Origin of the sequence: Streptomyces sp. NBC_00377 (assembly GCF_036075115.1) — a bacterium.
Classification (GTDB): Bacteria; Actinomycetota; Actinomycetes; order Streptomycetales; family Streptomycetaceae; genus Streptomyces.
Window position 1 is genome coordinate 1,375,635 of sequence record NZ_CP107958.1, and the last position, 57,156, is coordinate 1,432,790.

Here is a 57,156-nt window from a genome sequence, read left to right on the forward strand (position 1 = left end):
ACGCCTCGGTCGCCCACCAGGTGATCGGCATCTGGCAGCGGGACTGGGGCGACATGCGTCTCGCCCTGGACCACCTGCGGCGTGCCCGGGACCTCGCGGCGCGCTCGGACTCCGCGGAGCGGGAGGCGGACGTCCTCGGCACGCTCGGTGTGGCCCTGGTGCACGCGGGACGCACGCGCCAGGGCCTGGCCGCCTTCGAGCGGGGCGTCGAGCGCGGGACGGGCCACACCCGGGCGCGTGTGCTGTACCGGCGGGCCTACTCGCTGTGGGTCCTCGGGCATCACCGTGAGGCGCTGGAGGACGTACGCCGGACGATTCCCGTGCTGCGCCAGGCCGACGACGTCATCTGGACGGCGCGCGCCCTCACCCTGCGAGCCACCGTGCACCTGGCCCTCGGGGCCGTGGACCGGGCCGAGGCGGACTTCACGGCGGCCGAGGCCCTGTGGGACACCACCGGCCAGGAACACGACAAGGCGGACGCGGTGGAGAGCCGGGGCCTGGCCGCCTTCCGTTCCGGAGACGTCCCTGCCGCGCTGCGGCTCCTCGACGAGGCGGAGGAGCGGTACGCCAAGCTGGGCACGCCCACGTTCATGCTCAACATCCGGCGCTGCGAGGTTCTGATGGCCGCCGGTCTCGCGCCCGAGGCGCTGGCCGAGGCGGACGCGGCGATCGCGATGCTGGACGGCATCGGTGGGCAGTCCACCCGCAAGGCCGAGCTGCTGCTGGCGGCCGCGAGGGCGGCGCGGCTCGCGGGCGACCCGGGAACCGCCATCGCCCGGGCGGCCGTGGCCGAGCGGCTGTTCGCGGCGCAGCGGCGCACCTGGTGGGAGGCGCACGCCCGGCTGGTGCTGATCGAGGCGCGGGTCGTCACCGGGCGCGGTTCGGGCCGGCTGGTGGCGGACGCCGTCAGGCTCGCCGAGCGGCTGGCCGCCTTCCAGGCGCCGGCCGCGCCGGAGGCCTGGCTGCTCGCGGGCCGGATCGCGCTCGGCCTCGACTGGAGCGCGGACGCCGAACGGTATCTGGAGATCGCGGCGCGCAGCCGGCGCGGCGGCCCGCCGCTGGCACGGATGACGGGCTGGGCGGCCCAGGCCCTGTGGGCACGGGCCACCGGTTCCGGCCGGGGCGTGCTCGAGGCGTGCCGGCGCGGGCTCGACGTCCTCGACGACCACCGGACGACATTGGGCGCCTCGGAGTTGCGGGCCCGGGCCACCGCACAGGGCGCGGAGCTCGCCGCGCTGGCGCAGGAGGTCAGTCTGGAGCGGGGCGGGCCACGGCAGTTGCTGGTGTGGAGCGAGCGGTGGCGGGCCACGGCGCTGTCGACGCCGCCGACCCGGCCGCCGGCCGACCCGGCGCTGCTGAGCGGCCTGACCGCCTTCCGGGAGATCGCCGCCCGCGCGGAGACCGCCCGGATGGACGGCCGGCCCGTGCCGACGCTGGAGCGTGAACAGCGGCGGCTGGAGCGGGAGATCCGGTCGCGGACCCTGCACATCCGTGGAGTCACGCCCTGGGGCGGCGACCGGTTCGACGCGGGCCGGTTGCTGGAGCGGCTCGGCGAGGGGCGATTGGTCGAACTGGCCGTGCTGGACGGGCGGGTTCAGGTTCTCCTCTGTGGCGGCGGGCGGGTACGCCGGTTCCCGGGCGGGCTGCTGGCCGAGGCGGAGCGGGAGGCCGAACACGTCCAGGCCGGCCTGCGGCGGCTGGCCCACCCCGGTGCGGAGAGCCGGCTGCCGGTGGTCGAGGCGGCGGGCAGGAAGCTGGAGGAACTGCTGCTGGGCGACGCGGCACGGCAGCTGGGCCCGGGTCCGCTCGTGGTGGTGCCGCCGGCCCGGCTGCACCGGGTGCCGTGGGCACTGCTGCCGTCGCTGCGGGAGCGGGTGGTCAGTGTCTCGCCGTCGGCCAGTGGCTGGCTGCGCGCGCGGGAGACCGAACCGCCCGCGGGCGGCCGTCAGGTCCTCGTGCGGGGTCCGGGGCTGGCGTCCTGCGGTGCGGAGGTGCCGGAGGTGGCCGGCCGGTACGGCAGGCCCGTCGTGCTCGAGCAGGACGACGCCCGAGTGCCCCGCGTGTTGCGGGAGTTGGACGGGGCGGCGCTGGCGCACATCGCCGCGCACGGCACCTTCCGCGGCGACAGTCCGATGTTCTCGTCGCTGCGGATGGCGGACGGGCCGCTGATCGTCCACGACTTCGAGCGCCTCGCCCGCAGTCCGTACCGGATCATCCTGTCCAGTTGCGACACCGCCCGGCTCGCCTCGGTCGGAGCGGACGAACTGCTGGGCCTGGTCACGGCGTTGCTGCCGCTGGGCACGGCGGGCGTGGTGGCGAGCAGCGCGCCGGTGAACGACTCGGCGGTCGTCCCGTTGATGCTGGCCCTGCACCAGGGCATCAGCGCCGGGCTCCCCCTGGCCGAGGCCCTGCGGGACGCCCGGGCCGCGCTGCCGGGCGACGCGCTGCATCAGGCCACCGGGTGGGCGTTCACGGCGTTCGGCGCGGCCTGAGCCACCGACCGCCCGGCCGGTTCAGGCAGGCTGCTCCACCAGCCGCGGAAGGGCTGCGCGATCACCCGCGCCGAGCCGGGTGTAGGCACCGTACAGGTGGTTGCCGACGGTCCTGACGGACAGGGTGAGGCGTTCGGCGATCTGCCGGTTGCTGAGGCCGGCCGCCGCCAGGGTGACGATCTGCCGCTGCCGTGCGGTGAGTTCACCCAGCACCAGACCGGACAGGGCCGGGGTACGGGCGCCCTGGCAGCGCCGGGCCAGGGCGACGGCACGGGTCCGGGCGGTGCGGGCCGCACCGGGGTCACGGTGGACCCGCACCGCCTGCGCGTACGCCTCGGCCGCGAAGAGGAGGAACCCGCGTCCCTCGAGCTCGGCGGCGACCAGATCCAGCGCAGGTCCGTCGCCCCGGGCGAGCGCGCGGGCGTGACGCCCGAAGCAGCCGTCGGACGGCAGCAGCGCCACGACCTGCTCGGGCACACCGAGACGAACGGCGTCGTAGACGGTGTAGGGGTCGTGGACCGCGCGGGCGTCCCGGGCGGCGCCCGCGTGGCCCGGGGCGGGCCGCACCTGGGAGGCGTGGGGGGCGTACGCGGTGCAGGGGGCGTCTGCCGCGCCCGAGCCGTGGACCGGGCCGGAGGCGTCGTGGACCCCGCGGGCGTCATGGGCGGCGCCCGCGTGGCCCGGGGCGGGCCGCACCTGGGACGCGTGAGCGCCGGAGGCGTCCGCGTGGGCGCGGGGGCCGACGGCTCCGTCCGCCGCGCCCGTGCCGTGCAGCGCGTGGGAGCCCCGGTCCGCCGGGCCGGAGGCGTCGTGGACCCCGCGGGCGTCATGGGCGGCGCCCGCGTGGCCCGGGGCGGCCCGCACCTGGGACGCGTGAGCGCCCGGGGTGACTGCGACGCCGGTCGTGCCGGGGGCGGTGGTGGGGGTCGTGGTGCCGGGGGTTGTGGCTTGCAGGGTTTCGAGGGCCGTGTCGAGGTCTCCGCGGACGGCCGGTGGCCAGGCGGCTGTGCCGGGGTGTTCGGCGAGGAGCTCGATCGGGGCGCCCGCCTCCCCCGACTGGGCGGCGGTGAGGGCGAGTTCGGTGCGGCAGGCGTGGTCCTGCGGGTCGGCGGCGAGGCCCTCCCGCGCCCAGGCCGCCGCCTCACGCAGTTCTCCCCGCAGCCGCGAGAACCGCGCGCGGACGGCGGCGTACCGCGGTGGCACCGGTCGTCCCTCCGCGACCAGCCACTCCCCCACGGGTGTGGGCGTCGTACGGACGTCGGCCCGCTCGATGCGGCGGGTCAGGCCGGCCGCCTCGGCGTCGAGGGCGCGGGTCGCGGACCCCCGTCGGGCGGTGAGCCGGCGCGCGCGCAGCCGGCCGGCCGCGGCGCGCAGGACCGGTCCGTGCAGGGGGTGCGCCAGGCGGACGGTGGCGTCGGCGTCATCCACGTCGAGGAGGCCGTCCGCCTCCAGGCGTTCGAGGACGCGCAGGTCGAGGGTGTCCGCAGCGGGCGCCAGCGGTTCGGCGAAGGCGAGGCGGTCGAGGGTCTCGCGTTCGTCGGGGCAGGCGCGGCCGAGCGCGGCCGCCGATCGTTCGCGCAGTGCCGGGGTGACCGGGACCGGGCCGCGCCACATCAGCTCCTCGGAGTCCGCGCACCTGGTGAGCCGGCCCTGTTCGCCCAACGCGTCCAGCAGGTCCCGCAGGAGGCGCAGATCGCCTCCGCACAGCCGGTGCAGACGGTTGGCGGTGAGGGGCTCCAGGGGGCCGCCGGCTCCGGCGGTGAGGAGCGGGGCGCTCTCCTCACGGGACAGGGGCTCCAGCACCAGGCGGGGCAGCAGTTCACCCGTCCACAGGCGGGAAACCGCGTCGGGCACGGGGGCGCCGTCCGTGACGAGGATCAGCAGCCGGGTGCGGCCCTGCACGGCCAGCTGATGCAGCAGCGCGGCGGAGGCGTCGTCCAGCAGATGCGCATCGTCGACCACCAACAGCCCTACTCCGGTGAGGAGTTGTACCGCCCGGTGCAGAGAGACACCCTCCGGGAGAAGGGGGGCGAAGGCGGCGAAGGGCAGGTCGCGCATCCCGGGGGTGCCGGTCACCCGGGCGCAGTCGGCGCCGCGGAGCGCCTCCGCGGCCAGGCGGGTGCGGCCGCAGCCCGCCGGTCCGCTGATCACGATGCCGGGCCGGCCCACCGCCGACGAGCGGCGGACGAGCTCCACTTCCTCGTCCCGGCCCGTGAACGGCCACGGCGGTCGCAGGGCTCCGGCTTGCGTCTCGAACGTCGTCACCTCAACTGGAGTCCGCATACTCACGCCTGATACAGGGCGACTTGAGTAGCCCCCGACTCAGGCACGGGGACGGCCCCGCAGGGCAACCTGGAGCCCATGACGGCCCGTTACTGCTCGCTCGCCCAGCAGTCGGCCCCCGCGTTCACGCCGGGGCTGGCCGTGGAGCGGCTCGACGCGCTGATGAGCGGCCGGCGGATGTGGGTCAACGGCACCGTGCTGCACTACTGCTTCTTCGACGGCGAGAGCGACGGCTCGGTCATTGCCCTGCCGGGGTCGGGAGAGACCCGCTGGGTGTCCTGGGCGGGCGGCGAGGACCAGCGGGCGGTGGTGCGGGACTGCTTCCGTGAGTGGCGGGACCTGGGCATCGGCGTGACCTTCACCGAGGTCGCGGACCGCTCGGAGGCGGAGGTGCGCATCGGCTTCCAGTCGGGTGACGGCTCCTGGTCGGCGGTGGGCCGGGACGCGCTGTCGGCCGGTCTCAACGAGCGCACCATGAACTTCGGCTGGGACCTGACCGCGCCTGGGGAGCGCGCGACGGCCCTGCACGAGATCGGGCACGCGCTCGGCATGCAGCACGAGCACCAGAGCCCGTTCGCCGGTCTCCACTGGGACGACGAGGCCGTGTACGCCGATCTGGCGGGCCCGCCCAACCACTGGAGCCGGGCCCGGACCTGGTTCAACATCTTGCGCAAGCTGGACCCGGCGGAGGTGAACGGGTCGGTGTGGGACCCGCAGTCCGTCATGGAGTACCCCTTCTCGGCGGGTCTGATCCTGGAGCCGGAGCAGTTCCGCCAGGGCGTGCATCCGTCCGGCGGACTGTCGCCGCTGGACAAGGAGTTCGCCCTCGGCTGGTATCCGCCTGCCGACGCGCCGAGCCCGCCCGCGCTGGTGCCGTACCGTTCGGCGGCGTTGTCGCTGGGGGCGGGCGAGCAGGCCGACTTCACCGTCGAGCCCCGCGAGACCCGCCAGTACGCGTTCGCCACCTTCGGGCTCAGCGATTCGCTGGTCGTCGTCTTCGAGGAGCGGGACGGGGAGCCTCGTTTCCTCGCGGGGCACGACGACGGAGGCACTCCGCACAACGCCACGATCAGGGCCCGGCTCGTCAGGGGCCGCCGCTACTTCGTCCGCGTACGCCTGTACTCGAGCTGGGGTTCGGGCGAGACGGCGGTCATGTGCTGGTGAGCCGAGGGGGCGCGTAGAGACCGCAGTCCGGCGCCGGGGGAAGCGCCGGGGACACGTCGTCTTCGGGGGAGGGAGGCGTGTCCCCGGCCGCACCGGCTCCGGGGTCCGCGTACGGGTTCCGGCGGTGTGTCGCGATCACGCGCACCGGACGGCCGGAGGGTGGTCGCGGGGGCTCACGAGGCCACCCGCTCGCCGCCCGCCTGGTCCGGGTGGGCGAGGCCGAGGTGGTCCCGGAGCGTGGTGCCCTCGTACTCGGTGCGGTGGACGCCCAGTTCCTGGAGGAGCGGGACGACCTTGTCGGCGAACCCGTCGAGGCCGCCCGGGGTGAGGTGCGGGACGAGGATGAAGCCGTCGGCGGCGTCGGCCTGCACATAGTCGTTGATCGTCCTGGCGACGGTCTCCGGGGAGCCGATGAAGTTCTGGCGGTTGCCGGTCTCGATGACCAGGTCGCGGATCGACCAGTTGTTGGCCTCCGCGAGCGCGCGCCATTCGCGGGCGGTGGCCAGCGGGTCGCGGTACATCCGGACCTGCGCCCGGCCGCGCGCGATGTGGTGCTCGCCGGGGTCCGGGTCGATGTCGGGCAGGGGGCCTTCCGGGTCGTAGCCGGAGAGGTCTCTGTTCCAGACGAACTCCAGGTGCTTGAGAGCGGTGGCCCCGCTGACCTGCCGGCGGCGCACGTCCTTGGCGATCTCCTCGGCCTCGGCGTCGGTGTCGCCCAGGACGAAGCTCGCGGCGGGCAGGATCAGCAGCTGGTCGGCGCGCCGGCCGTACGTGCTGAGGCGTGACTTGACGTCGGTGTAGAAGGCCCGTCCGGCGTCGAGGGCCGCGTACCGGCTGAAGATCGCGTCGGCGCTGGAGGCGGCGAACTCGCGGCCTTCGTCCGAGTCCCCGGCCTGGAAGATCACCGGGCGGCCCTGGGGGCTGCGCGGGACGTTGAACCGGCCCTGGATGTCGAAGTGCCTGCCCTCGTGGACGAAGGCCCCGGCCTTGGCGTCCTGGAGGAAGGTGCCGGTGCCCTGGTCGGCGACGATCTCGTCGCCCCGCCATGAGTCGAACAGCTCGCCCGCGGTGGCGAGGAACTCCTTGGCGCGGGAGTAGCGCTCGTCCTGCGGGAGGAAGCCGCCCCGGCGGAAGTTCTCCCCGGTGAAGGCGTCCCAGGAGGTGACGACGTTCCATGCGGCGCGGCCGTCGGAGAGGTGGTCGAGGCTGGCGAACTGGCGGGCCACCTCGTAGGGCTCGTTGAAGGTGGAGTTGATGGTGCCGGTCAGGCCGAGGCGTTCGGTGACGGCGGCGAGCGCGGCGAGGACCGTGAAGGTGTCGGGGCGGCCGACGACGTCCAGATCGTAGATCTTGCCGCCCTGTTCGCGCAGCCGCAGCCCCTCGGCGAGGAAGAGGAAGTCGAACTTGGCGCGTTCGGCGGTCCGTGCGAAGTGGGCGAAGGAGCTGAACTCGATATGGCTGCCGGCCTGCGGGTCGCTCCACACGGTGGTGTTGTTGACGCCGGGGAAGTGCGCGGCCAGGTGGACCTGCTTCAGGGGCTTGGTCATGGTGGGGTTCCCTTCCCGCTCAGACGGTGGCGGTCGCGTAGCGGTTGGCGGGGCGGGTCAGGCCCAGCAGCCCGCGCAGGGTGTCGGCCTCGTAGGCGCTGCGGAAGGCGCCGCGGCGCTGGAGTTCGGGGACGAGGCCCCGGGTGATGGCGGGCAGGTCGTGTCCGGCGACGGCGGGGCGCAGCCGGAATCCGCTCAGGCCGGTCGCCTGCAACTCCTGCAACAGGTCCGCGAGTTGTGCGGGCGATCCGGCGAATATCCGGGCGTCGCTGCGGTATTCCTCGCCTGCGAGGGCGTCGAGGCGGTCGCGGCGGGCGGCGGCCTCGGCCGGGTCCTCGTCGAGGAGGACGACCAGGTCGCCGAAGATGTGCAGCGGATCCGCGGCCCGGCCCGCCCGCTCCTGTTCGGCGCGGATCTCGGCGACGATCGCACGGGCCTGGTCGCTGTCGTGCGGGGTGACATAGCCGACGTCGGTGGCGCGGGCCACCAGGCGGTAGGGCACCGTGTCGTGCGCGAGGGCGGTGACCGGGGGCTGGCCCTGCGGGGGGCGCGGGGTGATGGAGGGGCCCTTGACGCTGAAGTGGCGGCCCTCGAAGTCGATGTAGTGGAGTTTGTCGCGGTCGACGAAACGGCCCGTGGCCACGTCCCGGATCTCCGCGTCGTCCTCCCAGCTGTCCCACAGGCGGCGCACGACCTCGACGTAGTCGGCGGCCTCGTCGAACAGGTCGGTCACCAGCTCCTGGGTGGCCGGGTCGTCGTAGGCCTCGATGCGGGGGATCGTGCGGCGGCCGAAGTGGGCGGCCTCGGTGGGACGGGCGGTGATCTGCACGCGCAGGCCGGCGCGGCCCGTGCTGACGTAGTCGAGGGTGGCGATCGCCTTGGAGAGGTGGAACGGCTCGGTGTGGGTGGCCACCACGGTCGGCACCAGGCCTATGTGGTGGGTGAGCGGGGCGACGCGGGAGGCGATGAGGACGGCGTCGAGCCGGCCGCGGACCTGGTCGGTGCGGTCGTCCGGGTCGAGGAAGTGGGAGGACTGAGGGCCGAGGCCGTCCTCGATGGTCACGAAGTCGAGCAGTCCTCGCTCGGCCTCGGCGACCAGGCCGGCCCAGTATCCGGCGGTGAGCAGCTCACGGGGTCGGGAGACGGGCTCACGCCAGGAGGCGGGGTGCCAGCCGGTGCCGTCCAGAGCGACGGCGAGATGCAGCGGGGAGGAGGGGGTCGAGGACACGGTGGTGCCTTCCTGGAGGTCCGTACGAGAGCGCCGGCCCCGCGCGGTGACCGCGCGCGGCGCCTGGCGGAGGTGAGCGCGGCGAGAAGGGACCTCGCCGCGCCGATGTTCCGTCAGGAGTTGTCCAGCGGCAGTCCGGGCGGGTTGATCTCGGACTTGGCGACGGCCTCGTTGGAAAGGTTGTAGGCCGCCAGCCACTTGGCGTACTGCCCGTGCTCGATCAGGTAGTTGATGGCGTCGGCGACCGGCTTGGCGAGGCCGCTGTCCTTCTTGGCGGTGGCGGCGATCAGGCCCTGGAGCGTCTCGCCCGCACCGGAGAAGGTGCCCGCGCTGCGGGTGGCGTTGGCCTTGCCCGCGGTCTGGGTGACGTTGTAGGCGATGCCGGGATTGGGGCCGAAGAAGGCGTCGATCTTGCCGCTGGCGAGCGCCAGGTAGATGCCGTTGCGGTCCGGGTAGTACTTGACGGTGAGCTTCTTGCCCTCGGACTCCAGCTTCTTCTTCCACTCCAGGAGGATCTTCTCCTGGTTGGTGCCGGAGCCGACGGTGACGGTGAGGCCCGCGAGGTTCTCGTAGTTGCCGTCGAAGTTCCACTTGCTGGACTTCTTGACCTCCCAGCCGAGGTTGTCCTGACGGTAGGAGGCGAACTCGTACTTCTTCTTGCGCTCCTCGGTGTCGGTGACGTTGGAGAAGGCGACGTCGACCTTCCCGCTGTCGATGCCGACGAAGAGGTTCTCCCAGGTGAAGTTCTTCGTCTCGGGCGTCAGGCCGAGGACCGCGGCCACCAGGCGGCCGAGGTCGGGCTCCGCACCGGTGAGGGTCTTCTGGTCGTCGCCGACGTACGCCAGCGGGGCGAAACCCGAGGGCAGCGCGCCGATGCCGATGTTCAGCCTGCCGTTCTTCCTGAGGGCGGCGGGCAGTTCGGCGCTGATGGACTTCACCTCGGAGACCTTCAGGGTGGTCTCCTCGGCGGCGCCGTTGGACACGCGGCCGATGGTCACGCTGCCGGCGGCGCTGTCGGTCGTGGTGGCCGCCTCGCTGTCACCACCGCAGGCGGCGAGCCCGGTGGCGAGGGTGGCGACCGCGGTCGCCGCGGTGATGCCGCGAATCAGGCTGCGTCGGGTGAAGTGGGCAGACATGGCCGTCCTTTGTGACTGGTGTGACGTGACTGGTGTGACCGGGTGAGAGGGTGGGCGTGGGGGGAAGTCGTGGTGGGCTTCGGTGTCAGAGCACCTTGCTGAGGAAGTCCCGTGTCCGCTCGTGCTGCGGTCGGTCGAGGACCTCGGAGGGCGGACCCTGCTCGATGATCCTGCCGCCGTCGATGAAGACGACCTTGTCGGCGACCTCGCGGGCGAAGCCGACCTCGTGGGTGACGATGACGAGGGTGGTGCCGCTGGTCGCCAGGTCCTTGATGACGGCGAGGACCTCGCCGACGAGTTCGGGGTCGAGTGCGGAGGTCGGCTCGTCGAAGAGGATGACGCCGGGGCGCAGCGCGAGGGCGCGGGCGATGGCGACCCGCTGCTGCTGCCCACCGGACAACTGCCTGGGATAGGCGGCGGCCCTGTCGGCGAGACCGACCCGGCCGAGCAGTTCGCGGGCCAGCTCCAGGGCCTGCGGCTTGGCGAGTTTGCCGGTGGCGACCGGCGCGGCGGCGACGTTGTCCAGCACGGTCAGGTGCGGGAAGAGGTTGAAGTTCTGGAAGACGAAGCCGATCCGGCTGCGCTGGGTCAGGATGGCCCGCTCGCTCAGCTCCCTCAGCCGGTCGCGGTGCCGTCGGACGCCGATCGGCTCCCCGTTGACGCTGACGTAGCCGATCTCGGGCTTCTCCAGGTGGTTGATGACCCGCAGCAGGGTGGACTTCCCGGAGCCGGACGGGCCGAGGACGACGGTGACCTCGCCGGGCCGCACGGTCAGGTTCACCCCCTCCAGGACCCGGTGGGCGCCGTACCACTTGTGCACGTCGTGCACCTCGACGGCGGCGGGCACGACCCCGGCCTGCTCGGCGCTCCGCACGGTCTCGGTGGTCATACGGCGGCCTCCCGGCGGATGCGGGCCCGCAGATCACCGAGGCCGGTCCGCAGCTTCTGCAACGGCGTCGGCGGCAGGGAGCGCGTGGCGCCCCGGGCGAAGTACCGCTCGACGTAGAACTGGACGACGGACACGAGGCTCGTCAGGATCAGGTACCAGACGGTGACGACCAGCAGCAGCGGCACGATGTCACCGGGGTAGGTGGACCCCATGGTCTGCGCGGTCCCGAACAGGTCGAGCAGCGACACGTAGAACACCAGCGAGGTGGACTTGACCAGGCCGATCAGCTGGTTGACGTAGTTCGGGGTGATCGAGCGCAGGGACTGCGGGAAGACGATCTTCCAGAACTGGTAGCGCTTGGGCAGACCGAGCGCGGCGGCCGCCTCGTGCTGGCCCTGGTCGACGGAGAGGATGCCGCCGCGGACCACTTCCGCGGCGTAGGCCGCCTCGTTGAGGCTGAGGCCGATGACGGCGATCACCATGTCGGTGGCCAGCCGCGACTCGTCGAAGCGGAAGAACGCCGGGCCGAAGGGAACACCCACGCTCAAAGTCTGGTAGAGGGCGCTGAAGTTGTAGAGGAACAGCAGCACCACGATCAGCGGGATGGAGCGCAGCGCCCAGACGTAGGTCCAGCTGACCGCCCGCAGCACCGGGCTCCTGGAGAGCCGGGCGAGGGCGAGCAGGATGCCGCCGAGGAGGCCCAGCACAGCGCTGTAGGCGGCCACTTCGAGGGTGATCAGCAGTCCGTCGAGGATCGCCGGCCGCAGGAACCAGTAGCCGAAGCGGTCCCACTGGTAGAAGGGGTTGGAGACCAGCCCGTGGGCGAACTGCGCCACCAGGACCAGGACCACCGCGGTGGCGATCCAGCGGCCCGGCCGGCGCAGCGGCTGGACCCGCTGGGCGGTGAGCTTCGGCGACGGGACGTCGACGGCGGGCGCGGCCTCGGCGAGGGTCACGGCGCCTGGGGGTTCACTCATGAAGGGCTCCGGCGGGAGTCGGACACCCCGGGTCACGGCGGACGTGTGCGGCGGTGCGCGCTTCGGCGGGGCGGCGGGGACCGCTCGGCGGCAGCGAACAGGGCACGGCGCACGGACGCGTACGGAGGACCGGGGTGGGGCGGACGACGGCGCACCGCTCGGGCGGTGTTCGTCAGGAACGCGGCGGCGGGGCTGCGCGGTCGAGGGGGTTGGTTCAGCCCCGACAGCGGGCACGGCCCGGTGCGGTACACAGTGCGCTGTTCACACGCAGGAGATCGACGGCGCGGTTGGCGACGAGGATGTCGAGGTACGGCCGTACGCAGCCCCGGGGGCGGCGGGCCGCCGTCCGATGTGCTGCGTACATGTCCGTCACCATCTCTGTTCCGGCCCCCGAGGGGCACTCGCGCTTACCGATACGTCATTACCGAAACGTCGGTCCGGTCGTCACCTGGGGCACCCCACCGCGGAGCGAGGGTTGCCGGTCAGCAAGCCAGGGCTTGTTGCTGACGCTCATGACCGTTCTGGGCCGTAAGTAAGACAGTCACCCGAACGAATGTCAACGGCGGTCCGGTGGATGGACAGGGTCAGGGCCGTTCGAGCTGCGGTCGGACCGCCGTGCCGTCCGCCGCGTGGGTCGCCCAGTCCAGGATCTGGACAGCGGCGCCGGCGGCTTCCAGGCCCTGGCAACGGGCTTGGTGGCGGCGGGAGATGGCGTCCAGGTCGAGGTGGGAGCCGAAGGCCGGGTGGGCGGCCAGACGGCGCGCGTAGGCCCACAGGGCGGGGTGGTCGGCGACCCGGTGCACGACGGCGGCGTCGAGGTGATGGCGGTGCACGGTGTCGAGCTGGACCAGCGCGACCCACAACTCCACGTCGGCTGCCGTGATCTGATCACTGATCAGGTGTTCGTGGGCGCCGATCCCCCGTTCCAGCACGCCGAGCGTGGTGAGCAGCGTGTCGAGCGCTGCGGCGCGCTCCTCCTCCCCGGTGTCGGCCGCTCCGGCCCGCTGTGCGGCCTCCTCGATGCCCTGGGCGCACATCCGCTCGACGGCCTCGATCTGCGATTCGGCGCCGCCCGGGTACAGGGTGGCGCGGCTGCCGCCGAAGTGCCGGGCGAGGTCGCGGGCGATGTCAGGGCCGTGGCTGCTGACGATGCGCCCGGACCAGTCGTCGCTGAGGACCGGCGCGAGGGCGGGCCCTGTGTACCGGTGCGCGCTGGCGTCGTACAGGGGGCGCAGCGCGGAGTGGCCTCCGTCGGCGCAGTCGGGGACGGCGGGCAGAAAGGTGACCGGGCAGGCCCGGTCCAGACCCAGGAGGCTGTGGGTGACGGCGATGCGCAGACAGTCGGGGTCGGCGGCCGCCAGGTGGAGGCGGTAGCGGCGCGGCACGGCGTAGTGGCCGCTGCGCGCGTCCCGGCCGATCCGGCCCCGGAAGGCGGGGGCGGGGCGGGCGGACTGGTGGACGGCCAGTGGTGTGACGGACATGACTCTCCCCGGGGGCGGGACGCACGGCGGACGTGCGCGGCGGATGCGACGTCGAAGAGGGAGGTGCGGAGCTCGTCCAGGCGTGCCGGGTGCGGCCGCGTCCAGGGGACACGGCCGGTGCGGTTCGGCGCGGGACGGACCCGGCTCAGCCCTGGGGCCCGATCGCGCTGGCGACGCGCTTCAGGTCGATGTGACGGCGGGAGGTGAGAAGGGGCGACGACCGCGCCGTGCGGTGCGCGCGGCCGGCGATCGGCTCCTGTCGCCCCATTGTTTCCCTACCCGTTCACTAGGATTCCCGGATCGAGTGTCGATCCGCCTCGAGCCTCCGTCAAGGGGGCGTCCACCAGGTGACCACCGAAGGGCCGCGGGGGCCGCGGACGGCCGAGGAGGGCTGAGGAGGGCCCGCGGAGGGGCTGAGGAGGGCGCCCTTTCTCAACTCTCCTTCTGCGGGCGCCAGAACACGGCCAGCAGACCGGCCGTCGCGACGACACCCACCCCGAGCACCACACCCGCGCCCGTCCATCCGGTCACGGCGATGTCCGCGGCCTCGTCCACCGCGTACTCCCCCGGCCCCCACGCCCCCAGGGCCACCGCTAGGACGCCCAGAACGAGGACGTACTCGTAGCCCTCCTTGAACACGAAGAAGCCGTTCGGGCGGTGCGCGAGCAGGCCGGCGACCAGCATCACGGACAGCACCGCCGCGCAGGCCAGGGGGGTGAGGAAGCCGGCCAGCAGCAGAACGCCCGCGCCGAGTTCGGTCAGGACGCTGAGCCAGGCCTGGAGTCTCGGGCGGGTGAGTCCGAGGCCGCCGAACCAGCCGGCGGTGCCGGATATGCCGCCTCCGCCGCGCCAGTGGTTCCAGCCGTGCGCCACCATCACCGCGCCGAGCACGATCCGTACGAGGAGCAGCGCGGTGTCCGAAGCCTGATTCATGGCCGAGTCCCCTTCTCCGTCGGAAGCGCCCGTGACCGGGCGCGCGCTCCTGGACGCAGGCGGGCACGTGCGGTGGCGGGCGAGGGCGGTACGGCCGACGCCGGTGTGACGACCCGCGCCCGCCTGCTCGTGGCGTACCACCCGTGGGGCTCCGGCGAACATGGATCCGCGTCTTCCCTTACGGCCGACGCCGGTGAGGTCGGGTCAGGTGCGGGGTTTCGTCGTCGCGGCGAAGGCGTCGGCGGCCGTGAGGTCGAAGTCGCCGTGGTCGCTGCCGAGCCCCTGTGCGACGAGCGCGGCGACGGCGCTGCCGAGCACGGCGGCGTCGCCCGGCGTACGGCCGAGGCTCACACCCCGCAGATAGCCGGCCGAGAACGCGTCGCCGCAGCCGGTGGTGTCGACCACGTCGACCACGAAGGCGGGGACCGGTTCCGCGCCGTCCGCCGTCACGACCAGCGCACCGTCACCGCCGCGGGTGACGGCGACGACGCCCGCACCGGCGCCGAGGAGCTTGCGCGCCCCCGTCAGCAGGTCGTTCTCGCCGGTGAAGCCGAGGACCTGGTCCTCGTTGGGCAGCAGATGGTCGATGTAGGGCAGGGCCGCCTCGATCTGCTCGAAGCTGCCGAGGACACCGGGGGCGAGCAGGTCCACGGAGGTGACCACGCCGTGCTCCCTGGCGAAGGACAGGATGCGGGTCGCGGCCTCGACGCCGATCAGCTCGGGTCCGCCCAGGTGCAGATGGTCGGCTTCGGCGAGGGCGTCCCAGGGGACGTCGTCGGGGCCGTAGGTGATGTTGGCGCCGAGCAGGTGCAGGGAGGGGCGGTCGCCGTTGGGCCGGATCGGCAGGACACTCGCGGAGGTGGCGGTGTCGGTGCGGCGGACGAGGAACTCGGTGTCGATGCCCGCCCGTTCGAGCAGCTGTACCAGCATGTCGCCGGTCGGGTCGGACCCGACGGCGCCGGCGCTGCGCACCTGCGCGCCCAGCTTGGCGAGGGTGAGAGCGGTGCCGCCCGCGGTCCCGGCGGCGGTCATGCGGATGTCCTCGACCAGCGTCGCGCCCTGGCCCTCGGGTATCTCCTGCACCGGCCGCACCAGTACGTCCAGCACGTGCACGCCCATGGTGAAGATCTTCATCGGCTTTCCCCCATCATCGGCCTCGTCGGCTTCATCGGCTCTGTTCCTGCGCGGGTGGTACGGGGTGGGTGACGCCGTAGTCGCGGGCGATCGCCGCCTCGATCACGGCGAGCTGCTGCTGTTCGTCGAGGAAGCGGGGCCGGCCCATGGCGGCCGCACGCTGGTAGAGCCCGCAGGCCCATTCGAGGAGCAGCGCGTTCTCGACGGCCTTGCCGAGGGTCGTCCCGTGGGTGACCGCGCCGTGGTTCGCCAGCAGGGCGGCGCTGCGGCCGTCGAGCGCGGTGAGCACCGACTCGGCGAGTTCGGGGGTGCCGAAGGTGGCGTAGGGCGCGACCCGCACCGTGCCGCCCAGCGCGAGCAACTGGTAGTGGATGCACGGCAGTTCGTCGAGCACGCAGGAGACCGCGGTGGCCATTGGGGCGTGGGTGTGGACGACGGCGCCTGCTCCGTAGCGGCGGTAGACCCCGAGGTGCAGGTCCAGTTCCGAGGTGGGTCGCAGGCTCCCGGCCACGACCTCGCCCCCGAGGTCGGTCACGGTCACCTGGTCCGGGGTGAGTTGGGCGAGGACCGCTCCGGTCGCGGTGATGGCGATCCGGTCGTCGACGCGTACGCTCACGTTCCCGGCCGTGCCGATGAGGAGCCCTTCGGCCCCCAGGCGCCGGCAGGCGTCCGCGACGGCGGTCCGCTCCTGACTCAGCGCCGAGCTTGAGGCGGTCATGGGCGCGAAGGTAGCGTAAACGTGAAACAAAGTCACGTTCAGATCTGGAGGCAGTTCCTTGGTCCGTCCGACCACGGGTTCCGGCGGTGACACGCCGCTGCGCCGCACGCCACGACAGGCGCGCAGCAAGGCACGTCTGGCCCTGCTGCTGGACGCCGCCGAGCGCATCCTGGTCGGCGAGGGCGTCGAGGCGCTCACCACGACGCGGGTGGCGGCCGAGGCGAAGGTGTCGGTCGGCTCGCTCTACCAGTACCTCCCCGACCGTGACGCGATCATCGACGCCCTCGCGTCGGGCTACTTCGCCCGTCTCGAGGACGTCATGGACGACCTCGTCGGCACCGCGGCGCGGGAGCGGTGGGACGATCCCGTCGGCGTGCTCATCGACACGTTCGCCCGCGTCTACCGCACCGAACACGGCTTCCGCGCCCTGTGGTTCGGCAGCGGGCTGACCGAGCGGACCCGGGCGGCCGACCGTGAGCACAAGCGGCGGATGGCCGACGGGATCCGCCGGGTGCTGCTCGCGCTGGACCTCGCCCGCGACGAAGCGGCGCTCGCGAGGGCCTGCCATGCCGCGATCCTCGCCGCCGACGCCCTCGCCCAGGAGGCCTTCCGGCGCACCCCCGGGGGAGACACGGACCTCCTCGACGAGGCGAAGGCGATGCTGCGCTGCTATCTCAGCGAGGTCGTCGCACGTTCCGGGCCGCGGTAGCCGAAAGTCCGTGGCCACGGCTGCGGGCCGACGGTTACCGTCGGGGACCGCAGCCGACCGCGTCGGCGGTAGCCCGCACCGGAGAGCGAATCCCATGACCACGACCAGGCAGCACCCTGTCACCACGACCCTGTGGCGGCCCACCGGCCCGAAGGAGCTGGAGTTGGTGCGCGAGCTCGACTGGCGGGCCTGGCCGCCCCGGCTGCCCGAGCAGCCCATCTTCTATCCGGTCCTCGACGAGGAGTACGCCGTCAGGATCGCCCGGGACTGGAACGTCAAGCACGACGGCGCCGGCTACGTCACCCGCTTCGAGGTCGACTCCGCGTTCCTGCGCAGGTATCCGGTCCGGCAGGCGGGCGGCCGGACCATCCTGGAGCTGTGGGTGCCGGCCGAGGACCTGGACGAGTTCAACGCGCATCTCGTGGGAGCGATCGAAGTGGTGCACGTCTTCCCGTGACACCCGGCCCAGCACTCGACCGGAAGGAGCCCGTGCGGCGCCGCGTGGCCAGGTCGACGGACAGGGCGCTCGCTCCCTCCGGCGACAGCACGTCCCCCGCCGGCACGCCGCCGTGCAGGGTGCCGTCGTAGACGACGTGGCACAGCGCGTCGAGGTGGCTGTCCACATCACCGAGAATGTCCATGGCGAAGCGGTCCCGGGCGAACTCCAGACCCTTCCCCACGGGTTCGCCGTCGACGGGGGCGGTGAGCCGGTGTTCGGCCGGACCGGCGTCGTCGGGACCCGGAGAGGTGTCGATGGGGGCGGCGAGCGACACCGTACGCCCCGACCGGACCTCGCGTACGGCGGCCAGCACCCGGTCCCCGGTGATCGTGTCCAGTGCGCCCCGGGGCGCGGTTCCGCCGGGGGACGCGTCGCGCAGGTGCCGGTACAGGCGCCGGAAGTCGGCCTCGCTCAGCTCCGGTCGTCCTCATTCCCCCACCCTCGGGCAGGTGCCGGGTCCCCGCCCGCCGGGTTGCCGGGCTCCGGGACCGCCGCGTTAATGGGTGAGCGAACCGATCCGCGGAGGTCCCCATGGACATGATCCGTGTCCGAGCGGTATGCCCGCCGGACCTCACGGAACGCACCATGGCCCTGCTCGGCGCCGAGCCGTGCGTCCTGAACCTGCACCTGCTGACGGGCCGCGTGCGCAACCCCGAAGGCGACGCCATCCAGTGCGACGTCCTGGCCGGAGCCGCGAACGAGGTGCTGCGCGGGCTGCGCGACCTCGGCATCGAGCACCGCGGTTCCCTCATCCTCGATCCGGTGGACACGGTGTTCTCGGAGCGGGCGACCCGGACATGGGCCAAGGAGCTGGGGGCGCGACCGCGTGCGCCGGTGTGGGAGCAGGTGGAGGCCCGGATCCGGGCCGAGGGACGCTACCCCCCGAGCTTCTACCTGTTCCTGGTCATCGCCGGGCTCATCGGCGCGGTGGGCATCATCACCAACTCCCAGATCCTCATCGTCGCGGCCATGGTGGTCGGACCCGAGTACGGCGCCATCACCAGCGTCGCCCTCGGCATCGACAACCGCTCCCGGTCGAGAATCACGCAGGGTCTCCTGGCCCTGCTGGTCGGCTTTGTGCTGGCCGTCGCCGCGACCTTGCTCTTCGCCCTCCTCGTCCGCGGCTTCGGACTTCAGCCAGAGGCCTTCGAGCTGGGGGTGCGGCCCGTCTCGAACCTGATCAACACCCCCAACTTCTTCTCGGCCGTGGTGGCGGTGCTGGCCGGGATCGTCGGCATCGTCTCGCTGGCGGAGGCCCGGACGAGCGCGCTCCTCGGCGTCTTCATCTCGGTGACCACGATCCCCGCGGGGGCGGACATCGGCGTCTCCGTGGCGTTCAGCAGCTGGGACGAGGCATGGGGCTCGCTGCTCCAACTGCTGCTCAACATCGTCGTCCTGATCGTGGTCGGCACCGGCACGCTCAAGTGCCAGCGGGCCGTCTGGCGCCGGGTGAGCGAGCACCGACAGGGACACCCGGCCGGGCGGACCACGTAGGAGCCCTGCGGACGCCGTCGCCGCTGTGCGGGGCCCGCGGAGAGGGATGGCGGGTACACCGCACCGAGGTGCGGCCGCCCGGGTCCGATGCTGCAATGAAGGTCCAGGACGGCGGGGCCGCCGTACGCCGTGACCATCCAGGGGTGAAGCCGTGAGCGATGAACTCGTCGAAATGGGACCGATCGACTACGTCGTCGTCGAGTTCCCCGGGAACCGCATGACCGGCGAGGGCTTTCCCCTGCTGGTCGACCTGGTGGACCGCGGCCTCATCCGGATCCTGGACCTGATGTTCGTCAGGAAGGACGCGGACGGGTCAGTGGTCGGCCTGGAGATCGCCGACCTCACCGGTGACGGCGCCCTGGACTGGGCCGTCTTCGAGGGCGCCTCCTCCGGCCTGCTGGGCCAGGACGACATCGCGGAAGCCGGCGCCGCCCTGGAGCCCGGCAACGCGGCGGGGATCCTGGTCTACGAGAACCTGTGGGCGGCGCCCTTCGCCACCGCCCTGCGGCGCGGCGGCGCGCAGCTGGTCGCCTCCGGGCGGATCCCCGTGCCGGCCGTCCTGGCCGCGCTGGACGAGACGGACGAGACGGACGACGGCGGGCCGCCGAGGGCGTAGGGACCCCGCCACGGCGGATCACCGGGGCGGGCCCGGGGAAGCGTCCTCGTCCGTGCGGGAGGCTGCGTCGCGGTGTCGGAAGACCAAGTTTTCCTGGGCCTCGGCCTGATCGTCGTGCTGGCCGTCGGCTCCCAGGTCCTGGCGGACCGGCTGCGCATCCCCGCGCTGATCGTCCTGCTGCCCGTGGGCTTCACCGCGGGCGCGCTGACCGACGACGTCGACCCCGAGCGGCTCCTGGGCAGCGCGTTCTCCCCGCTGGTCTCGCTGGCGGTCGCGGTGATCCTCTACGACGCCGGCCTCGGCCTCGACCTGAGGAGTTTCAGGGCGCACACCCGGCGGGTCGTGGTGCGGCTGATCTGGTTCGGCGCACTGTTCACCGGCGCTTCGGCGGCACTGGTCGCGATGCCGTTCCTCGGGATGTCCCCGGGCGCGGCGGTGATGCTCGGAGCGATTCTCGTCGTGTCCGGGCCGACGGTCGTCGGCCCGCTGCTCGCCTTCGTCCGCCCGACGGAGCGACTGCGGCGGATCCTCATCTGGGAGGGATCGCTGATCGATCCCGTGGGCGGCATCCTGGGCGCGCTGGTCTTCCACGCCGTCGCGGCCGGCGGGCCCCACGGCTTCGGCAGCCGGGTCGGCCCCTTCGCGGTCAGCACGGCGGTGGGGGTGGCGGGGGGTGTCGTCGGATCGGTGGTGCTGACGGTGGCCCTGCGCAGGCTTCGGCTCGGGGAGGTGCTCGCCACCACGGTGCAGCTCGCCGCGGTGGTCGGCGTGGCCGCCGCCTGCGACGTCGTCCGGGACGACACGGGACTCATCGCCGCCGTCCTGATGGGGCTGGCGGTGGCCAACCTGTCCGGCGGGGCCGTCACCGCCCGGAGACCGTTCTTCGAGACCCTCGTGGATCTGGTCATCGGACTGCTGTTCATCTCCATCTCCGCCACCGTCAGCCCCCAGTCCCTGCGGCATGTGTGGCTGCCGGCGCTCGGGCTCGTGGCGGTGCTGGTGTTGGTGGTGCGGCCGCTGGTGGGGGCCGTGTCGGCGTGGCGGACCGATCTGACGGCCGGGGAACGGGGCTTCCTGGGATGGATGGCGCCGCGCGGGATCGTGGCCGCGGCCACCGCCTCGACGTTCTCGGGCGCGCTGGCCGAGCAGGGCGTCGCCGGCGCCGCGAAGATCCTGCCGGCCACGTTCGTGGTGATCGTCGCCACCGTCACCCTGTACGGGCTGAGTGCGGCTCCGGTGGCCCGGCGGCTGGGCGTGGTGCGCTCGGCGCGTTCCCGGCCCCTGCTCGTGGGCGGGGATCCGTGGGTGGTCGATCTGGGACGGGCCCTGCGGTCGGCCGGGCTGGAGGTGGTGATGTGGGCGGGGCGTGAGGCGGAGCGGGCCGGCATCAGGGCCGCCGGGATCGAACTCGCCCCCGGGGAGCTGTTCGCCGCGGCCACGGGCGAGGGCGCGGAGCTGGAGGGCCTCACCGGGGTCCTGCTCCTCACCGGCGAGGACGACTTCAACGCCCTGGCGGCCACCCGCCTCGAAGGGAGTGTCGAGGGCACGGTCCTGCGGCTGCGGCCGCCCGCGAACAGCCAGGGTGTCATCACCCCCTACGCGGGCGGCGAGATGCTTTTCGATCCGGACCTGACCGGGCCCGAACTGGCCCGTCGTCACGCCCTGGGCGCCCGGATCGTGGCGCGTCGCGTCGACGGCGCCGTTCCGTCCGGACACCGGACGCTGTTCCTGGTACGGGGCGACGGCCGGCTCCTCCCCGTCACGCGTGGCAGCGGCCCGGCGCCGGAGCCGGGAGACGTCGCCGTACTTCTCAGCACCGGAACGCCGGAGCACCTGAGCAACTGAGCCGTCAACCGCCCGCGGAGCGCCCGTAGGACGCGACCGCGGCCGCGACCCGGGCGAGACCGGCCGCGGTCGCGGCTGTGGCGTCCAGGGTCATGCCCGGCTCGTCCGGTCCCGGTGGCTCCAGCGTCGCGAACTGCGAGTCGACGAGCCGGGCGGGCATGAAGTGGCCGGTGCGCCGGGCGACACGGTCCCGTGCGGTGTCCCGGTCCAGGGCGAGGTACAGGCACCAGAGCCGGCCGCCCGCGGCCGCACGGAGTTCGTCGCGGTACGCCCGCTTGAGGGCCGAGCAGGTCTCATACAGATGATCTTCCCGGCGGAGCGGGAGGCCTCGGGGACGACCCCGCGGCGCACGAACTCCTTGGCCGCCTCCCGTGCGCACAGGAACTGGCCGGTCAGATTGACGTCCAGCACCTTGTGCCACTCGGCCACGGTCATGTCGGTGGGGGCGGCGTCGCGTTGGAGTCCCGCATTGGGGACCATGACGTCGATGGTCCCGAACTCCTCGACCATCCGGGACACCATGTCGACGACCGGGTCCTCCTGCGACACGTCCGCCTCGTGGGCGTAGGCACGCACGCCGAAAGCCTCGATCTCGCGCACCACGTCCTGCGCGGCGTCCCGACCCGCCACGTAGTTCACCACCACGTCGGCGCCCATCCGGCCGAGACCGATCGCCGTGGCCTTGCCGATGCCGGAGTTCGCGCCGGTCACCAACGCCTTCTGTCCTGCGAGGAGCGGACGGGCAACGGGCCGGCGACCGTCACTGACGCTGGTTTCCACTGGCTTCTCCCTGGGACTCCCGACACGCACGTTCGGCGGACACGCTGCGGATCCGCCCGACCACCAAGACACGAGTGGATCAGCACCGCTCGGTGACGCGTGCGCTGTCGTCCTCCCGGCCCGGCACCGTGTACGCCGTCGTCCCGGGCACCGGTTGCCCGCCGGCGCCGGGGGCGACGAAGTGCGGGGGAATTCCTCCGGTGGTCCAATGGGGGTATCCGGTGTGCCGCTCCCGTGCGCCGGATACCGGAGAAGCCGTCCCGTCACTTCCCCGTGCCTCCGGCGAGAAAGGAAACCACCGTGCCAGGTCTCCTCCGCGGGGTCGCCCGCACAGCCGTGGTCGCCGGAACGGCGACCGCGGTGTCCAACCGTGTGTCACGCCGCCAGCAGGGCCGCTGGGCCCAGCAGGACTCCCAGCAGGCCTACCAGCCGCAGCCGGCGCCGGCCGAGGAGTCCGGGGCCCCGCCCGGCGCGACGGCCGACATGAGCGACAAGATCGACCAGTTGAAGCGGCTCGGCGAGCTCAAGGCCCAGGGTGTGCTCACCGAGGCCGAGTTCGACGAGCAGAAGCGCAGGATCCTCGAATCCTGAGTCGAGTGGCCGCAGGCGAAGCAGGAAGGCTGTACCGGAGCGACTGCGGTACAGCCTTCCGCTGGCGACCTCGGGGAGCCGTGGACGATTCCCCCGGACCGGCCTCAGGGGGCGATCTTGTCCGGCCGACCCGGGAATGAGGGCGGACACCCACTCGCGGACCACGGTGCGAGGTGATGCCGCAAGGATCGACGCCCGGCAGTTCGGCCGGGCGCTCCTGACCGCCGTCGCGCTCGTGCTCCTGTGGGAGCTGGGAAAGCTCCTGGTCCGCCGGTCGAGGCGGCCGTGAGCCGGGATGCCTGATGACGTCAGAGGCCGTGCCGGTTTTTTCCGGCACGGCCTCTGACCCGCGACTTCAAAAGTCGGGACGACAGGATTTGAACCTGCGACCCCTTGACCCCCAGTCAAGTGCGCTACCAAGCTGCGCCACGTCCCGAGGCGCTTCCGCTGCGGTGAGCTGCGGGAACGCGCAGGCAGAGCTTACCGCACAGGGGTGGGTGCGGCGGTCGGCGCCCGGTGGGCGGCCGGGTCCGGCAGACGGGTCGCGCGGTGGACGGGGACCAGCAGGGCGGCGAGGGCGGCGCCGAGGCAGAGCACCGCGAGCAGGGTGAAGCCGTGGGTGTAGCCGGAGTCGTAGGGCAGACCCGAGGGCTGGAGCCGGCCGGTGACCAGGACGCCGGTGACGGCGGCGCCGATGGACCCGCCGATGGTGCGGATGTTGGCGTTCATGCCGGTGGCCGCACCGGTCTGCGCGGCCGGGACGCTGCCCACGATCAGGTTGGCCATCGACGCGAAGGCGAGACCGATCCCGAGGCCGAACACTCCTGCCACCAGAGCCACTTGCCACTTCTCGTCGTGCCAGAGGGCGAGGAAGCCCAGGGCGAGCGCACCGAGCGCGGCGCCCGTCGTGAGCAGCGCCTTGGCGCCGACGCGGGGCGCGAGACGACCGCTCAGCACACCGGAGACGAACATCGCGAGCAGCATCGGCAGCATGAGGAGCCCGGAGGCGGTGACGCTCGCGCCGAAGCCGTACCCGGCCGTGCTCGGGGTCTGTACGAACCCGGGCAGGAAGGACCAGATCGCGTACATGCCCGCGCCGAACAGCAGCGCGGCGAGGTTGGTGGTCCACACGGCCGGCAGCCGCATGATGCGCAGGTCGATCAGCGGGGTGCGGGAGCTGGCCTCGGAGTACAGCCACAGCGCGAACAGCGCGACGGCCACGGCGAACAGGCCGATCACCCGGGTCGAGCCCCAGCCCCAGGCGCCCGCCTGGCTGAGTGGCAGGAGCAGGGCGACCAGCCAGCCCGACAGGAGCAGCGCGCCGAGCCAGCCGACCCTGCCCTCACCCCGGTCCGGCGACTCGGGTACATAGCGCACGGCGATCAGCGTGGCGGCCGCGACGATGCCGACCGGGATCCAGAACAGCCAGCGGTAGTCGAGCGCGGAGACGATCGGTCCGGCCGCGACCATGCCGACGCCCCCGCCTGCGGCGATCACGGCGGACAGGTTGCTGATGCTGCCGGGCACCCGGGACGGGGCGAACTCGTCGCGGATGATGCCGAAGGAGAGGGGGAAGAGGGCCCCGCCGACGCCCTGGACCACCCGGGCGAGGATGAGGACGCCGATGTTCGGCGCGAGTGCGGCGAGCAGGCAGCCGGCCAGGACGGTGAGCAGGACCCCGACGAGGGTGCGCTTCTTGCCGACGAGGTCGCCGACCCGGCCGAGGATCGGCGTGAAGACGGACGCGGACAGCAGATAGGCGGTCATCACCCAGGTCGCGGTGGACTGTGAGGTGTGCAGCGCGTGCTGCACGGTGGGCAGGGCCGGGGCTATCAGCGACTGGAGCATGGAGAACACGCCGGCACCGGTCGCGAGGACGGCGAAGGTGAGGCGGGTGGACGAGCGGGGCATGAAAAGCCTCTCGGAAGAACCCGGAAAGAGGAGCAGGGACCTCGGACTGTTAAAGTGGAGGCACTCCTCCACTGTAGCGGAGGCACCCCTCCGGTTCAACCGGGTCCTGTCCAGGAGGCAGCCGTGGCGGCTCAGCCGTTCCCCGTCAGCGAGATCGTCGCGGCCCAGCGCCCCGTCCGTAAGGACGCCGCCCGCAACTACGACGCACTGCTGGCCGCCGCGCGCGAGGCGTTCGCCGAGCACGGCTCCGAGGCGTCCCTCGAGGACATCGCCCGGCGCGCGGGCGTGGGCATCGCCACGCTGTACCGGAACTTCCCCACCCGCAGGGCGCTGTTCGAGAGCGTGTACGCGGACGAGGTCAACGCGTTGTGCCGGTCGGCGGAGGGGTTCGCCGGCCTGGAGCCGTGGGAGGCGCTCACCGCCTGGCTCGAGCGGTTCGCCGGCTACATGGTCACCAAGCGGGCGGTGCGTGAGGCGCTGGAGGGCGAGTCGGAGATCTTCCAGGCCTGCCGTGAGTCGATGTATGCCGCGGGCGGACCGCTGTTCGAGCGGGCCCAGCGGGCCGGGACGGCCCGCACGGACATGGACTTCGGCGACCTGCTGCGGCTCGTCGCCGGCATCACCGCGACGGCCTTCGTGGACGACGCCCAGCGCGACCGCGTCCTGGCCATCGCGCTGGACGGGGTGCGCACCGGGCGTTGACCGGGGGCGTCAGCCGGACAGCGGGTGCCGCGGGTCGAGCAGGTCCGCGATCCGTTCGGTGATCGTCTGGGCGGTGTTGCCGGCGGGGGCGTCCGGGCCCACGGTCGTGGACACCGCGATGGACAGCCGCTTGCGCGGCTCGTACGCCATCACCGCCGCGTATCCGAAGAAGGACGGGTTCTGCACCACCCAGCCGTTCCTGACGACGACGCCCACGCCGAAGTGGAAGTCCTCCGTCATCGGCAGACAGACGGTGGCGGGGCAGTTGGCGGTGGGGTGTCCGAGGCCGACCGTGCCCGGGTCCAGCTGGGTGCGGAAGGAGCGCCCCGAGAGCAGTTCGCCCGAGCCGATGGCCTGCCCGGAGCGGGCCAGGTCACAGATGTCCTGGGTCAGCACGGCGCCGGGGGCGGTGGTCCAGGAGGGGTTCCAGTAGGTGGACTCCTCGTAGGTGCCGCGTTCGTCGTCGTAGGCGTGCAGCACGGGCGGCGGGATGAGCGCGGTGTCGTTGTTGCGCGTGTTGCGCAGCCCGAGGGGCTTCATCACCCGCTCCTGGAGGAGGCGGTCGAGCGGGGTGCCGGAGATCTTCTCCAGGGCGCGGCCGAGGAGGACGAAGTTGGCGTGCGAGTAGCTCCAGTTGGTGCCCGGCCGGTACCACAGGGGGTGGCTGAGGGAGATGCCGACGACTTCCTCGGGGGTCCAGTGCTGCCACGGGTCGGCGTAGAGCTTCTTCAGGAAGACCGGGTCGGTGACGTAGTCGTGCAGGCCCGACGTCGAGTCGCCGAGCATGCGCAGGGTGATCTCGTCGCCGTGCGGCAGGTCGGGCAGCCAGCGGGACACCGGGTCGTCGAGCCCCGCCTTGTGCTCCTGGACGAGCTGGAGCAGCACCGTGCCCATGAAGGCGATGCCGACGGAGCCGGTCCGGAAGTGCGCGGCGGGGGTGGCCGACACGTCCGTGAGGGAGTCGCCGTCCGCGCCGGTGACCAGTTCACGCCCGTCGACCGTGACCTTGACCAGGGCGGCCTTGAGACCGAGTTCCTCGCGCGCCGCGCGGACGAGGGCGAGGACCTCGCGCGCCTGGCCCCGCGGGTGGCGGGTCGCGGCACAGGCCCGGTCCCACTCCCCGTCCGGGTGGCGGGCGTCGGCCGTAGCGGCGGCCGTCTGGAGGGTGGAGGCGAGGAGAGCGGCGGCGCACAGCAGCGCCGTACGGGTACGCGTCATATGGGCACTATGGGCGGATCTTCACACGGGCCTTCGGAGCAACACTCCGGACGCCGCCGCCCTGGACCCGTACGGCCCCTCGCCCCACTTGGGCGGGGAGATCGCCCGACACAGCGTCCGGTCCGGGAGGACGGCGGCCGAAGCGGTCGACACGCCCCGTACACACAAGCCTTTCCCGGTCACTCCGGGGCCGGCACATGGTTTTCTCCCCGCCGTCCGACCGGCGCCGGGAAGGTGCGTTCCGATTCGGACATGCGGTCCAGAGGAACCCATTTCCTGCGTTCGTTCATGTCTCCCCGGTGCCGGTGAGTGGTGAACAGGGCCGGTGCCGACAGGAATTGATCCGGTTTCCTACGCCCTGGTCCTGCGTCCGCGACTGACCGAATCACTGCGGCCGCATACCGGCCGATCGTTCGAACGTTGACCAGTGAGTAATAAGCGCACTACCTTCGACGCGTTTCGAGCACGCGCTTCAGAACGGCGTTCCGCGGTGGACCTCTGCCCGCTGGAACGCGGTGAGCCGCCTTTGCTGTCCCGAACCCCCCACCGTGCAGTCTCACCTTGATTCGGAGAATCATGACGTCCGCTGTGCGTTCCGAGGACATGATCATCGGCATCACTCCTTTCGGCGAACCGGATGCCGGGCTCGCCCTGGCGGTCGGCCGGGCCGGCGGGCTGGGCGTCCTGGACCTGGGATCCGGTGACCGAAGATCCCGCGAAGCCCTCTCCCGGCTGCGCCGTTCCTCCCTCGGCGCCTTCGGGGTCCGGATCGGCGCGCACTGCCGGCTCACGCCCGCCGACCTGGAGCCCGACGGCCCGCACACCGTGGTCCTCGGCGCCGGGGCGGCACCGTCCTCGACGGCCGCGGACACCGAGTGGGCCCCCGGCCCGATCACCGAACTCGCGGCGCGCCACCGCGTGCTGGTCGAGGTCACCGACCTGGCGGGCGCACGCGACGCGTTACGCGCCGGGGCGCACGGACTGATCGCCCGCGGCGCCGAGTGCGGTGGCCGGATCGGGGAACTGAGCACCTTCGTCCTGCTCCAACAGCTCCTCGCCGCACCCGAGGTGACCGCGCCGGTGTGGGCGTGCGGCGGGATCGGGCCGCACACGGCCGCCGCCGCGGTGGCCTGCGGCGCGGCCGGCGTCGTCCTCGACAGCCAGCTCGCGCTGCTCGCCGAGTCGGCGCTGCCCGAACCGGCCGCGGCTGCGCTGCGCACCCTGGACGGCTCGGAGACCGTCGTCCTCGCCGGACACCGCGTCCTGCGACGGCGCGGCCCGGACGCACCGGAACCCGGGGAGGACGCCGGACCGCAGGCGGTGGCGGCACTGCTGGGCGCGCGGGACCCGAGCGCTCAGATGCTCCCGGTGGGCCAGGACGGCTTCCTCGCCGCCCGGTTCGCCGAGCGCTGGGGTGACGTGCGGCGGACCGTACGGGCCTTGCGGGACGCGGTCCTGGCGGGCGTCGGCGACGACACCGCCGCACGGGCGCTGGCGGCCGGGTCACCGATGAGCCGGGCGCTCGGGACGCGGCTGCCCGTCGCGCAGGGGCCGATGACCAGGGTGAGCGACGGGGCCGCGTTCGCCGCGGCCGTCGCGGCCGACGGGGCGCTGCCCTTCCTCGCGCTGGCGCTGGCGGACGGCGAGCGGACCCGGGCCATGCTCGCCGAGACCCGGGACGCCGTGGCCGGCCGGCCCTGGGGGGTCGGTGTGCTGGGCTTCGCACCGGAGGACGTCCGCACCGCACAGCTGGAGGCCGTACGGGAGCTGCGGCCCACGCACGCGATCATCGCGGGCGGCCGGCCGTCCCAGGCGCAGGCGCTGGAGCGGGAGGGCATCCGGACCTTTCTGCACGTGCCGTCGCCGGGCCTGCTGCGGCAGTTCCTGGACGCCGGGGCGCGGCGCTTCGTCTTCGAGGGCTCGGAGTGCGGAGGGCATGTCGGACCGCGCGGCAGCTTTCCGCTCTGGGAAGCCCAGCTGGGGGTCCTCGAGGACCACGCGGCACAGCACGGCGCCGAGGGCCTGGATGTGTTCTTCGCGGGCGGGGTCCACGACGGGCGGTCGGCCGCGGCGGTCGCGGCTCTCGCCGCGCCGCTGACCGCGCGCGGGGCGGCCGTCGGCGTGCTGATGGGCACCGCCTACCTGTTCACCGAGGAGGCGGTGGCCCACGGCGCGATCCGGCCTCTCTTCCAGCGTCAGGTCATGGCCGCCGAGCGCACCACGCTGCTGGAGTCGGCGCCGGGCCACGCCACCCGCTGTGTGCCGAGCCCGTTCGCCGCCGGCTACCGCGACGAGGAGCACCGGCTGCGTGCCGAGGGCGCGGGGGACCGGCAGATCTGGGAGGCCCTGGAGCGGCTCAACGTCGGCCGGCTGCGGATCGCGAGCAAGGGCGTGACCCGCACCGCCGACGGCTCCCTGGCCCCGGCCGACGAACGGCGTCAGCTCGCCGAGGGGATGTTCATGGCCGGGGAGGTGGCCGTACTGCGCTCGGCGACCACTACCCTCGCGGCGCTGCACGAGTCCGTGACGACCGGCGCCGTCGAGCATCTCGCGCTGCGCGCCGCGGAGTGGGGCGTCGAGCGGGAGAACCGGGAGCCGGCCGCCCCGGCTCCGCTGGACGTCGCCGTCGTCGGCATGGCGTGCATGTTCCCGCAGGCGCCCGACCTGCCCGCCTTCTGGGCGAACGTCGTGGGGGGCGTGGACGCCGTCGGCGAGGTGCCGGCGGACCGCTGGGACCCGGCCGTCCACCACGGCAGATCGACCCCGTCGAAGTGGGGCGGCTTCCTCCCCCGCATCCCCTTCGACCCGCTGCGCTACGGCATCCCGCCCACGTCCCTCGGCAGCATCGAGCCGGTGCAGCTGCTGTCCCTGGAGGCGGCCCGGCGCGCCCTGGAGGACGCCGGATACGGCGACGGGGAACGGGAGTTCGACCGCTCACGCACCTCGGTGGTGTTCGGTGCGGAGGCGGGCAGCGACCTGTCGAACGCGGCCACGCTGAGGGCGGTGCTGCCCTCCTACCACGGCGAGGTCCCGGCCGGCCTGGACGAGCAGCTCCCGCAGCTCACCGAGGACTCCTTCCCGGGCATGCTCGCCAATGTCATCTCCGGGCGGATCGCCAACCGGCTCGACCTCGGCGGCGCGAACTACACCGTCGACGCCGCCTGCGCCTCCTCCCTGGCCGCGGTGGACGTGGCCTGCAAGGAACTCGTCGGCGGCACCTCCGACCTGGTGCTGTGCGGCGGCGCCGACCTGCACAACGGCATCAACGACTACGTCCTCTTCTCCTCCGTGCACGCGCTGTCCCCGACCGGCCGCTCCCGCGCCTTCGACGCTTCGGCGGACGGCATCGCCCTCGGTGAGGGCGTGGCGTGCGTCGTCCTCAAGCGGCTCGCGGACGCCGAGCGCGACGGCGACCGGATCTACGGTGTGATCAAGGGCCTCGGCTCCTCCAGCGACGGCCGTTCCCTCGGCCTGACCGCCCCACGCCCCGAGGGTCAGCGCTCGGCCCTGGAACGCGCCTACCGCAACGCGGGTGTCTCACCGGCCGACGTCGGGCTCGTCGAGGCGCACGGCACCGGGACCGTGGTCGGCGACCGCACCGAACTGCGTGTCCTCAGCGAGGTGTTCGCGCAGGCCGGGGCGGAACCGGGCGGCTGTGCGATCGGCTCGGTGAAATCGCAGATCGGCCACACCAAGTGCGCCGCCGGGCTCGCCGGCCTGATCAAGACGGTGCTGGCCCTGCACACGGGCGTCCGGCCGCCCACGCTGCACGTCGAGGCCCCCAACGCGGCCTGGGAGGCGGACGTCAGTCCCTTCGCCTTCCATGCGCGGGCGCTTCCCTGGGCCGCGCCTCCCGAGGAACGGGTGGCCGGGGTCAGCGCGTTCGGCTTCGGCGGCACCAACTTCCATGTGGTGCTGGCCGCTCACGCCGACGGCGTGCCGCCGGCGCGGACGCTCGACGCATGGCCCGCCGAACTCTTCCTCTTCCGCGGTCGGGACGCGGCCGCCGCCCGCCGTGGGGTGGACGAACTCCTGCGGGCCGCGCAGACGCAGGGCCGGCCGTGGCGCCTGCGGGACCTGGCGCTCAGCTCCGCGCGGCGGTCGGACGCCGCCGGGGATCCGGTACAGGTCGCGATCGTGGCGACGGACGTGGACGACCTGGTCGGCAAACTGCGCCGGGTGTCCGCGGATCCCGCCGCGCACGACCCGGCGCGCGGGATCCACCGGGCCGGGCAGGACGGTCCGCGAGGCGGCAAGGTCGCCTTCCTCTTCCCCGGTCAGGGCAGTCAGCGCACCGGCATGCTCGCCGACCTCTTCGTCACCTTCCCCGAACTGCGCCCCTGTCTGGAACTCGGACGCGTCCACGCGGACACCCTGTATCCGCCGGCCGCCTTCGACGACGCCGTGCGCGACCGCCAGCAGGCCGCGCTGACCGACACCCGGGTGGCGCAGCCGGCACTCGGCGTCGCCGGACTCGCCGTGCATGCCCTGCTCGGCGCGGCGGGGGTGCAGCCGGACATGGCCGCCGGACACAGCTACGGCGAACTGGTCGCCCTCTGCGCGGCCGGCGCCCTCGGCCCCGAGACCCTGCTGGAACTGAGCGCGGAACGGGCGACGGCGATCCTCGAGGCCGCTGGGGTGACGGGGGCCGCCGCGTCCGGCGACGGCGATCCCGGGTCCATGGCCGCCGTCGCGGCCGGTGCCGAGGACGTGGTGCGGGCGCTCGAGGCGGCGCACGCGCCGGACTCCGTGGTCGTCGCCAATCGCAACTCCCCCCGGCAGACGGTGATCTCGGGTCCCTCGGAAGCCGTCGCCGAGACCGTACGGCTGCTGCGCGAGGCCGGTCTCGGGGCCAAGCGGCTCCCCGTGGCCTGCGCCTTCCACAGCCCGCTGGTGGCGGGCGCCGCCGACCGCTTCGCGGAGGCGCTCGCCGCCCGGCCGGTGCACGCGCCCGAGTTCCCGGTGTGGTCCAACCGCACGGCCACACCGTACCCGGCCGATCCGGACGCGGTACGGGCCCACCTGGCCGCCCAGATCGGAGCGCCGGTCGCCTTCGCCGAGCAGATCGAGGCGATGTACGAGGCGGGCGCGCGCGTCTTCGTCGAAGCCGGTCCCGGATCGGTGCTGACCCGGCTGGTCGGACAGATCCTCGGCGACCGTCCGCACCACGCGGTGGCCTGCGAGCCCCGCCCCGACGCCGGTCTGCGCGGCTGGCTCGACGCCCTGGCCCGGCTCGCCGTCGCGGGCCTGCCGGTACGCACCGGACGCCTGCTGCGCGGCCGGGACGCGGTCGACGCCGTACGGACCCCCGCGCCGAAGCGGCCCGGCTGGACGGTCGACGGCCAGTTGGTCCGCACCGCCGCCGGCGCGCTCCTGCCGGGCGCGCTCGCCCCGGCCCGACGAGTCGTGGAACCCATCGAGAGGACCGTGGCGACAGTGACGACGAACCCCCCGCACGGCGTCCCCTCCCACCAGGACGCGCTCGTCTCCGAGTTCCTGCGCACCAGCCGGGAGATGATCGCCGCCCAGCGGGACGTGCTGCTCACCTACCTCGGGGCGGCGCCGGGCATCGCGCAGCCCGTCCCGTCCGTGGCGGCGCCCCAGGTGATCCAGGCGACGCCGCAACTCCCCATGCAGCGAGCGGAGATGGCCGCCGCCCCACCCGAACCGGCCCAGGAGAGCACTGCGCCGGCCCCGCCCGCCGGGCCTGCGGACGTCCGGCAGGTCGTGCTGGAGATCATCAGCGAGCGCACCGGCTACCCGGTCGACATGATCGAGCCCGACCTCGACCTCGAGGCCGATCTCAGCATCGACTCCATCAAACGGGCCGAGATCGCGGGTGAGTTGGCACGGCGCCTGGGCGCCGGGGCCGGTACGGACCTCACCTCGATGGACGACGAGGAGCTGGAGGAGCTGGCGAAGGCGCGCACGGCCGCCGCGGTGACCGACTGGCTCACCGCCAGACTGGGCGGACCGGCCGCCTCGGCGTCCGCCCCCGCTGTCGCTCCCGTGACCGCACCCGCCTCCCCGGACGGGCCCGCCCCGGCCGTCGCGGCCACGGCGGCCGAGGAGCCCGCAGCACCCGGGCCGGCCACGCGAGGGGTCACCCAGGAGGTGACCGGCGAGGCTCCCCGCAGGCACGTACTGCGACCGGTCCTGCTCGACGACGGGACGGACGACCGCGACGCTGACGCCCGCGACGCCCCCACCGCTGCGCTCTCCGGCACCCGCTGGACCCTCCTGGGCGACGCCCCCGAAGTGGCGGCCCGGCTGCGGTCCCACGGCGCCGACGTCGGGGTACGGGCCCGCGACCACGTCCTGACGGAAGCGGACGGGCCGGTGGACGGCGTGCTGTATCTCGCGGCCCTCACGGACGCCGACGACGGCCCCCTGCTGCCGGACGCGTTCCCCGTCCTCCAGGCGGCCCTGGCACGCGGCCCGCGCCGGCTGCTGGCCGTCCGGGTCGCCGACGGCGGGACGCCCGACCCGCGGACCGCGGGCCTGCGCGGCCTGTTCCGGACGGTGGCGCGCGAGTACCCGCAGACCGTGGCCCGGGTCGTGGAACTCGCCGACCCCTCGCCGGCCGCCGTCGCCGACGCCGTGGTGGCGGAGGCCGTCGCGCCGGACCGCACCCCGGTCGTGCTGCGGACGGCAGCCGGCCGGCACGGCTTCGAGCTGGTGGAGGCGCCGCTCGGCCCGCTCGGCACCACGGGCGCCGGACCGGCCGGGGACGGGGCCTCGGAGGCGGCGGCGCTGGGACTGGACCAGGACTCCGTGGTGTTGCTCGCGGGCGGGGCGCGGGGCATCACCGCGCAGTTCGCCGCCACCCTCGCCGGCACCGCTCGCTGCCGGCTGGAACTGCTCGGCCGCACCCCGGCGCCCGACGGTCCCGAGGACGCGGACACCGCGGCCGCTCACACCCCCGCCGAGCTGCGTGCGGCGCTCGCCGCTCGCGGCGCCGGCAAGCCGGCGGAGATCAACCGAACCGCCGAACTCCTGCTGGCCCAGCGGGAGATCAGGGCCACCCTCGCCGAACTCACGGCGCTCGGCGGCCGCGCCCGCTACCGCCGTGTCGATTTCCGGGAGCCCGGGGCGGTGCTCCAGGCGGTGAAGGAGATCCACGCCGAGCACGGCCGGCTCGACGGCGTGGTGCACGCGGCAGGGGTGATCGAGGACAGGCTCGTCGCGGAGAAGACCGCCGAGTCCTTCCAGCGGGTCTACGCCACCAAGGCGACCGGCGCGGACGCCCTGCTCACCGCGCTGGAGGAGTTGCCCGCCGTCCCCGCGTTCACCGTGCTGTTCGGGTCCGTGGCGGCCGTCCTGGGCAACCGGGGCCAGGTGGACTACGCGGCCGCCAACGACGCCCTGGAGACCCTCGGCGCGGCCTTCGCCGCCCGTACCGGGAAGCGCGCGGTGACCGTGCACTGGGGCCCGTGGGCGCCCGCGCCGGGGCATGGGGGCATGGTGGGGGTGGAACTGGCCCGGGAGTACGCCCGGCGCGGCATCCGTCTGATCGATCCCGAGGAGGGCACCGCGGCGCTGCTTCGGGAGCTGGCCTGGGGCGAGGAGTCGGCCACCGCCGTCGTCTACACCGCTTCGGGCTGGTGACGGCGCGGTGATCTCGACGCAACTCAACGGCGCGCACCATGACATGACGTTGCGTCGGGTGCCGGTCGCCATCGTCGGCATGGCGGTGCTGCTGCCGGGCGCCGCCGGCCTGGACGCCTACTGGCGGAACCTGCGGGACGGTGTGGACGCGATCGGCGAGGTGCCGGAGGGGCGCTGGGACGCGGAGTACTACCGTCCCGGCACCGCGTCCCGTCCGGCCGTCGCGGACCGGGTGTACGCGCGGCGGGGCGGGTTCGTGGACGGCCTGGCGGAGGTCGAGGTCACCCGGTTCGGGATCATGCCCCACTCCGTGGCCGGTACGGAGCCGGACCAGCTGATCGCGCTGCATGTGGCCTCGGCCGCCCTCGACGACGCGGGCGGCCCGGACCGGCTCCCCGACCGGGGGAAGGCCGGTGTCGTCCTCGGCCGGGGCGGCTACCTCACCCCCGGCCTGGCCCGGCTCGACCAGCGGGTCCGCACGGCCGGGCAACTCGTGCGCACACTGGGCGAGCTGCTGCCGGATCTGACGTCCGATCAACTGGGCCGCGTGCGCGAGGCGTTCACCGAGCGGCTGGGCCCGGACAGTCCCGAGTCCGCGATCGGTCTGGTGCCCAATCTCGCCGCCTCCCGGATCGCCAACCGGCTGGACCTGCGCGGTCCCGCGTACACCGTGGACGCGGCCTGCGCGTCCTCCCTGGTCGCCGTGGACCAGGCGGTGGGCGAACTCGCCTCCGGGCGCTGCGACCTGATGCTCGCGGGAGGCGTCCACCACTGCCACGACATCACGTTGTGGAGCGTGTTCTCCCAGCTCCGCGCCCTCTCCCCCAGCCAGCGCATCCGCCCCTTCCACCGGGACGCCGACGGCATCCTGATCGGCGAGGGCACGGGCGTCGTCGTCCTCAAGCGGCTGGCCGACGCCGAACGCGACGGCGACCGGGTCTACGCCGTGATCAGGGGCACCGGGGTGGCCGGCGACGGCAGGGCGGCCGGGCTGGTCAACCCCGACCCGGGCGGTCAGGCGAATGCCGTGCGGCAGGCGTGGCGGGCCGCCGGGCTCGACCCGGCCGAACCCGGCTCCCTGGGTCTGCTGGAAGCGCACGGCACCGCGACGCCGGCGGGCGACGGAGCCGAACTGACCACCCTGGCCGAGGTGTTCGGACCCGGCGACGGTGACGCCGTCCTGGGGTCGGTCAAGTCGATGATCGGGCACACCATGCCCGCCGCCGGTATCGCGGGCCTCGTCAAGGCCGCGCTCGCCGTCCACCACGGCACGCTGCTGCCGACGCTGCACTGCGACGACCCGCACCCCGCCCTGGCCCGCACCCGGTTCCGCACCCTGGAGAAGGCCGCCGACTGGGAGACCACCGCACGGCAGCCTGTGCGCAGGGCCGCGGTCAACGCGTTCGGGTTCGGCGGGATCAACGCCCACGTCGTGCTGGAGGAGGCGCCGGGGGCACGCCGATCACGCGCCACGGCACCGCCGCGTCCGGTTCTGGCGGTCTCCGAACCCGAGCAGGTGCTGCTGCTCGCCGCCGACTCCCCCGCCGCCCTCGCCGCGCTCCTGGACACCGACGACGACACCGTACGGGCCGCCGGACTCGCCCCCTCCCGGCCGCACCCGGAGGCCGGACCGGCCCGCCTCGGCATCGTCGACCCCACCGCGAAGCGGCTCGCGCTGGCCCGCCGCACGGTCGCCGGGCAGCGCGCCTGGCACGGCCGCGCCGACATGTGGTTCCGTCCGGCCCCGCTGCTCGGGTCCGGAGGCGGCGCCCTGGCGTTCCTGTTCCCCGGCCTGGAGGGCGACTTCACGCCGCAGGTCGACGACGTGGCCGCCCGCTTCGGTCTGCCGGCCCCCACCGTCACCGGGGACCGGACCGCCGACGTGGGCCGCCACGGGTTCGGTGTCGTCGCCGTCGGCCGGCTCCTCGACGCCGCGCTGCGCCGTAGCGGCATCGTGCCGGACGCGGTCGCCGGGCACAGTGTGGGCGAGTGGACGGCGATGGCGACCGCCGGGCTGTACGCCGGGGAGGAGGTCGACGCCTTCATGGCGGGCTTCGACCCGGCCGAGGTGTCGGTGCCCGGGCTGGCCTACGGTGCGATCGGGGCGTCCGCCGGGCGGGTGCTGGCCGCCCTGCGCGACGAGGGCGGGGCCGGGGCGGGTCTGGTGCTCTCCCACGACAACGCGCCCCATCAGTCGATGGTGTGCGGCCCGGAGCCGGCGGTGGAGGAGTTCGTGCGGGCCTTCCGCGCCCGGGGTGTGCTCAGCCAGGTGCTGCCCTTCCGGTCCGGCTTCCACACGCCCATGCTGGAACCGCATCTCGGCCCGATCAAGAAGGCAGCCGACCGGTTCCGGCTGCGTCCGCCGCACACTCCGCTCTGGTCGGGGACGACCGCCGCGCCCTTCCCCGAGGACGAGGCGGGGATCAGGTCCCTGTTCGTCCGCCATCTGCTGGAGCCCGTCCGCTTCCGGCAGCTGGCCGAGGCGCTGCACTCGGCCGGGCACCGGGTGTTCGTCCAGGTCGGCCCGGGCCGGCTCGGCTCCCTGGTCGCGGACACCCTGGACGGCCGGGACCACCTGGTCGTCGCCGCCAACTCGCCCCACCGCAGCGGCCTGGCCCAGCTCCGCCGGGTGGCCACCGCCCTGTGGACGGCGGGCGCGCCGGTGGCCCCCTCCCTGGCGCCCGTCGCGGACACGCGGGCGCGACGGCCGTCCGTACGACTCGACCTGGGCGGCGCCCTGGTGTCCCTGGCACCGCGGCGGCTCGCCGAACTGCGTGCCGAGCTCACCGGACCGCGAAGCGGGGCACACTCCCCCGGCCGGGCGGCGGGCCGCGTCGGGACATCGCCGCTGGACGCCCTCGTCGGCAGTTCACCGATGGCCGCCGAACTGTCCGCCCTGCTCCACGAGACGGCGGACACGGCGGCCGCCCTCATGGCCGCGAGACCCGCCGACCCCGCGGCCGCACGGCCGGCGGGCCCGTGGCACACCAGCGTCCACGTCTCCCCCGACACCATGCCCTACCTGCTGGACCACTGCTTCTTCCCCCAGCGGCCCGGCTGGCCCGACATCGCCGACCGGTGGCCGGTCGTCCCGGCGACGACGATCGTGCAGCACCTCGTGGACGCCGCAGAACAGGCGGCCCCCGGCAGGGTGGCGGTCGCCGTGCACGGCGCGCGGTTCGAGGAGTGGCTCACCGCCACGCCCGCCGTCGACGTACCGGTGACCGTGACGTCCGAGGGCGCGGACCGCTTCGCTGTCTCCTTCGGCCCCCGGGCCCGCGCGACCGTCGAACTGGCCGGCTCCCACGCCTTCCCGCCTCCCGCTCCCTGGCCCGCCGACCCCGGCGCCGAGCGCGTCCCCGAGCACACCGCCGCCCAGCTCTACGACGAGCGCTGGATGTTCCACGGCCCGGCGTTCCGGGGCGTCACCGAACTCACCGCGATCGGCGACCGCCACGTGCGCGGAGTGATCACCACCCCGCCCGCGCCCGGCGCGCTGCTGGACAACGTCGGCCAGATCCTGGGCTACTGGATCATGGCGACCCGCACGGAGCGGACCGTCGTCTTCCCGGTCGGCATGCGGGAGACGCGCTTCTACGGGCCGCACCCGGCGCCGGGGAGCGAGGTGGGGTGCCAGGTGCGGATCACCGCGCTCACCGACACGTTCCTGGAGGCCGACGTACAACTGACGACCCATGGCACGGTGTGGGCCGAGCTGTACGGCTGGCAGGACCGCCGCTTCGACAACGACCCGCAGACCCGGCCCGTCGAGCGCTTCCCTGAACACCACACCCTGTCCGAGACCCGGCCGGGCGGCTGGCAGTTGCTGCACGAGCGGTGGCCGGACCTGGCGTCCCGCGAGCTGATCATGCGCAACTCCCTGGGCGGCGCGGAGCGTTCGCAGTACGCGGAGCACGCGCCGCGCGGGCGCCGACAGTGGCTGCTGGGCCGGATCGCGGCCAAGGACGCGGTACGGCGGTGGCTGTGGGACCAGGGCGAGGGCCCGGTCTTCCCGGCGGAGCTGCGGGTGCGCAACGACGAGGCGGGCCGGCCGTACGTCACCGGTGTGCACGGCCGGGTCCTGCCTCCGCTGGACGTCTCGCTGGCGCACTGCGCGGAGGCCGGCGTGGCGATCGTGCGGCCGCGCACACCGGGTCCCGGCCCGGGAATCGACATCGAGGAGGTCACCGACCGCACTGCGGAGGCCCTCGCCGTCGCCCTCGGCGAGCCCGAACTGCTGTTGCTGCGCCGCCTGTCGGCGGAGTCCGGTGACTCCGAAGCCCTCTGGTTCACCCGCTTCTGGGCGGCGAAGGAGGCCGTCGCAAAGGCGGAGGGCACCGGGTTCGCCGGCAGACCGAGGGACTTCACGGTGCTCGACGCGAGCCCGGCCGGCGACCGGCTGACCGTCTCGGGCCGTCGGGAACGCGCCTACCCCGTGCACTGCGCGCCGGCCGCCAACCCGGCCCGGCTGCCGGACCGTTCGTACGTAGTGGCCTGGACGACGGGACACCCGACCGCAGAGGAGTACGACCCCCGATGACACCCCCCACCCCCCACCCCCGCACCACGGCCCCCGCCACACCCTCCTCCACCGGCCCCGCCCCGGTGACCGCCGACGAGAAGGCCGTCCTGGCCGATATCACCGGCATGCTCGCGCGGCTCCTTCAGGACGAGTACGGCCTCGACGACATCGCCATCGACATGCAGACCACCTTCAACCGCGACCTGGAACTGGAGAGCATCGACCTGGTCACCCTCGCCGCCCTGCTCCAGGAGCGGTACGGCGACCGGGTCAACTTCGCCGAGTTCCTGGCCGGCATGGAGTTCGACGAGATCATCGAACTGACCGTCGGACGGCTCGTCGAATACGTCGTGACGAGCCTGAAGGCCGCGGAGGCGAGCTGAGCCATGGCGATGGTCGACACCGGCTCCGTCCGGTTGCACGTACAGCGGATCGGTCCCCGGCAGGGCCGCCCGGCCACCGCCACCGTGGTGCTGGTGCACGGGCTGCTCACGGACAGCCTGGCCAGCTACTACTTCACCGTCGCCCCGGCGTTCGCGGCCGCCGGTCTCGACGTCGTCATGTACGACCTGCGCGGGCACGGCCGCAGCGAGCGGCCCGCCGAGGGTTACACACTGGACCACAACGTCGACGATCTGGCGGCGCTGCTCGACCGGTTGGCGGTGACCGGCCCCGTGCATCTGGTCGGCAACTCCTACGGCGGCACGATCGCCTTCGGTTACGCGGCCCGTCACCCCGGGCGGGCGGCCAGCGTCAGCCTGATCGAGTCCGAACCGGCCACCGCCGCCTGGGCGGTGAAGCTCGGCGGGATCCTGGAACGGGTCGTGAACCAGCTCGCCCACAACGAGTCCGACGCGATCGCCTGGATCACCGCGAACCGGGGCCACAACACCGCCCGGCTGGCCAGGGGCGCGGCCCGGCTCGCCCGGGAGACGACCCTCGGACGGGACATCCCGGCCAGCAGGGTCCTCACGGACGAGCAGGTGTCGGCGGTGCGCTGCCCGGTGCTGGGCCTGTACGGCGCGGACTCGGATCTGGCCGGACTGGCGCCCTGGCTGCGGGCGGTGCTGCCGGACTGCCGGACCGTGGTGATCCCGGGCCATGAGCACTCCGTCCTGGTCGAGGCCTCGGGGACGGTCGGCGGGCACATCCTCTCGCTCGTCGACGAGGCCGGGCGGGTGGCGTCGGAGGCGGCCGGGTGAGCCGGTTCCTGTTCGTCGTACCGCCGTTGACCGGGCACCTCAACCCGGCCGTCGGCGTCGCCTCCGAACTCACCGCTCGGGGGCACCGGGTGGCGTGGGCCTGCGCCGATCCGGAGCTGGTCGAACGGCTGGCGGGACCCGCGGCCGGGACGGTGTTCGCCTGCGGCGGCGCACCGCGGGGCGAGCGGCCCGCCGACCTGCGCGGTCCGCAGGCGCTGAAGTTCCTGTGGGAGTGGTACCTGCTGCCGCTCGCCGAGGCGATGGCGCCGGGTGTGCGGGCGGCCGTCGAGGCGTTCCGGCCGCAGGTGGTCGTCGCCGACCAGCAGGCCTTCGCCGGGGCGCTGGTCGCGGAGCGGCTGGGCCTGCCGTGGGCGACCTCGGCGACCACCTCGGCCGAGCTCACGGACCCTCTCGCGGGACTGCCCAAGGTCGAGGAATGGCTGGACGGGCGGCTGGCGGGACTGCGGTCCGCGATCGGGGATCCGGCCGGCACCGCCGACCCGCGTTTCTCTCCGCACCTCGTCCTGGCCTTCAGCACACCGGAGTTGGCGGGCGAGGCACGGCCGGGCGTCCGCTGGGTCGGCCCGTCGATCACATCCCGCCCGTGCGGCTCCGATTTTCCCTGGGAGTGGCTCGACGGCGGCCGCGCCACCGTGCTGGTCACGCTCGGCACCGCCAACACCGACGTCGGCGGCCGGTTCCTCGAGGTGTGCCGGAGCGCGCTGCGGGAGCGGGCCGACCGGATGCAGGGCGTGATCGTCGATCCGGGGGGCACGCTGGAGCCCGGTAGCGACGACAAGGACGTGCTGGTCCTGCCGCACGTACCCCAACTCGCCCTGCTGGCACGGCTGGAGCGGGGTGGCGGCGCGGTGGTCTGCCATGCGGGGCACAACAGCGTGTGCGAGGCGCTGTGGCACGGGGTCCCGCTCGTCGTGGCGCCCATCCGCGACGACCAGCCGGTCGTGGCCGGCCAGGTTGCGGACGCGGGGGCCGGGGTGCGGGTGCGGTTCGGCCGGGTCACCGTGCGGCAACTGGGCGCGGCCATCGACTCCGTCCTGGACGAACCCGGACACCGCGCCGCAGCCGGCCTGATCCGTACGGCGTTCCGCGCCGCGGGCGGCTCCACCGCCGCGGCGACCCATCTCGAGGACCTGGCAGGGGAGTTCGGATGAGTGAAGAGATCAAGTCCGCCGAGCGGATCGCCGGGCTGCGCCCCGGGTACCAGGCGGACATCGCCGGCGGGCCGGCCCGCTTCTTCGAGCCCCGCCGCACCACCTGCCCGTGGTGCGGCTCGCCGGCGCTGACGACCCGGTTGCGCACCACCGATCTGCTCCAGCACAAGCCGGGCCGCTTCGTCCTGGACCGCTGCGGGGGCTGCGGGCACACCTTCCAGAACCCGCGGCTGAACGCCGAGGGCCTGGAGTTCTACTACCGCGACTTCTACGACGGACTGGGGGAGAAGAAACTCGGGGACACCTTCGGGGGCCGTACGAAGATGTACCGGGGGCGGGCCGAGTCGATGCTGGCGCACGACCCGGAGCCGAAGGCCTGGCTGGACGTCGGCACCGGGCACGGTCACTTCTGCGAGGCCGCCCGGGAGGTGCTGCCCCGGACCACGTTCGACGGACTCGACTTCACCGACGGCGTCGAACTCGCCGAGCGGGAAGGCCGGGTGGACACCGGCCACCGGGGGAGCTTCCCGGATCTCGCACCCCGACTGGCGGCCCGTTACGACGTGGTGAGCATGTTCCACTACCTGGAGCACAGCACTGACCCCGACCGCGAACTGCGGGCCGCACGCGGGACGGTACGGCCCGGTGGCCATCTCCTCATCGAGGTGCCGGACCCCGAGAGCCGTTACGCCCGGCTCCTGGGCCGCTGGTGGCTGCCCTGGCTCCAGCCGCAGCACCTGCACTTCGTACCCGTCGCCAACCTGCGGGAACGGCTGACGGACCTGGGCTTCACGGTGGTGGCGGAGCAGCACGCCGAGCCGCACGACCCGGTCGACCTGCTGGCCGCCGTATGGCTGGCGCTGGACCACGCGGCGCCGCGCGACGACGCGCCGTGGCTGCCCGGGCCGCCGAACGCACTGCGCCGCACGCTGCGCGCGGCGCTGCTCCTCGCCGGGATCCCGGCGTTGCTCGTGGGTACCCTGCTCGACCGGTTCGCCGTGCGCCCCCTGTCGCACCGGCTGGGCGTGTCCAACGCCTACCGGATCGTGGCCCGGCGGGACTGAAGGACGAGTGCGCCCGCGAGTCCCTCCGTGCTAGTGCCGCGGCGGGCAACGTTTGCCCTTCAAGGAGCGGCGTCCGGTGCGTGCTCTCGGCGTGCCGGCCGGAAGTCCTCGTACTGGACGTACCTGGGCTTTCGGCCGGTGCGGCGAGAGTGCGTGCCGGGCGTCGCGACGGGGCGAACGTTGCCTGTCGCGGCACTAGCTTCGCCCCGTTCTCTTCATCAGGAATCCTGGCGATCGACGGCACGGCTCGACGAACGGAACCCGCATGCCCCTTCTGGCCAGACCGGCGGTGGCCGCCCTCGCCGCCAAGACGATGCAGGGCCTCACCCGGCTGGCGAGCCGCCGGGGCGGCGGCGCCGGTTCCGCCGCCTCCTGGCAGGCCCGCTTTCCCGAATACCCGCGTGACGTACGTGAGTTGACCGTCATGACCTCCGTCGCACCGGCCCCGGTCACGGTGTACGCAACCCCGACCGGAACGGCGACGCGTCCGCCCGTGCACGTCAACTTCCACGGCGGCGGCTACGTGATGTCTATGCCCGAGATGGACGACGGGCTCTGCCGCATCCTCGCCGCCGAGGCGGGTGTGGTCGTGGTCAACGTCCGGTGCGTCGTCGCCCCGCAACACCCGTTCCCCGCCGCGACCACCCAGGTCTACGACGTCGTCCGCTGGGTCGCCGAGCACGGCGCGGAGCACGGCTGGGACGGCGGGCGCCTGACCGTGGGCGGGCAGAGCGCGGGCGGCGGACTCGCCGCGGCGGTGGCCCGCCAGGCCCTGGAGCAGAGCGGCCCGCCGATCGCGCTCCAGGTGCTGCACTATCCTCCGCTGGACCTGGCCACGAGCGCCAGGGACAAGAAGGCCGCCGTGGCCAGGCCGGTGCTGCGCCCCTGGCTCGGGGACATCTTCGACGCGTCCTACGTGCCGGACGCCCGCGAGCGGGCCCACCCGCTCGTGTCGCCCGCGGGCGCCTCGGACACCGCCGACCTCAGGGGCATCGCCCCGGCGCTGGTCATCACCGCCGAGTACGACCTGCTCAGGAACGAGGCGACGCGCTACGCCGGGCGGCTGAAGGCCGCCGGTGCGCTCGTGGAACACCACGACGTCCCGGGCGCCGACCACGGTTACGACGCCACGGACGACGAAAAGGCCCGGACCACCTACGCCCTGATGGCACGTCATATCAGGCAGGCGACCAGTGTCGGTACGCAGCAGGCCTCTTGAGACGCACCCGACCGGCATGCCGGTGCGGCCACCCGTCCCCTCGGGGCGGCCGCCCCGGGCTGCCACGGCCACTGCCGCTGCAACTGTTTAGCGGACAGCGGCTCCCGGCGTCCGCGCCGCCCGAAGCGCCCGGGGCGAATCGATGAGGGAGCGTTTTGCGACGGTGCCCAGGGCCGGCCGAGGCGTCGTGGAATCCTCTCCCCGGCGCGTTGCCCGATCCGCTTCCCCGCCGACCCGCTTCCCCCGGCTGCTGCCTCAGGCTCGGCCGAAAGCGGCTTCGGCGATGTGCTCGGCGATCGCCATCGAGGCCGTGGCGGCCGGCGAGGGCGCGTTGCGGACGGCGGTGACCCGGCCCACCCGGTGGATACGGAAGTCGTCCACGAGGGTGCCGTCCCGGTCGAGGGCCTGCGCGCGCACGCCCGCGCCGCCGCGCACGACGTCCTGGACGCCGACGCCGGGGACGTACAGCCCGGCGTCTCTCATGAAGGCGGCCGCCGAGAACGACCCCCGGTACTCCCTGATGCCCGTCCGCCAGTGCCGGGCCGCCATCCTCCAGACGCCGGGGTAGGCGGCGAGGCCGAGCAGGTCCTTCGGAGAGATCCGGGTGCGTGTGTACCCCTCCCTGGCCAGGGCCAGGACCGCGTTGGGGCCGACCTCCACCGAGCCGTCGACGCGGGGCGTGAAGTGGACGCCCAGGAACGGGTAGCGAGGGTCCGGCACCGGATAGATCAGCCCCCGCACCAGGTCCGTCCGCTCCGGTCTGAGCAGCATGTACTCGCCCCGGAACGGGACGATCCGCGGGTCCCGCCGGTCCCGCGCGAGGCCGGCCACGGTGTCGGAGTGCAGGCCCGCGCACAGGATCAGCCGGTCCACGCGCACCCTCGTGGGGCCTTCGGCCCCGGGGGTTCCCGTCGCCCCGGAGGCGACCTCGATGCCGTCGGGGACCTCCCTGACGCCGGCGACGGGGAAGCCCGTCCGCACCTCTCCGCCGGAGCCGACCACGTCCTCGGCGAAGGCACGGGCGATCGCCGGGTAGTCGGTGATCGCCGTGCGCGGGGAGTACAGCGCCGCGACGCCACCGGCGTTCGGCTCGATCTCCCGGATCTCCTCGCGGGAGACCCTGCGCAGATCGGGCACATGGTTGTTCCTGGCGCGGTCGTAGAGGGCGTTCATCCGGCCGAGCTCGTCCTCGCGGACCGCCACGACCAGTTTGCCGATCTCGCGGTACGGCAGTCCGCGGTCCTCGCAGTACGCGCGCAGCAGGGCCACGCCCCGTACCGTCAGGTCGGCCTTGAGGCTGCCGGGCGTGTAGTAGATGCCGGCGTGCACGACGCCCGAGTTGTGGCCGGTCTGGTGGAGGGAGACCTCCCGTTCCTTCTCGAAGACCACGACCCGGGTGCCGGGCCGGCTCAAGGCGATCTCGCGGGCCGTGGCCAGCCCCACGATGCCGGCGCCCACGATGCCGATCGTTTCGTCAGACATCAACACCTCCTCTCTCCTGGCTTTCTCGCTGCTCCCGATCATCAGCCGCGCAAGCGCGCACGGCGACAGTCTTGCGCGGGGAAAAGCGCGGGACTTCCCCGCCCTGCTCCTCATGGGCCGCGCCCCAGGGCGGGGAACCCGCCGAAGGGCAACCCGTCGAAGGCAACGCGCCCGGGGGCAGGTGGACGTCCCGGCCGGTGGGGCGGAATCCACCGCAGGGGGCGAGGTCGCGGGTGAGGACGACGACGGCGAGGCCCCGACGGCCTCGCCGTTCTTCCGCGGGCGGCCGGGGACCGCCGTCAGCGCACCGACGCCGTGGCGGCCTCCGCGATGATCTCGGCAACCGCGGCCGGCTGCTCGACGAGGAGAAGGTGCCCCGCGTCGGGCACGGTGACCATGCGGACGCGCGGACAGGCGAGGAGACCCAGACGCTCGCCGGCCGTCAGGCCGATGCCGTCGCGGTCACCGCGCACCACCCAGGCGGGCACCCCGGACGCGCACAGTCTCGGCACCAGCGACGGATACCGGTCCAAGTAGGCGTAGTAGCCCCGGACGATGCGCCGGCAGACCGCCGGATCGTTGGCGCCCATGACCGCCGCCAGCGCTTCCGCGCGGTGCGGGGGCATCTCGCGCTTCATGGACCTCGGCAGCAGCCTGATCATGGCCGCCCAGGCCGCGGCACCGGCTCCGGGCACCCGGCCCAGGGCGTTCAGCACGGTCAGGAACTTCGCCTCGTCGCCCCGCGAGAAGGTCGGTGACAGCAGCACCAGCGGGCCCTCGAAAAGCCCCTGCGCGGCCATCTCCAGTGCCAGGTTGGCGCCGAGGCTGTGCCCCACGACCGCGTCGCAGCCGGCGTCGGCGGCGAGGCCCGCCATCAGCCGGGCGTAGTGGTCCATGGAGACGTCCTCGGGCGCCTCGGTGCGGCCGAAACCGGGCTGGGTCACCGCGATCATGCCCAGCCCCGCCACCGCCGGCTCGGCCATGACGTCCGCGTAGAACTCGGTCGTGCACAGCCCGCCCGGAATCATCAGCACCCGGTGCGGGGCGTTCCTCGCTCCCGCCCGGCGGATCTCCCACCGCTCACCCATGTCTCGAGCGTGCGGCCGGACGCGGGCCCCCGCACCTCGTGGGGCGGCCCGTGTCCGTCCTCGCCCAGGGCTCCGTCTCGCCTGCGCGGTCGTCCTGGCCCGGGCCCTCCTCCTCGTGGGGTCGGCGGACCACGCCCTGGTGCCCTGAACCCTGCTTGAAGCAGAGGCTGCTGGAACGGGTGAGGTGAGCAGGGGCCTCGCGGCTTACTTGATCACCGCGTTCGCCACGACCACGATCACCCCGAGCAGCGCGTCCACGGTCCCGATCAGCACCGCGACCGTCCACGGGCGGTGTGACCAGCGGGCCGTGACCAGGCCCAGCACGAACAGCAGGCTGATGTTCAGGGCGAACGCCGCGTACTCGACCCCGTTCGCCGGCCACCAGCCCCACCCGGCCCCCGCGAGGATCAGCACGGTGGGCAGGACGGCCGCCACGAGCGGCCACTCCTCGGCGAGGGTGCGCAGCGCGTCCCCCCTGCGGTGCCGGCCCCGCTCCGCGATGTAGTGGGCGTAGCCGTGCGCGAGCGCCGAGGCGAACGCGGTCACCAGCAGCCAGGCGGCGTCGTAGCGGCGGCTGTCCTGGGAGGTGTGCCCGTACTGGGAGAGCGCGGCGACCATCGAACTCGCCAGGACGGCTCCGTACACCCCGCCGAAGAGGAGCGCCTCGCGCGTGCCGTGCCGGTGCGGCCCGTGCGCCGCCGCGGTGTCGTCCGCCATGGGCTCCACGATCACCCGGCGCCGCACGGGCCGCCAGTCATGACGAAGTGTCCGCCCACCTGGGCCGACAGCCCATCTGGATTTCGGGCGGGGTGCCCGGTCCCTTCAGGGCCGGGGTGAATGCCCGCTCCCGCGGAGCGGGGCAGGAGAAGCCGGATCGCCGTCAGGGCGATCCGGCGTCACCGTTCGGGATGCCGGGAGCGGCCGCGGACAGGTGGTGGTGACAGGGAGTCGAGGGGCCCGGCACCAACGGTCGGTGGCCGGCGGGGTGTGGTCACTCGCATGGGTGATGGTGATCGATGGGGTGCGCGGCCGGGGGCCGTCCCGCCCTGACGGTAGGGCCCGGCGACCTGGCGGTGCTGCGCGAGGGCGACCGGGCCACCTGGACCGTCCACGAGACGCTGCGGAAGGCGTACGAGATCACCCTGTGAGCGCGGACGGGCGTGCCGTCGTCCCCCGGAGCTCCAGAGCCGGCGCGGCCAGGTGCACCCGCCCCTCTCCCCCGGGCTGTTCCAGACGGTCGAGCAGGCAGCGGGCGGCACGGCGGCCCACCTCGCGGCCGGCGCCGTCGACCGTCGTGAGCCACACATGACGCAGCCGCGCGATGCTGGTGTCGTCGTAGCCGGCCACGGACAGGTCACGTGGCACCCGCAGGCCCAGTTCATGGGCCGCCGACAGCGCCCCGACCGCCGTCATGTCGTTGACGGCGAAGACGGCCGTGGGCCGCTCGGCGCGGGCGAGCAGCCGCACCGTGGCCCGGTAGCCGCCCTCCTCGGTCATGTCGCCCGCCTCGACGAGCGCCTCGTGGGCGGGTCCCGCCGCCCGCATCGTGGCCTCGAAGCCCCGCCGACGCAAGTCGGCGACGGCGCCGTAGCCCGCGAGGTGGGCGATACGGCGGTGGCCCAGTGCGACGAGGTGCTCCGTGACCAGGCGGGCGCCGTGCTCGTCGTCGTTCGCCACCAGGTCCACCCCGGCCGGCACCGGCTCGCGGGCTCCCGCGACGACGACCGGCATCCGGCCTGCGACGGTCTCCAGCGCCGCCGCGTCGGGCAGCGTGCCGACCACGACCAGGCCGTCCGCCCCCAGGTCCAGAAAGGGTCCGGCCGGGTCCTGGCCGACGCGCCGGTGCAGCCGGGCGTCGGCGAGCAGCATGTGCACTCCGCTGGTGTGCAGTACGGAGTTGAGGCCGTCCAGGAGGTCGACGTACCAGGGGTTGCGCAGGTCGTGCAGCAGCACGCCGACCAGGGGCGTCCGGGTCTCCCCGGCCGGGCGGGGGGCCGAGTCCGCGAGCGTGCGCCGCTCGCTGAGGCTGCGCGCGGCCGCATTGGGCCGGTAGTCCAGCTCGCGCACCGCCCGCCAGACGGCCTCCCGCTTCTCGGCGCGCACCTGGTCGGAGCCGCGCAGCACCAGGGAGACCAGCGACTTGGACACGCCGGCCCGGTCGGCCACGTCACGGATGGTCGGGGGTCTCATGATTGGACCGTTCCATGTGCCACCGTGGTTGTCAAAGGCCCTCGGAGGCCTTGACACCTTGGCGGGGCGGCCCGCAGGGTGACGTGGTCGGAAGATGGAGCGGTCCAAGGAAGGACTGTGGTGACTGCCATGGTGGATGCGCTGGGAGTGGCCGTCGTCGGGTTCGGCTGGATGGGCCGGGTGCACACCCAGGCGTACACCCGGGTCCGGCACCACTACCCGCGACTGGGCGTGCGTCCGGAACTCGTGACCGTCGCCGAGGAGGTGCCGGGGCGCGCCGAGGAGGCCGCGGACCGGTTCGGCTTCGCGTCGTTCACGCGGGACTGGCGCGAGGTGGCCGCCGACCCGCGCGTGCAGGCCGTCAGCATCACCGCGCCGAACTTCCTGCACCGCGAGATCGGTGTCGCGATGGCGGAGGCCGGCAAGCACATCTGGATCGAGAAGCCGGTGGGGCTCGCTCCCCGGGACGCCCGGGCGGTGGCGGACGCGGTGGCCGAGGCCGGCGTCCAGGGCGCGGTCGGCTTCAACTACCGCAACGCGCCGGCCGTGGAGACGGCCCGCGACCTGATCGCCTCCGGTGAGCTCGGCACGGTCACCCATGTCCGGCTCCGTCTGTTCAGCGACTACGCGGCCCACCCCGACGGCGCCCTGACCTGGCGCTACGAGCGGGAGCGGGGCGGCAGCGGAGTGCTCGGCGACCTGGCTTCGCACGGCGTCGACCTGGCCCGTTTCCTGCTCGGCGACATCGCCTCCCTGACGGCCGACACGGCGGTCTTCGTCGCCGAGCGGGCCCGCCCGACGGGGGCGACGGCGGGCCACAGCCTCGCCGTCGGCGGTGAACTCGGTCCGGTCGAGAACGAGGACTACGTCAACTGCCTGCTGCGCTTCGCCTCCGGCGCCCGGGGCGTGCTGGAGGCCTGCCGCGTCTCCGTCGGCGAGCAGAACAACTACGGCTTCGAGGTGCACGGCACCAAAGGCGCCGTGTTCTGGGACTTCAGGAGGATGAACGAACTCGGCGTCAGCCGCGGCGCCACCTACCAGGACCAGCCTGTCAGCACGGTGTACGTCGGCCCCGGAGACGGCGAGTTCGGCGCCTTCCAGCCCGGTGCGGCGAACGCCATGGGCTACGACGACCTCAAGGTGATCGAGGCCCACCGCTTCCTGCGCTCGGTCGCCGAGGGCACTCCCCACGGGGCGACCCTCGCGGACGCGGTGCACAGCGCGACCGTGCTGGAGGCGATGAGCCGGTCGGCGCGGAGCGGTTCGTGGGTGGACGTGCACCCTTAGGGGTGGTGCCAGGACCACCCACGGTCCGGCTCCCAGGCCCAGGGACGGCACGCCCCGGAAACGGCAGGCTTCAGGGGTCGGCGAAAAGGCGGGCAACCGCTCACGGACGCCGGCGCCTCATCCGCCGCACCGAGAACCCGGGGGACCCCATGTCCGAAATCCTCGCCCGCCGCCTGACAGGCCTCGCCGCCCTCGTCGCCGCGGTGGCCCTCATCGTGCAGGTACCGCTGTACTTCGTCTACGACGGCCCGCCGCCGGACGGCAACGTCCTGTCCCGGCTGCTCGTCGGGATCGTCGCGCTGGCCTCGCTGGTGGTGTTCGTGACGGCGTTCCGGGAGCTGGTCAAGCGGGTGAGTCCCGCCCATGAGTGGATGGGCTCGATCGCCTTCGCCACCGGCCTCGTCTACTCCACGGTCACCCTGGTCTCGATGGGCCTGGAGGCCGGCGCGGTGATCGCCGCCGACCGGCCGATCGACCCGACCATCGACGTCAGTGGCACCTACATCCTGTACGGGTCGATCTCCCGGTTGATGCTGGCGCTCTTCCTGACCGCGCTCGGCGGGGCCGTCACCCGCACCGGCCTCCTGCCGCGCTGGACCGGCCGCTCGGCCTACGTCCTGGCCGCCGTCGGTCTGGCCTTCGTGCCCTCGCTGTTCTTCGGCAACGATCCCGCGTTCTTCTACGCGGCGAACGGCTGGGGCACGACCGCGCTGATGGGCGCCGTCTTCAGCTACTGGCTGCTGGCCCTGGGCGTCTGCACGTACCGCAGCGCGGGACGCGTCGCCCCGGCGGCCGGGACGCCGGCGGCGTTGCGGAACTGAGCTGCCCGCGAAGCCCGCGCCCGGGCGGTGGCCGTGTCAGTCGGCCGCCGCCCGGGGCGGCATGTTGTAGGGGGTGACCACCTGGATCGGCGACGGCAGCGTGGGCCCGGCCGGCGGCAGCGCACCGTGCGCCCGCATCACGGTGTGGCAGGCCTCGCGCACGTCGCGCCGCAGGTCGTGGTGCAGGACGGCGGACAGCCGGTGTCCGCGCAGCAGCCGGGTGTTGTCGTGGTCGAGGTCGTGCGCCACGAACACGGCGCACTCCCGGCCGAGGTCGGCGAAGGCCCGCAGGGTGGCGTTGTTGCCGCCGCCGATGGAGTAGACGGCGCGGATGTCCGGGTCGCGTTGCAGCGCGGCCCGGACCAGCTCGTACTGGGTGACGTCCAGCCCCTGTCCCTCGGCGATCTCGACCAGGACACGCTCGGGGTGGCGGGCCCGCATCACGCTGCGAAATCCCATCTCGCGCTCCTCCTCGTTGCGGAAGAACCCGCTGCTGAGGCTGGTGAGCACATTGCCGGGGCGGTCGCCGAGCCACTGGCCCATGAGGTAGGCGGCGGTGGCCCCGGCGGCCCGGTCGTCGATACCCACGTAGGCCAGACGCGCGCTGGCCGGCAGGTCCGTCACCAGGGTGACGACCGGGATGCCCGCGGCCACCAGCCGGCTGACGGCGGCGTTGGTCTCCGGGACGTCCGGCGCCTTGAGGACGACGCCTTGCGAGCCGCGCCGGGCTATCCGGTCGAGGGTCGCCACCAGCTCCTGGGCCGGCCCTGTCTCCCGAAAGTGGAAACGGGAGCGCAGCACGGCCGGGTGCAGGGACGGCAGCTCGGCCTCCAGGGCGCCCCGGACGGCGGTGGTGAACCGTTCCGGCGCCTGCATCACGATGTCGACCATGAAGGTCCGGCCGACGAGTCTGACCTGCGTGCGCTGCCGGTCCAGATCGGCGATGGCGCGCCGCACCTCCTGCACCGTGGACTCCCGCACCCCGCCCCTGGCGTTCAGGACCCGGTCGACGGTCGCCTCGCTCAGACCGGCCTGACGTGCGATCTCCCGGATGGGGAAGGGGTGGCCCACGGAAAGCTCCCAGGAATCTGCTTGAGGGGTTTTTGATGGCCCCCTGCTGGTTGTTCGACGGGTTTGTCATGACAAGAATGGCAGCGCTGAGCCGCCATTGTCATCGAAGGGACGACGATGTCCTTCACCTCCGTGCGGGGCCCTGCCTGGCTGACCGAGCAGGACTGCGGCCTCGACGCCTTCCGCGCCCTCGTCGAGCGCACCACCGACCTCGCCGGCTTCCCGAACGCCACGGCGGTCGAGGGGAACGTCCTCGTCTACGACAGCGAGCGTCTGCGCGCCGCCGGAGCGGACCGTGCGGTCGCCGCCGAGCTGGTGCGGGCCCTGACCGACGGGCCCGGTGTCGTCGTCTTCCGTGGCGCCTTCCCCGACCCGGCGGTCGTCGACCGGACCACCGCCGTGTTCGACGCGCTCATCGCCCGGCAGCACGCCTCGGGTGCCGGCGCGGGGGACCACTTCGCGAAGCCCGGCGCCAACGACCGCGTCTGGAACGCCCTGGAGAAGGCCGCCCTGCACGACCCGGAGGCGTTCGCCGACTACTACGCCAACGACATCCTCGCGCTGGTCTCGCGGGCCTGGCTCGGTCCGGGCTACCAGGTGACGTCGCAGGTCAACGTGGTCAACCCGGGCGGAGGGGCACAGAGTCCGCACCGCGACTACCACCTGGGGTTCCTCGCCGCCGACGCGGCCGCCGCCTACCCGGCGCACGTCCACCGCCTCTCCCCCGTGCTCACCCTCCAGGGCGCGGTCGCGCACTGCGACATGCCCGTGGAGTCCGGGCCGACGCTGTACCTGCCGTACTCGCAGACGTACGAGCCCGGCTATCTGGCGTGGCGACTGCCGGAGTTCCAGGAGTACTTCGAGAAGCACCACGTCCAACTGCCCCTGGCGAAGGGCGACGCCGCGTTCTTCAACCCGGCCGTCCTGCACGCCGCCGGCGCCAACCGAACCACCGGTGTGCGCCGGACGGCGAACCTGCTCCAGGTGTCCTCGGCCTTCGGGCGCGCGATGGAGACCGTGGACCGGGAGGCGGTGGTGAACGCGGTTTTCCCCGTGCTGCTGAAGCGGCGGGCGCGGGGCGCGGACGAGGCGTGGCTGGAGCGTGTCGTCGCCGCGAGCGCCGAGGGCTACCCCTTCCCCACCAATCTCGACAGCGACCCGCCCGTCGACGGTCTGGCCCCGCCCACGCAGGCGGACGTCGTACGGCGGGCGTTGCACGAGGAGTGGACCCCGCAGACGCTCCGGGACGAACTGCGGGCCGGCGCCGCACGGCGCACCAGCTGAAAGGGCTTGGGCACATGGGACTTCTCGACGACAAGGTCGTCCTCGTCAACGGCGGCACCCAGGGTGTCGGCGCGGCCGTCGCGCGGGCCGCGGTCCGTGAGGGCGCGCTCGTCGCCGTCACCGGGCGGCGGCCGGAGCCGGGCGACGCCCTGGTGGCGGAGCTGACGGCGGCCGGCGGCAAGGCCGTCTTCGTACGGGCCGACCTCTCCGACGCCGGGCAGGCGAAGGCGTCGGTGGCCGAGACGGTCGCCGCGTACGGCCGTGTCGACTGCCTGGTCAACTCGGCGGGGCTGACCTCCCGGGGCACGCTGCTGGACACCACGCCCGAGCTGTTCGACCAGCACATCGCGATCAACCTCAGGGCGCCGTTCTTCACGATGCAGGCTGCGGTCGCGGACATGCTGGCCCGGGAGGCGCCGGGCACGGTCGTCAACATCATCACCTCTTCGGCCCATGGCGGTCAGCCGTTTCTCGCGCCGTACGTCGCCGCGAAGGCGGGATTGATCGGCCTCACGCGCAACGCGGCGCACGCGCACCGCTTCGACCGGGTCCGGATCAACGGCCTCAACATCGGCTGGACGGCCACCGAGGGCGAGGACGCGACCCAGCGGGCCTTCCACGGCGCCGGGGACGACTGGCGCGAGCAGGCCGCCGCACGGCTGCCGATGGGCAGGCTGGGCCGACCGGACGAGATCGCCGACTTCGTGGTGTTCCTGCTGTCCGAGCGGTCGGGCGTGGTCACCGGTTCGGTGATCGACTGGGACCAGAACGTACTGGGCGGCCTGGACTGAACATCGCGACCCCGCCCAGGCGTCCGGAGCCCGCGTTTCGAGCCCGTCCGGCGATCGAGGACGAGCCCGAAGGGCGACGGGGCCCGAAGCAGAACCCCGGCAAGAGACAGCAACCACACACCACCAGGAAAGCAGCGGAGCGCATGCGCATCGGAATCCTCGGCCTCGGCCGCATCGGCGCCTTCCACGCCGAGACCCTCTCCGGACTCGACGCCGTGGCGTCGCTCGTCGTGGCCGACCCGTTCGCGGAGGCCGCCAAGAACGCCGCCGAGCGGTTCGGCGCCGAGGTCGCCGACTCCCTCGAGGCCGTCCTGGCCGCCGGGGTGGACGGCGTCGTGATCGCGGCGGCGACGGACGCGCACCCCGGCCTGATCCTGGCCGCCGTCGAGGCGGGCATCCCCGTCTTCTGCGAGAAGCCCGTCGCGAAGACCATGCGCGAGGGCGTCGAGGTGCTCAGGGCGGTGCAGGGCAGTTCCGTGCCCATCCAGATCGGCTACAACCGCCGCTTCGACGCGGGCTTCGTCGCCGCGCGGGCGGCCGTGCGGACGGGCGAGCTGGGCAAGCTCCACACGGTCCGCTCGACCACGCTCGACCCGGCTCCGCCGCCGGCCGCGTACGTCGCCGCCTCCGGTGGCATCTTCCGGGACTGTTCCGTGCACGACTTCGACATCATCCGCTGGGTCACCGGCCGCGAGGTGACGGAGGTGTACGCGGTCGGCGGCAACAGGGGCGCCGACTACATCAGGGAGGCGGGCGACGCCGACACCACCGGCGCGATCCTCACCCTGGACGACGGCACGATCGCCGTGGTGTCCAACTCCCGCCACAACGCCCGCGGTTACGACGTCCGGATGGAGATCCACGGTTTCGCCGACTCCATCGCCGTCGGCCTGGAGGACAAGCTGCCGCTGCGGTCGGTGGAGCCCGGGGTGACCTTCCCGGCCGGTACCCCGCACGACTTCTTCATGGACCGCTTCACCGCCGCCTACCGCGCCGAACTCACCGCGTTCACCGAGGTCGTGGCCGGCTCCCGGCCCTCGCCCTGCACGATCGAGGACGCCCTGGAGGCGGGCTGGATCGCGGAGGCGTGCACGCTGTCCCTGCACGAGCACCGGCCGGTGACGATCGCGGAGGTCCGCGCCTCCTGAGCCGGTGGACCCTCGGCCGACGGGCCGGGCGCCGCAGAACGGGAAACGCGGGTGAGGGCGGCCGGGGGGAGTGGCTCCCCCCGGCCGCCCTCACCGGTTTCACAGACCGTAGCGGACCGCGAACTCGTCCGGGTCGTAGGCGTCCCGTGCCGGGTCCCGCGGGGTGGCCGGCCGTTCCTCCACCATGTCCTGCGGACGCACCCGCTCGGGCAGTACGCCGAACCGCGCCCGGCGCCCGTCCTCCGCGGTGCCGGCCTGCTCCTCTTCCTGCATGTCACCCTCCCCGTCCACGACTGCGCACACCTGTTACCTGTCTGAACGTCCTCACCTCGCCGCTGGTTCCGCCGGCAGGTCGAAGACATGGTCCGGCGAGATGATCCTGGTGATCGCGTCGCCGAACAGGGTGCTGGGTTCCTGGTTCTTGTAGTTGATGTCGGTGTTCAGCACGACCACGAGCGTGGCCCGTGCCGACGGCAGGTAGATGGTCAGGGACTCGTAGCCGGGCAGCGAGCCGTTGTGGCCGATCCAGCCCTGCACATCGAAGATGCCGAGACCGTATCCGGCACCCGGAATGGGTGTCGGCGGTGTGATCAGGCGCTGCCTCTGGGTGGCGGGGCTGCGCCGTTCCGCCCACGGCCGGCACCACCAGGACCCCTGCGGTGACGGCCGCGGCCATCCCCCGGCGCAGTCGAAGGTACGCGTGTGTCATGGGCTCGCTCCCGTATGAGGAGGTTCCGCCGCAGGCCACAGCCGCACCAGGGGGCACGGGCCGTATGCGGCCCATCACCACCACCATACGAGCGCGGGCGCGCCGCCGCCTGTCGGCGACGGCGCGACGCGCCTGGTGCTCCGGCTCCCGGGGCATGCCCGCGGGAACGCGGGAACTTCACCTCGTGGCGCGGCCGTTCCGCGTCACGGTGTCTTCTCGCCGGGGCTCGCCACGGGGGCGGTGAGGTCCTTCTCCTCGGGGAGCTCCTCGACGTCCACGCCGCGTACCTGGGCCAGTTCGTGCTTGAGGGCCGCGAGTTCGGTGCCGCCGGCCATGTGGTTGGTGAGTTCCTCGAGGCTGACCTGGTCGCGGGAGGCGGTGAGTTCCATGGTGCCGAGGCGCAGGACGCTGAAGTGGTCGCCGACCATGTAGGCGTGGTGGGGGTTGTGGGTGATGAAGATGACGCCGAGTCCGCGTTCGCGGGCGGCGGCGATGTACTTGAGCACCACGCCGGACTGCTTGACGCCGAGGGCGGCCGTCGGCTCGTCGAGGATCAGCACGCGGGCGCCGAAGTAGACGGCGCGGGCGATGGCGACACACTGGCGCTGGCCGCCGGAGAGGGTGCCGATGGGCTGTTCGAGGTCGTCGAGCACGATGCCCATGTTGCGCAGTTCCTCGTCGGCGGTCTTCTTCATCCTCTCGATGTCGAGGCGGCGCACGGGCCAGGGGCCCTTGGTCATCTCGGAGCCGAGGAAGAAGTTGCGCCAGACCGGCATCAGGGGCACGGTGGCGAGGTCCTGGTAGACGGTGGCGATACCGCGGTCGAGGGCCTCGCGCGGGGTGCTGAAGCGCACCGGCCGGCCGTCGACGAGGAACTCGCCCTCGGTGTGCTGGTGCAGCCCCGAGACGATCTTGATGAGGGTGGACTTGCCGGCGCCGTTGTCGCCGAGGACGCAGGTCACCTGGCCGGGACGGACGGTGAGGTCCACGCCGTGCAGGGCGCGGATGTTGCCGTAGGACTTGCCCGCGCTCCGCAGTTCGACGAGCGGGCTGTCCCCGCCCTCGGGGACCGTGTCCGCGAGGATGGCGCCGTGTGTGCCGGTTCCGTTGGTGGTCATTGAGGTCACCTCCGGGTGGCCGTGCGCTGGACCCACAGATTGATGAGGACGGCGCCGAGGAGCATGACGCCGAGGAATGCCTTGAACCAGTCGGGGTTCCAGCCGGCGTAGACGATGCCCTGCTGCACCATGCCGAACATGAACGCGCCGAAGACCGGGCCGATCGCCGATCCGGCGCCGCCGGTCAGCAGGCAGCCGCCGATGACGGCCGCGGAGATGTAGATCAGCTCCTGGCCGACGCCCTCGCCGGACTGCACGGTGTTGAAGGTGAACAGCTGGTGCATGCCGACGAACCAGGCGCCGAAGCCGACCAGCATGAACAGCGAGATCTTGGTGAACGTCACGGGCACGCCGACGGCCCGCGCGCTGTCCTTGTTCCCGCCGACCGCGAAGATCCAGTTGCCGTACCGGGTGCGCAGCAGGATCCAGGTGGCGATGGCCGCGAAGACCAGCCAGTACACGATGGTGATCTTGACCTGGACGCCACCGACGTCGAAGGAGGAGGCGAAGATCTTCTTCGCCTGGCCGAAGCCGTCCATGTCGCTGATGTCGTCGGTGGCCACGTTGGTGGTGACCAGCTTGGTCACCGCGAGGTTGACGCCCTGGAGGATCAGGAACGTGCCCAGGGTGATCAGGAAGCTGGGCAGCCCGGTCTTCACCACCATCCACCCGTTGAGGAAGCCGATCCCCAACGACACCAGGAGGGCGACGACCACACCGACCCAGACGTTCATGCTCAACTGGTAGGCGAGCATGCTGGCGGTGAGCGCCGAGGTGATGACGGCGACGCCGGCGGAGAGGTCGAACTCGCCGCCGATCATCAGCAGCGCGACCGGCAGCGCCATGATCCCGATCGTCGACGACTGGTACAGGATGTTCGCCATCGCGCTGCCTTCGCGCACCGGCGGGGCGGTGATCAGGAAGAACACGTACACCGCGACCGCACCGAGGAAGACCCCGACCTCGGGGCGCGCCAGCAGCCGCAGGGCCAGGGGGCGTTGCTTGGTCCGGCCGTCGTTCTCCTTGCGGCCGG

Annotated in this window: 44 protein-coding genes, 1 tRNA gene, 2 pseudogenes and 1 riboswitch (2 of these 48 running past the window's edge); of the genes and pseudogenes, 22 read left to right on the forward strand and 25 right to left on the reverse strand. The window is 73.3% G+C overall.

Annotation, left to right across the window (positions count from 1 at the left end; translation table 11 throughout):
* Positions 1–2,492 carry the 3' portion of a CHAT domain-containing protein gene (locus OHS71_RS06095; RefSeq protein ID WP_328484411.1) on the forward strand. The gene continues 73 nt to the left of window position 1, outside the view, so 2,492 of the gene's 2,565 nt are visible here — the last part of the coding sequence; the start codon falls outside the window, past its left edge; the stop codon is at positions 2,490–2,492.
* A gap of 21 nt (positions 2,493–2,513) precedes the next feature.
* On the opposite strand, the gene OHS71_RS06100 is transcribed toward OHS71_RS06095, so the two are convergent.
* A complete protein-coding gene (locus OHS71_RS06100; RefSeq protein ID WP_328477575.1) occupies positions 2,514–4,775 on the reverse strand; it encodes a LuxR C-terminal-related transcriptional regulator in 2,262 nt (753 codons plus the stop codon).
* 78 nt (positions 4,776–4,853) lie between these two features.
* On the opposite strand from OHS71_RS06100, the gene absR1 reads away from it, so the two are divergent.
* Positions 4,854–5,939 (forward strand): beta-glucuronidase AbsR1, encoded by a 1,086-nt coding sequence (gene absR1, locus OHS71_RS06105; protein WP_328477577.1) that lies wholly within the window; start codon positions 4,854–4,856, stop codon positions 5,937–5,939.
* Between the two features lie 173 nt (positions 5,940–6,112).
* Here absR1 and OHS71_RS06110 read toward each other — a convergent pair whose 3' ends face one another.
* From OHS71_RS06110 to OHS71_RS06155, 10 genes are all read right to left on the reverse strand, one after another.
* Positions 6,113–7,486: an NtaA/DmoA family FMN-dependent monooxygenase gene (locus tag OHS71_RS06110; protein ID WP_328477579.1), complete on the reverse strand. Its 1,374-nt coding sequence runs from the start codon at positions 7,484–7,486 to the stop codon at positions 6,113–6,115.
* Positions 7,487–7,505: 19 nt separating this feature from the next.
* On the reverse strand, positions 7,506–8,714 hold the full coding sequence (locus OHS71_RS06115) for an LLM class flavin-dependent oxidoreductase (RefSeq protein ID WP_328477581.1): 1,209 nt from the start codon (positions 8,712–8,714) through the stop codon (positions 7,506–7,508).
* Between the two features lie 113 nt (positions 8,715–8,827).
* A complete protein-coding gene (locus OHS71_RS06120; RefSeq protein WP_328477583.1) occupies positions 8,828–9,850 on the reverse strand; it encodes a transporter substrate-binding domain-containing protein in 1,023 nt (340 codons plus the stop codon).
* Positions 9,851–9,935: 85 nt separating this feature from the next.
* Positions 9,936–10,739: an amino acid ABC transporter ATP-binding protein gene (locus OHS71_RS06125; RefSeq protein ID WP_328477585.1), complete on the reverse strand. Its 804-nt coding sequence runs from the start codon at positions 10,737–10,739 to the stop codon at positions 9,936–9,938.
* The gene (locus tag OHS71_RS06130; protein WP_328477587.1) at positions 10,736–11,716 is read right to left on the reverse strand and encodes an amino acid ABC transporter permease; all 981 of its coding nucleotides are present in this window, start codon (positions 11,714–11,716) and stop codon (positions 10,736–10,738) included. The genes OHS71_RS06125 and OHS71_RS06130 overlap by 4 nt, the downstream gene beginning before the upstream one ends.
* Before the next feature lie 398 nt (positions 11,717–12,114).
* A riboswitch (SAM riboswitch) is annotated at positions 12,115–12,234 on the reverse strand.
* A 66-nt stretch (positions 12,235–12,300) separates the two neighbouring features.
* Positions 12,301–13,197, reverse strand: coding sequence for a glutathione S-transferase C-terminal domain-containing protein (locus OHS71_RS06135; protein ID WP_328477589.1), 897 nt, complete (start codon positions 13,195–13,197; stop codon positions 12,301–12,303).
* 145 nt (positions 13,198–13,342) lie between these two features.
* Entirely contained in the window at positions 13,343–13,465 is a 123-nt protein-coding gene (locus OHS71_RS06140; RefSeq protein ID WP_328477591.1) for a putative leader peptide, read from the reverse strand.
* Between the two features lie 164 nt (positions 13,466–13,629).
* Entirely contained in the window at positions 13,630–14,130 is a 501-nt protein-coding gene (locus tag OHS71_RS06145) for a DoxX family protein (protein ID WP_328477593.1), read from the reverse strand.
* A 204-nt stretch (positions 14,131–14,334) separates the two neighbouring features.
* Positions 14,335–15,264: a carbohydrate kinase family protein gene (locus OHS71_RS06150; RefSeq protein ID WP_328477595.1), complete on the reverse strand. Its 930-nt coding sequence runs from the start codon at positions 15,262–15,264 to the stop codon at positions 14,335–14,337.
* Positions 15,265–15,295: 31 nt separating this feature from the next.
* A complete protein-coding gene (locus OHS71_RS06155) occupies positions 15,296–15,982 on the reverse strand; it encodes a class II aldolase/adducin family protein (protein ID WP_328477597.1) in 687 nt (228 codons plus the stop codon).
* A 58-nt stretch (positions 15,983–16,040) separates the two neighbouring features.
* Between OHS71_RS06155 and OHS71_RS06160 the strand changes: the two genes are divergently transcribed.
* The gene (locus OHS71_RS06160; RefSeq protein ID WP_328477599.1) at positions 16,041–16,691 is read left to right on the forward strand and encodes a TetR/AcrR family transcriptional regulator; all 651 of its coding nucleotides are present in this window, start codon (positions 16,041–16,043) and stop codon (positions 16,689–16,691) included.
* 94 nt (positions 16,692–16,785) lie between these two features.
* Positions 16,786–17,148 carry a hypothetical protein gene (locus tag OHS71_RS06165; protein WP_328477601.1) on the forward strand — a complete coding sequence of 121 codons (363 nt, stop codon included), beginning with the start codon at positions 16,786–16,788 and terminating at the stop codon, positions 17,146–17,148.
* On the opposite strand, the gene OHS71_RS06170 is transcribed toward OHS71_RS06165, so the two are convergent.
* Positions 17,099–17,503, reverse strand: a complete 405-nt coding sequence (locus OHS71_RS06170) for a hypothetical protein (protein WP_328477603.1) — start codon at positions 17,501–17,503, stop codon at positions 17,099–17,101. The two genes, OHS71_RS06165 and OHS71_RS06170, sit on opposite strands and share 50 nt — an antisense overlap.
* Positions 17,504–17,721: 218 nt before the next feature.
* Here OHS71_RS06170 and OHS71_RS06175 point away from each other — a divergent pair, with 218 nt between their 5' ends.
* From OHS71_RS06175 to OHS71_RS06185, 3 genes are all read left to right on the forward strand, one after another.
* A complete protein-coding gene (locus tag OHS71_RS06175) occupies positions 17,722–18,684 on the forward strand; it encodes a DUF389 domain-containing protein (protein WP_328477605.1) in 963 nt (320 codons plus the stop codon).
* Positions 18,685–18,835: 151 nt separating this feature from the next.
* Complete coding sequence (locus OHS71_RS06180; RefSeq protein WP_328477607.1) at positions 18,836–19,300, forward strand: DUF6325 family protein; 465 nt, start codon at positions 18,836–18,838, stop codon at positions 19,298–19,300.
* Between the two features lie 72 nt (positions 19,301–19,372).
* Entirely contained in the window at positions 19,373–21,145 is a 1,773-nt protein-coding gene (locus tag OHS71_RS06185) for a cation:proton antiporter (protein ID WP_328477609.1), read from the forward strand.
* A gap of 90 nt (positions 21,146–21,235) precedes the next feature.
* Here the strand turns inward: OHS71_RS06185 and OHS71_RS06190 are convergent, their stop codons facing one another.
* Entirely contained in the window at positions 21,236–21,925 is a 690-nt protein-coding gene (locus OHS71_RS06190) for an SDR family NAD(P)-dependent oxidoreductase (RefSeq protein ID WP_328477611.1), read from the reverse strand.
* Positions 21,926–22,225: 300 nt separating this feature from the next.
* On the opposite strand from OHS71_RS06190, the gene OHS71_RS06195 reads away from it, so the two are divergent.
* Positions 22,226–22,516: an SHOCT domain-containing protein gene (locus OHS71_RS06195; protein ID WP_328477613.1), complete on the forward strand. Its 291-nt coding sequence runs from the start codon at positions 22,226–22,228 to the stop codon at positions 22,514–22,516.
* Positions 22,517–22,878: 362 nt separating this feature from the next.
* Here OHS71_RS06195 and OHS71_RS06200 read toward each other — a convergent pair.
* Positions 22,879–22,952, reverse strand: a tRNA-Pro gene (locus OHS71_RS06200).
* A 44-nt stretch (positions 22,953–22,996) separates the two neighbouring features.
* Positions 22,997–24,427 carry an MFS transporter gene (locus OHS71_RS06205; protein ID WP_328477615.1) on the reverse strand — a complete coding sequence of 477 codons (1,431 nt, stop codon included), beginning with the start codon at positions 24,425–24,427 and terminating at the stop codon, positions 22,997–22,999.
* Between the two features lie 123 nt (positions 24,428–24,550).
* Here OHS71_RS06205 and OHS71_RS06210 point away from each other — a divergent pair, with 123 nt between their 5' ends.
* Entirely contained in the window at positions 24,551–25,129 is a 579-nt protein-coding gene (locus tag OHS71_RS06210; RefSeq protein ID WP_328477618.1) for a TetR/AcrR family transcriptional regulator, read from the forward strand.
* 9 nt (positions 25,130–25,138) lie between these two features.
* Here the strand turns inward: OHS71_RS06210 and OHS71_RS06215 are convergent, their stop codons facing one another.
* Positions 25,139–26,347, reverse strand: coding sequence for a serine hydrolase domain-containing protein (locus OHS71_RS06215; protein ID WP_328477620.1), 1,209 nt, complete (start codon positions 26,345–26,347; stop codon positions 25,139–25,141).
* A 576-nt stretch (positions 26,348–26,923) separates the two neighbouring features.
* On the opposite strand from OHS71_RS06215, the gene OHS71_RS06220 reads away from it, so the two are divergent.
* The 7 genes from OHS71_RS06220 (at position 26,924) to OHS71_RS06250 (ending at position 43,134) form a co-directional block, all read left to right on the forward strand.
* Positions 26,924–33,955, forward strand: coding sequence for an SDR family oxidoreductase (locus OHS71_RS06220; protein WP_328477621.1), 7,032 nt, complete (start codon positions 26,924–26,926; stop codon positions 33,953–33,955).
* 43 nt (positions 33,956–33,998) lie between these two features.
* Positions 33,999–38,495 carry a beta-ketoacyl synthase N-terminal-like domain-containing protein gene (locus tag OHS71_RS06225; protein WP_328484412.1) on the forward strand — a complete coding sequence of 1,499 codons (4,497 nt, stop codon included), beginning with the start codon at positions 33,999–34,001 and terminating at the stop codon, positions 38,493–38,495.
* A complete protein-coding gene (locus tag OHS71_RS06230) occupies positions 38,492–38,860 on the forward strand; it encodes an acyl carrier protein (RefSeq protein WP_443046867.1) in 369 nt (122 codons plus the stop codon). Before OHS71_RS06225 ends, OHS71_RS06230 begins: the two co-directional genes overlap by 4 nt.
* Before the next feature lie 3 nt (positions 38,861–38,863).
* The gene (locus tag OHS71_RS06235; RefSeq protein WP_328477622.1) at positions 38,864–39,679 is read left to right on the forward strand and encodes an alpha/beta fold hydrolase; all 816 of its coding nucleotides are present in this window, start codon (positions 38,864–38,866) and stop codon (positions 39,677–39,679) included.
* On the forward strand, positions 39,676–40,851 hold the full coding sequence (locus OHS71_RS06240; RefSeq protein ID WP_328477623.1) for a glycosyltransferase: 1,176 nt from the start codon (positions 39,676–39,678) through the stop codon (positions 40,849–40,851). Before OHS71_RS06235 ends, OHS71_RS06240 begins: the two co-directional genes overlap by 4 nt.
* Positions 40,848–41,915: a class I SAM-dependent methyltransferase gene (locus OHS71_RS06245; protein WP_328477624.1), complete on the forward strand. Its 1,068-nt coding sequence runs from the start codon at positions 40,848–40,850 to the stop codon at positions 41,913–41,915. Before OHS71_RS06240 ends, OHS71_RS06245 begins: the two co-directional genes overlap by 4 nt.
* Positions 41,916–42,180: 265 nt before the next feature.
* On the forward strand, positions 42,181–43,134 hold the full coding sequence (locus OHS71_RS06250) for an alpha/beta hydrolase (protein ID WP_328477626.1): 954 nt from the start codon (positions 42,181–42,183) through the stop codon (positions 43,132–43,134).
* A 255-nt stretch (positions 43,135–43,389) separates the two neighbouring features.
* On the opposite strand, the gene lhgO is transcribed toward OHS71_RS06250, so the two are convergent.
* From lhgO to OHS71_RS06265, 3 genes are all read right to left on the reverse strand, one after another.
* Positions 43,390–44,616, reverse strand: coding sequence for an L-2-hydroxyglutarate oxidase (lhgO, locus tag OHS71_RS06255; protein WP_328477628.1), 1,227 nt, complete (start codon positions 44,614–44,616; stop codon positions 43,390–43,392).
* Between the two features lie 299 nt (positions 44,617–44,915).
* Positions 44,916–45,704 carry an alpha/beta fold hydrolase gene (locus OHS71_RS06260; protein WP_328477629.1) on the reverse strand — a complete coding sequence of 263 codons (789 nt, stop codon included), beginning with the start codon at positions 45,702–45,704 and terminating at the stop codon, positions 44,916–44,918.
* 204 nt (positions 45,705–45,908) lie between these two features.
* Positions 45,909–46,421, reverse strand: a complete 513-nt coding sequence (locus OHS71_RS06265; RefSeq protein WP_328477631.1) for a hypothetical protein — start codon at positions 46,419–46,421, stop codon at positions 45,909–45,911.
* A 317-nt stretch (positions 46,422–46,738) separates the two neighbouring features.
* Between OHS71_RS06265 and OHS71_RS06270 the strand changes: the two are divergent.
* A pseudogene (locus OHS71_RS06270) lies at positions 46,739–46,852 on the forward strand (cupin domain-containing protein); the annotation flags it as partial.
* Here the strand turns inward: OHS71_RS06270 and OHS71_RS06275 are convergent.
* Positions 46,842–47,894 carry a LacI family DNA-binding transcriptional regulator gene (locus tag OHS71_RS06275; protein ID WP_328477633.1) on the reverse strand — a complete coding sequence of 351 codons (1,053 nt, stop codon included), beginning with the start codon at positions 47,892–47,894 and terminating at the stop codon, positions 46,842–46,844. The pseudogene OHS71_RS06270 and the gene OHS71_RS06275 sit on opposite strands and share 11 nt — an antisense overlap.
* A 129-nt stretch (positions 47,895–48,023) precedes the next feature.
* On the opposite strand from OHS71_RS06275, the gene OHS71_RS06280 reads away from it, so the two are divergent.
* Positions 48,024–49,181 carry a Gfo/Idh/MocA family protein gene (locus OHS71_RS06280; protein ID WP_328484414.1) on the forward strand — a complete coding sequence of 386 codons (1,158 nt, stop codon included), beginning with the start codon at positions 48,024–48,026 and terminating at the stop codon, positions 49,179–49,181.
* 149 nt (positions 49,182–49,330) lie between these two features.
* Complete coding sequence (locus OHS71_RS06285; RefSeq protein ID WP_328477635.1) at positions 49,331–50,002, forward strand: hypothetical protein; 672 nt, start codon at positions 49,331–49,333, stop codon at positions 50,000–50,002.
* Positions 50,003–50,038: 36 nt separating this feature from the next.
* On the opposite strand, the gene OHS71_RS06290 is transcribed toward OHS71_RS06285, so the two are convergent.
* On the reverse strand, positions 50,039–51,073 hold the full coding sequence (locus OHS71_RS06290) for a LacI family DNA-binding transcriptional regulator (RefSeq protein ID WP_328477637.1): 1,035 nt from the start codon (positions 51,071–51,073) through the stop codon (positions 50,039–50,041).
* 117 nt (positions 51,074–51,190) lie between these two features.
* Between OHS71_RS06290 and OHS71_RS06295 the strand changes: the two genes are divergently transcribed.
* The 3 genes from OHS71_RS06295 to OHS71_RS06305 all read left to right on the forward strand — a co-directional run bounded on the left by OHS71_RS06295 (position 51,191) and on the right by OHS71_RS06305 (position 54,296).
* Positions 51,191–52,357: a phytanoyl-CoA dioxygenase family protein gene (locus OHS71_RS06295; protein ID WP_328477639.1), complete on the forward strand. Its 1,167-nt coding sequence runs from the start codon at positions 51,191–51,193 to the stop codon at positions 52,355–52,357.
* A 14-nt stretch (positions 52,358–52,371) separates the two neighbouring features.
* Positions 52,372–53,148: an SDR family oxidoreductase gene (locus OHS71_RS06300; RefSeq protein ID WP_328477641.1), complete on the forward strand. Its 777-nt coding sequence runs from the start codon at positions 52,372–52,374 to the stop codon at positions 53,146–53,148.
* A gap of 143 nt (positions 53,149–53,291) precedes the next feature.
* Positions 53,292–54,296 carry a Gfo/Idh/MocA family protein gene (locus OHS71_RS06305; protein WP_328477643.1) on the forward strand — a complete coding sequence of 335 codons (1,005 nt, stop codon included), beginning with the start codon at positions 53,292–53,294 and terminating at the stop codon, positions 54,294–54,296.
* A 99-nt stretch (positions 54,297–54,395) separates the two neighbouring features.
* Here OHS71_RS06305 and OHS71_RS06310 read toward each other — a convergent pair whose 3' ends face one another.
* The 4 genes and pseudogenes from OHS71_RS06310 to OHS71_RS06325 all read right to left on the reverse strand — a co-directional run.
* Positions 54,396–54,569 (reverse strand): hypothetical protein, encoded by a 174-nt coding sequence (locus OHS71_RS06310; protein WP_328477645.1) that lies wholly within the window; start codon positions 54,567–54,569, stop codon positions 54,396–54,398.
* A gap of 51 nt (positions 54,570–54,620) precedes the next feature.
* Positions 54,621–54,914: pseudogene (locus tag OHS71_RS06315) on the reverse strand (serine hydrolase); the annotation flags it as partial.
* 294 nt (positions 54,915–55,208) lie between these two features.
* Positions 55,209–56,123 carry an ATP-binding cassette domain-containing protein gene (locus OHS71_RS06320; RefSeq protein ID WP_328477647.1) on the reverse strand — a complete coding sequence of 305 codons (915 nt, stop codon included), beginning with the start codon at positions 56,121–56,123 and terminating at the stop codon, positions 55,209–55,211.
* A gap of 5 nt (positions 56,124–56,128) precedes the next feature.
* Positions 56,129–57,156: the 3' portion of an ABC transporter permease gene (locus tag OHS71_RS06325; protein ID WP_328477649.1), read on the reverse strand. Its footprint extends 49 nt past the window's final position; the window shows 1,028 of its 1,077 coding nt (coding positions 50–1,077); the start codon falls outside the window, past its right edge; its stop codon occupies positions 56,129–56,131.

What these genes read in the sequence shown, in the direction of transcription:
- OHS71_RS06145 (WP_328477593.1), bottom strand. Translation starts at nt 14,130, where the DNA reads ATGAATCAGGCTTCGGACACCGCGCTGCTCCTCGTACGGATCGTGCTC.
- OHS71_RS06155 (WP_328477597.1), bottom strand. Translation starts at nt 15,982, where the DNA reads ATGACCGCCTCAAGCTCGGCGCTGAGTCAGGAGCGGACCGCCGTCGCG.
- OHS71_RS06245 (WP_328477624.1), top strand. Translation starts at nt 40,848, where the DNA reads ATGAGTGAAGAGATCAAGTCCGCCGAGCGGATCGCCGGGCTGCGCCCC.
- OHS71_RS06220 (WP_328477621.1), top strand. Translation starts at nt 26,924, where the DNA reads ATGACGTCCGCTGTGCGTTCCGAGGACATGATCATCGGCATCACTCCT.
- OHS71_RS06110 (WP_328477579.1), bottom strand. Translation starts at nt 7,486, where the DNA reads ATGACCAAGCCCCTGAAGCAGGTCCACCTGGCCGCGCACTTCCCCGGC.
- OHS71_RS06295 (WP_328477639.1), top strand. Translation starts at nt 51,191, where the DNA reads ATGTCCTTCACCTCCGTGCGGGGCCCTGCCTGGCTGACCGAGCAGGAC.
- OHS71_RS06265 (WP_328477631.1), bottom strand. Translation starts at nt 46,421, where the DNA reads ATGGCGGACGACACCGCGGCGGCGCACGGGCCGCACCGGCACGGCACG.
- OHS71_RS06275 (WP_328477633.1), bottom strand. Translation starts at nt 47,894, where the DNA reads ATGAGACCCCCGACCATCCGTGACGTGGCCGACCGGGCCGGCGTGTCC.
- OHS71_RS06215 (WP_328477620.1), bottom strand. Translation starts at nt 26,347, where the DNA reads ATGACGCGTACCCGTACGGCGCTGCTGTGCGCCGCCGCTCTCCTCGCC.
- lhgO (WP_328477628.1), bottom strand. Translation starts at nt 44,616, where the DNA reads ATGTCTGACGAAACGATCGGCATCGTGGGCGCCGGCATCGTGGGGCTG.
- OHS71_RS06285 (WP_328477635.1), top strand. Translation starts at nt 49,331, where the DNA reads ATGTCCGAAATCCTCGCCCGCCGCCTGACAGGCCTCGCCGCCCTCGTC.
- OHS71_RS06100 (WP_328477575.1), bottom strand. Translation starts at nt 4,775, where the DNA reads ATGCGGACTCCAGTTGAGGTGACGACGTTCGAGACGCAAGCCGGAGCC.
- OHS71_RS06205 (WP_328477615.1), bottom strand. Translation starts at nt 24,427, where the DNA reads ATGCCCCGCTCGTCCACCCGCCTCACCTTCGCCGTCCTCGCGACCGGT.
- OHS71_RS06250 (WP_328477626.1), top strand. Translation starts at nt 42,181, where the DNA reads ATGCCCCTTCTGGCCAGACCGGCGGTGGCCGCCCTCGCCGCCAAGACG.
- OHS71_RS06230 (WP_443046867.1), top strand. Translation starts at nt 38,492, where the DNA reads ATGACACCCCCCACCCCCCACCCCCGCACCACGGCCCCCGCCACACCC.
- absR1 (WP_328477577.1), top strand. Translation starts at nt 4,854, where the DNA reads ATGACGGCCCGTTACTGCTCGCTCGCCCAGCAGTCGGCCCCCGCGTTC.
- OHS71_RS06260 (WP_328477629.1), bottom strand. Translation starts at nt 45,704, where the DNA reads ATGGGTGAGCGGTGGGAGATCCGCCGGGCGGGAGCGAGGAACGCCCCG.
- OHS71_RS06310 (WP_328477645.1), bottom strand. Translation starts at nt 54,569, where the DNA reads ATGCAGGAAGAGGAGCAGGCCGGCACCGCGGAGGACGGGCGCCGGGCG.
- OHS71_RS06235 (WP_328477622.1), top strand. Translation starts at nt 38,864, where the DNA reads ATGGCGATGGTCGACACCGGCTCCGTCCGGTTGCACGTACAGCGGATC.
- OHS71_RS06300 (WP_328477641.1), top strand. Translation starts at nt 52,372, where the DNA reads ATGGGACTTCTCGACGACAAGGTCGTCCTCGTCAACGGCGGCACCCAG.
- OHS71_RS06120 (WP_328477583.1), bottom strand. Translation starts at nt 9,850, where the DNA reads ATGTCTGCCCACTTCACCCGACGCAGCCTGATTCGCGGCATCACCGCG.
- OHS71_RS06305 (WP_328477643.1), top strand. Translation starts at nt 53,292, where the DNA reads ATGCGCATCGGAATCCTCGGCCTCGGCCGCATCGGCGCCTTCCACGCC.
- OHS71_RS06225 (WP_328484412.1), top strand. Translation starts at nt 33,999, where the DNA reads ATGACGTTGCGTCGGGTGCCGGTCGCCATCGTCGGCATGGCGGTGCTG.
- OHS71_RS06140 (WP_328477591.1), bottom strand. Translation starts at nt 13,465, where the DNA reads ATGGGGCGACAGGAGCCGATCGCCGGCCGCGCGCACCGCACGGCGCGG.
- OHS71_RS06280 (WP_328484414.1), top strand. Translation starts at nt 48,024, where the DNA reads ATGGTGGATGCGCTGGGAGTGGCCGTCGTCGGGTTCGGCTGGATGGGC.
- OHS71_RS06125 (WP_328477585.1), bottom strand. Translation starts at nt 10,739, where the DNA reads ATGACCACCGAGACCGTGCGGAGCGCCGAGCAGGCCGGGGTCGTGCCC.
- OHS71_RS06165 (WP_328477601.1), top strand. Translation starts at nt 16,786, where the DNA reads ATGACCACGACCAGGCAGCACCCTGTCACCACGACCCTGTGGCGGCCC.
- OHS71_RS06320 (WP_328477647.1), bottom strand. Translation starts at nt 56,123, where the DNA reads ATGACCACCAACGGAACCGGCACACACGGCGCCATCCTCGCGGACACG.
- OHS71_RS06130 (WP_328477587.1), bottom strand. Translation starts at nt 11,716, where the DNA reads ATGAGTGAACCCCCAGGCGCCGTGACCCTCGCCGAGGCCGCGCCCGCC.
- OHS71_RS06150 (WP_328477595.1), bottom strand. Translation starts at nt 15,264, where the DNA reads ATGAAGATCTTCACCATGGGCGTGCACGTGCTGGACGTACTGGTGCGG.
- OHS71_RS06175 (WP_328477605.1), top strand. Translation starts at nt 17,722, where the DNA reads ATGGACATGATCCGTGTCCGAGCGGTATGCCCGCCGGACCTCACGGAA.
- OHS71_RS06135 (WP_328477589.1), bottom strand. Translation starts at nt 13,197, where the DNA reads ATGTCCGTCACACCACTGGCCGTCCACCAGTCCGCCCGCCCCGCCCCC.